Raw genomic sequence first — 57,116 nt, forward strand, 5'->3', positions numbered from 1 at the left:
TGTATCTGTGTGCAGAAGCGCGGCCAGGGTCCTGGCGCGTTCGCCGGGCGCGAGATGACGGTCGAGGGGTTCACGCCAGATTGCTCCGAGCAGTTCCTTGTACTGGTACGGAACCTCGTCCAGACCGTCGTACACGGGATGTGGGACGGCCACCGACGCGACCTCGCCGAGCAGGATCACCCGGCACGTGTCGCGCAGGAACGGATCGCTGTCCCGCAGGCCGTGCACCCAGGCGGTGACAGCCGGCGCCGCGGAGGTGCGCTCGGTGGGCAGGCCGCGCCAGACCAGAGTGTTGAGCACGGACAGCGGGAGCTTCACCGTGTGCCGGTCGGGCCGGGAGACATTGAGAAACGTACGGATCGACTGCTGCGGCAGCCGCAGGTCCGTGTCCGCTCCCGAGGGGAGCAGCGCGATGTCGCCGGTCGCCACGGACTGGGCGAACAGGGGAAGCACGATGTCGTCCCACTGCCACGGGTGGACGGGCAGGTAGAGGTACTCACGGGGGTCACGGCCTCGTTCGGCGAGTGCCGCGGCGAAGGCCTCACGGGCAGGGGCGTCGAGTTCGCGCTCATACAGGTCGGCCGCGGAGGCGAGGCCCGGCACGCCCTCGTAGCGGGCGAGGTTCTGGTGCACCGCGATCCAGGGCAGAGAGGTGGCGTGACGCGCCTCGGGAGCCCAGGTTGCGGCGTCAGAGGCGGAGAAGCCCAAGCGCCCCTTGTTCAGGACGATCCAGGGGTGGCCGGTCTGGTGGCCTTCCAGTGCCGCGTAGTCGAGATCGGCGAGGCGCGCGGCTGGGAGTGCGCAGTGTTCGAGTTTGGCGTCGGCGGCGAGGGTGGCGCTGAGTTCGCGGACCAGGTGTCCGAGGGTGGCGCCGTCGAGGCCCAGGGTGGTGCGCGCCTTGGTGAGGAGGAGTATCGGGTCCTCGAAGACGGTGTCCGTGCTGGGCGCCGTGCCGGATGCGCTGCCCCCGGCGGGGACGTCGTTGGCGTGGGGCTGGGCGGGGATGGGTGGCCGTCCGCTCGCGCCGGGGCGCGCGGGCGCGCGGAGGACGAACGAACCGGGGACGACCCGCCAACTGTCGTACGCGCAGCGGCGTGCGCGGAACGCCAGGCGGGCACCGTCGTCGAGCGTGAGGGCGTAGTGGTCGGGGCCGGCGTCCGGCGCGGCCTGCGGGGTGACGATCTCCTCGTGGGCGAACTCCGAGATCATCTTGGCGAGCAGGCGGCGGGCGGCCGTGTTCCAGGCGTGCGGGTTCAGTTCGGGTGGCTCGAGGAGTGACGTCGCGCCGGGGCGGGCCGGACCCTGCTCGGGCGCGGCAGGTCGGGGGACGTGGTCCCGGCTTCGTGGTGCGGTGGAGCGGTGGGGGGCTGCGGTGTCCTGAGGGGGTGCGGGCCGGCCGGACGGGGGGTCCTCTGGAGGTTTCTGCACGGGAACTCCGATAGGTGAGCGGGTGACATGCGGCGGCGGGGTGCGGTGTTGGAGCGGCCGCTGCTTGTCGGGCGGGGACGAGCAAGGGGGCGACGCGGAAGCCTGGGTGGCGAGGCCGTGGGTCCGTCGGGGACGGCTGCAAACCCGTCGGGCTCGGAGGGGAACCTGATCGGCGCGGCCGGTGTACTAGAAGTGACAGGCGGATGGGAGTGGTTGAGGAGGAGACAGGGTGAGCGAGGGGTCAGGGTGAAGGGGTGCGGGCGGGTGCCAGGGGTGGGGCTGAGGTCGAAGCCCGCCCGGCCGAGGTGGGTTCCGGTCGGCCGGTGGACTCGCCGGCGTGGAGACGGCCGGAGGGACCTGCCGCGCGGTCGTGAACCATGAGGGCGGCCTGTTTGTCGGGGAGTTGGAGTTCGGTGTGGCTCCGGAATCCTGCCTTCTTGAATGCGGCTACGGAGGGGGAATTTCGAACATCGGGCTCGGCGATGACGCGGGTGCACCGGGTGCGATGGGCGAGGACGAGGCTGGTGACTGCCGCGATGAGAGTGGAACCGAGGCCCCTGCCACGGTCGCCGGCGCCGCCGATCAGGAGGTGGATCCCGGTGTCGTGCGGGCGGGACGCGTAGTGCCGGGCCAGCGGGTCGAGATCGGCACGATAGATCTCCCAGTAGCTCATCGGGACGCCGTCCAGTACGCCCAAGCAGGGAGCGCTGCGCCCGTCGCCTTCGAGTTGTGGGCGCAGATGGTCGGCGGTGATCTCTTCCGGACCGCCCAGTTCCCAGAAAGCCGCGACGACCGGGTCGTTCATCCATCTGGTGATCCGTGGCAGATCACGATCTAGGCGGACGGGCAGGAGGTGGAATACACCGGCCGAGGTCACCGCGGGCCTCCAGTCCGCCACGTGATCGAGGAGATCGCTGTCGTCGACAGGGGTGTGTCCCGGCTCGGTGGCGGACGGGTCGTCGGGGCGCCTGTTCAGGAGGGCGATGAATTCGTCCGACAGTCGGAGATCGAGCGTGTCCTCGATGTCTCCGGTAGCGAATCCAGACCCTAGGGGGGTGGCGGGGTCGGTGCCGGCGCCGGCGCTCGCTTCGGTGGCTGACACAGCGACGCTCCTCTCCTGGGAGACGTTCATGTTCGGGAGTTCTGAAGAGGGTTGGTGATGGTGACGTACACGGATTGGGTGTCGACTGGGCCGACGAGTTCGTCGAGCCCGTGTACCCGGGTCAGCAGGTTTGCCTTGCAGCGCAGGACGGATGACTCGAGCAGCTGCTCGGCGAAGGAGGAACCCGGCTTCCGGCCGACCGAGTTGACGCCCGTGAGGAAGCGGCGGAACGCGGCGATGAGGAGCTGCTCGTCCGCGAGGCCTTGTGCGCCGAGGGCGCCGATCAGGCCGAGGACGTTGTTGATACCGAGGTAATAGACGAAGCGTTCATCGGTGACGGCGTCGGGGACGAAGGTGTCGCTGTCCACCCCGACTCCGGGAAGTCGCTGGTCGAGCTCGTCGCGCCGGGATTCACGGAAGTAGTAGCCCTGGTTGTCGCGGTAGCGGCCGCCGGTGGGCCAGCCTTCCGGGTCGAGAACGACCAGGGTGTTCTGTTGGTGCGCTTCGAGGGCCACTCCGGCCTCACTGTCGAACCAGAGCACCGGGCGCACGACGTGCTCCAGGTAGCGCAGGAACCACTCGGCGGCTACCGCTCCCTGGGGACGACCGGTGCGTGCGGCGAGGCAGCTGATGATCTCCTCGAGGGCGGACCGCATCGGAGCGCTGCAGTGCTCCTGACCGGGGTGCCCGGCCGCCTCGCCGGGCTTGTCCGGCTCCACCGGACGGGGTGAGACCAGGCCGGCGAGGCAGCGGATGTTGTCACCGGGCACGAAGGGGTTGTTGCGGATCATCACGTCGAGTCCGGGCAGCGGAGCGCCGCCGGGTTCGGTGACACACAACCACGCCGGGTCTCGCACGATGTCGAACCCGGGGTGGGCGGCTTTCCACTGGTCGGCGAGGCCGCTGCGCAGCAGACGGTGCATCTCGACACCGCGCCGGAGCTCCTTGTGGAGGTTCTCCCGACGGGAGTTGGTGATGCGGAGCCCGAGAGACAGCTTGAGCATGGCCGCCGCGCCGGGGCGGTACAGCGTACGGACGGAGGAGGTGGGGAACCATGGTTCGCCCTGTGGACCGAGATCGCGGAGCAGGCCGGCGTCGAAGAGCTCGGCGACCTCCGGACGGTGTCTGAGCTCACGAGCCTGCCACGGGTGCAGTGGGAGCGCAGCATGTCCGTCGGGCAGGTCGAGCCAGTGCCCGGCGATCCTGTCCGTCAGCCTCCTGGCGCTGATCGTGCGTCCCCGTTCCGTCCAGGCGGAGTCCTCGGCGAGGGCGGCGGGGTGGACTGCGTACCAGTGCAGAGGGAAGGAGCCGCGCAATTCGGGTGAGTAGCGCAGTGATTCGGCGTCGGAAAGGCCTTCACGGCTCTTCGGCGTGGGATGCAGCGGGTGGCCCAGAGTCAGCGCCTGCTCCGCGGCGAGAAAGGCGTCGGCCGCGTCGCCCGTGCTGCCCCTGCGCTCCTTGAGGAAGGTCGCGGTACGTCGTACGGAGTCGGCGACGCGGCCGGCCAGGTCGCCACCGTCCCCGCGGAAGGTGTCGGTCTCCGGCCGGTCGACGACGCCCGTCGCTTCTCTGGTCAGGAGAGTCGCCACCGTGACGGCATCGGCCGCAGGCGCGCCGGGCGGAGCGCCCTCCAAGCGGGGTGGACCGAGTCGGTGCGCACCGGTGGCCGACCAGTAGCGGACGGGGACGGTCAGTGCCGTTCCGCTCGAGGTGAGCGGGATCCGCAGCGTGGACGGTGCTCCGGGTGTCGTGTTGCTGCTCGACGACTCGTCGAGGGCGCCGCTCGGAGCCGGGTAGTTGTTCTCCCGGATCCAGCAGCGGAGGAGATTCTCGACGGCCGCGGATTCGGCCGCGGTCCGTGGGTCCGGGTGCTCGAGCAGGTCGTCCGGGGGGACGAGGCCGTCTCCTGGCGGGCGTGACGGGTGGTGCGGAATGCCTTTCTGCCGGGGAACCGCGCTCGCATCGGCGACGAGAGGGGCAGTTCCGACCGAAGCAGTCGAACCGAGTGTGGAGGGGGTGTCGTGGTGACGACCGTCAGGCGTGGTGTTGAGGTTCAAGTGACGTTCCTTGTGCGGTGGCTGGTGCTGTGCGTTCGCATGTTGAGAGGTGAGCCGGGCCCGAGCATCGGCTGTGCGCCGGTGCATGGGGTGGCGCAGGACGTCGGGGGCGGTTTCGCTTCCGAAAGCCGTGGCGGTGTGCGCCGCCGGGGCGGAGGCGCCGGCCCGCGACGGCTCGTGGACGCCGGTGCGGCCCGCAGATGTGGCGAGTGTGAGGACGATCCGGTTCGCCCCGACGGGAGTTCGGACCATGGGCCGGTCCGTGGCCGGGCTCGGCCCAGGGGATCCCGTGACCGTCGTGGTCCGGCCGCGGTGCACCTACGCTCCAGGGACACCTCACGATCACACCGTTCACCGGCGGGGCGAGGACGCGGACACGGACACCGCCAGGGCGTCGGCGAAGCGGTCGAGGACGGCGGAAGCCTGTTCGTCGGTCAGCGTCAGCGGCGGGAGCAGGCGTACGACGCTGGAGTTTCGGCCGCCCAGCTCCACGATCAAACCGCGGCGCAGACACTCCCGTTGCACTGTGGCAGCCAACTCGGGTGCCGCTGGGGCGGGTTCGCCTCGCACCTGACCCGCGCCTCGTTGCACTGCCGACCACGAAGTCGGGGTCGTGAGGTCACCCACCGGCCTCGTGACGTCGTCGGGCCCCATCGCCGGGTCCACGGGGACGGCACCAGGACCGACTGCTGGCTCTGCTTCCGGATCGACCAGTTCGATGCCGATCATCAGTCCTCGACCACGGACCTCGCCGATACAGGGGTACTCCGCGGCGAGTGCACGGAGCTGGCGGAGCATCCGGGCACCGAGGACCTCTGCCCGCTCGGCGAGCCCGTTGGCGGTGACGTAGGCCAGAGTGGCGGCACCTGCGGCCATGGCCAGCTGGTTGCCGCGGAAGGTGCCGGCATGCGCGCCGGGCGGCCAGGTATCGAGCTCCTCGCGGTAGACGACGACCGCCAGCGGCAGGCTGCCTCCGATCGCCTTGGAGAGGACCATCACGTCGGGCACGACGCCGCTGTGCTCGACGGCCCAGAAGGCGCCGGTGCGGCCGACGCCGGTCTGCACCTCGTCGACGATCAGCGGGATGCCGCGAGATGCAGTGATCTCTCGCATCCGGCGCAGCCAGGCATCGGGAGCCGGGTGTACGCCGCCCTCCCCCTGCACCGGTTCCACGATCATGCCCGCGGGCCGGTGCACTCCGGATTTGGCGTCGTCGAGGATCGACTCGGTCCAGCGTGCGGAGAGTTCGGCCCCTTGCGGCCCGCCGACTCCGAACGGGCAGCGGTAGTCCTGCGGGAACGGCAGCCGGGTGACCGTTACGTCCTCGGCCCCGCCGGAAGCGGCGAGGGCGTCGGCTGTCATGCCGTGATAGGCGCCCGTGAAGGCGAGTGTCCCGCGCTGTCCGGTGGCCCTTCGGACCAGCTTGAGCGCCGCCTCCACCGCGTCGGTGCCGGCCGGACCGCAGAACTGGATACGGGCACGGTCCGCGAGGCCACGCGGCAGCGTCTCGAAGAGGGCGGTGGTGAAGTCGTCCTTCACCGGCGTGGCCAGGTCCAGCACGTGCAGCGGCGCCCCCGAGTCCAGCACCTTCCGAATGGCCTCGAGGACGACGGGGTGGTTGTGACCGAGCGCGAGCGTGCCGGCGCCGGAGAGGCAGTCGAGATACCGCTTGCCGTCTGCGCCCTCGATGGTCAGTCCGCGCGCACGCACGGGCACGATCGGCAAGGTCCTCGCATACGTCCGGGCCGAGGACTCCCGAAGCGACTGCCGTCGCAGGATCGCTTCCGGACCGTACGAGGGCGGGGCGGCTGGCGCCGCGGGCGTCGGATCGATCACGGCCACGACTGTTGGTCCTCCCGCTGTGCTCCGGCGAGTTGGACGCCTGGCGTCCCCGAGTCAGGGGGTCTGAACGCACACCGCGTGTCCCCCATACGTACCAACGACGCAAACTGCGGAGGATCACGGGTCGACGGAAGATCCTTGCCGTGACGGAACCGTTGCGGAGCCGTGGGCCGTCCCCAACGGCACCGGCATAGTGTGTGGGTGCTCGAACGGGCACCTGCCGGTGCGGCCGAACGAGCACGTTTGCCAATGAATCCACACAGGGGGAGATCTCGACATGCCAGCGATACGTCCACGCCTCAGCCTGCACCGCGGGAAGGGGGCGAGGCGCGGCACCTCCCCCGTGACGGCGGCGCTCGCCCTGTGTGCCGCACTCGCCCTGACCGCCACCGCCTGCGGACCCGAGGACGACAACGCCAGCGACAAGGCGGCGTCCGCGTCCAAGACCCCGGCGGATGACGACCAGCTCAAGATCCCCGGCGACATCAAGGACCGCTTGAAGGACCGCGGGATCGATCTGGACAAGTGGAAGGACGGGGCGTGGAAGGACTGGAGCAAGGACGATTGGCTCCGAGAGGCCGAGGACTACGTCAACCCGATCATCGAGGACCTCTGGGACTCGGACCGGATGAGGGATGCGGACAAGCGCCCCGACAAGCCCGTCGACAATGACATTTCGGGCGATGAGGGCGTAACCGACCCGACACCCGAGCCCGTCGACGCCGAGCCCGTGAAGACCCCGTACCACTCGAGTGCCGCCGAGGCGGGCAAGCTGTTCTTCGACGGCCCCGACGGCTCGATGGTCTGCTCCGCGACGGTGGTGAAGGACCCGGCCAACCCCGGCAAGTCCAACATGGTGTGGACGGCAGGCCACTGCGTGCACGCCGGCAAGAGCGGCGGCTGGTACCGCAACCTGGCCTTCGTGCCCTCGTACAACAACGACGGGAAGTCGGTCGAGGAGCTGCAGGGCGCGTCCGAGGAAGAGATCACCCCGTACGGAATCTGGTGGACCGACTGGGCGCAGACGTCGCAGCAGTGGATCGAGCAGGGTGGTGCGACCGGCGGCGAGGGCGCACCGTACGACTACGCGGTCATGCACGTGACCCCGGAGAAGGGCGGCAGCGGCAAGTCCCTGGAGGAGACGGTCGGTTCGGCGCTCCCGGTGGACTTCAACGCACCCGCGGTTCCCGAGATCGAGAGCATGACGGCCACCGGCTACCCGGCGGCGCCTCCGTTCGACGGACAGCTCGCGCACTCCTGCGCCGACAAGCCCGGCCGACTCTCGCTGGGCAAGGAGCAGCCCACCATGCACCGCATCGGTTGCACCATGACCGGCGGTTCGTCCGGCGGCGGCTGGGTCGCCGAGGGGCAGGACGGGAAGCCCGCACTGGTCTCGAACACGTCCATCGGTCCGGTGCAGACGGGCTGGCTGGCCGGTCCCCGGCTCGGCCCGGGCGCCAAGAAGATCTACTCGGCCGTCAGCGACAAGTACGCCAAGTAGCGGGCCGCGGTGGGCATCAGGCCCATCGCTCGGTTGAACTACCGGCCCGACGCGGCTTCTTGCGGTGACTCCCTTTCCCGGGCGACCGCAAGAAGCCGCCCCGGCAGCCGGTCGCGGGGCCGGGGTGAAATCTTCACGGACCCACCGTCAGGTGTCCGCACCGAACACGGCATAGTGGCACCTGATTTCCGGTCGGCAACTCACAAGCGCCTTCCGAATGACACGCGCATGACACCCGCCTGCGTGTGTCTCCCGGCGGCACCACCGCACGCCGGACACCCAATGACACGAGCCACGGTGAGCAGTACGCACCGGGGCCGCACCAACGAACGATCCACCGGGGGTTCACCGCATCATGCGATCCATACGTCCCGCACGCACCGTCTCCGGGACACGTTCCCGTAGAGACGGCGCGCGCCGTTCCGGCCTCGCAGCGGCGGGTGCCGCACTCACACTCGCGATAACGGCGACGGCCTGCAGCTCCGGCGACGACAAGTCCGACAACGCCGCCGACGCCAAGCCCAGCCAGTCCCAGGCCGCGGACAAGGACCAAGGCAAGGACACGCCTGAGATTCCCGCCGACATCGCCGACCGCCTCAAGAAGCGCGGCATCGACGTCGACAAGTGGAAGGACGGTGACTGGAAGAACTGGGACAAGGAATCCTGGCTGCGCGAGGCCAAGGACTTCGTCAACCCGGTCATCGACGGCCTCTGGAAGCCCGACCGGATGCAGAAGGCCAAGGACCCGGCCAAGACCGTCGCCACGAAGGACGCCGCCGGCGACCGGGGCACCAGCGATCCGGTTCCGGACCCCGTCACCGCCCAGCAGGAGAAGACGCCGTACCACCAGAACGCCGCCCCGGTCGGCAAGGTCTTCTTCGACACCCCCGAGGGATCGGCAGTCTGCTCCGGCACCGTCGTGAAGGACAAGCGCAACCCCGGCAAGTCCAACCTGGTGTGGACGGCGGGCCACTGCGTACACGCCGGACAGCAGGGCGGATGGTTCCGGAACATCGCCTTCGTCCCGTCGTACAACGACCTCGGCAAGTCGCCCACGGAGCTCGAAGGTGCGACCCAGCAGGAGGTCGCCCCGTACGGCACCTACTGGGCGGACTGGGCGTCGACCTCGGGTGAGTGGATCGACGGCGGCGCCGCGGCAGGCATCCCGGGGGCTCCGAACGACTACGCCGTACTGCACGTGAAGCCGGAGAACGGCAGCAAGTCCCTCGAGGAGACAGTCGGCAACGCGCTGCCCGTCGACTTCTCCGCGCCCTCCGCGACCGAAGTCAGCTCGATGGGCGCATGGGGATACCCGGCCGCTCCGCCGTACAACGGCGTGACGATGCACAAGTGCATCGACCGCCCGTCCCGTCTCTCGCAGGGCCCGCAGAAGCCGACGATGTACCGCATCGGCTGCTCGATGACCGGCGGTTCGTCCGGCGGTGGCTGGTTCCGACAGGTGGCCAAGGGCAAGCTCGCCCTGGTCTCCAACACCTCCATCGGCCCGAAGACTTCCGGCTGGCTGGCAGGTCCCCAGTTGGGCCAGGGCGCCGAGCAGCTCTACGACTCGATGAGCAAGAAGTACGGCAGCCAGTAACTGTCCAGGGGCCGCCGGTTCGCCGGCGGCCCCTCCCTCATCGACGCACGAAGGCCCCTCCCGCAGCTGCTGCGGGAGGGGCCTTCGTATTCACTACATGCGAACCTCAGTGACCCGCGGGGACGAACTTGGCGAGCTCCGCCGCCAGTTCCTCGTGTACCCGCGCCTTGAGCACGGTGCCCTCCGCGATGTGCTCCTCGGAGATCACCTCACCCTCGGCGTACGTACGCGACATCAGCGCGCCTTCTGTGTAGGGCACCAGCACCTCGATCTCGATCTGGGGCCGAGGCAATTGATCGTCGATCAGAGCCAGCAGCTCGTCGATGCCCTCGCCCGTACGGGCGGAGACGACGATCGCGTGCCGCTCGGCCCGCAGCAGCCGCTGGATGACCAACGGGTCGGCCGCGTCCGCCTTGTTGATCACGACGATCTCCGGGACGTCGGACGCGCCGACGTCACGGAACACCTCGCGGACCGCGGCCAACTGCTCCTCCGGAACCGGATGCGATCCGTCCACCACGTGCAGGACGAGGTCGGAGTCGCCGACCTCCTCCATGGTGGAGCGGAACGCCTCGACCAGGTGGTGCGGCAGATGCCGGACGAAACCGACGGTGTCCGCCAGCGTGTACAGCCGCCCGCTGGGTGTCTCGGCCCGGCGCACGGTCGGGTCGAGGGTGGCGAACAGGGCGTTCTCCACCAGGACGCCCGCGCCCGTGAGGCGGTTGAGCAGCGAGGACTTGCCCGCGTTGGTGTAACCGGCGATGGCGACCGAAGGCACCTTGTTACGACGGCGCTCCTGGCGCTTGATCTCGCGGCCGGTCTTCATGTCCGCGATCTCCCGGCGCATCTTCGCCATCTTCTCGCGGATACGCCGACGGTCCGTCTCGATCTTGGTCTCACCGGGACCACGGGTGGCCATCCCGCCGCCACCGCCGCCACCCATCTGCCGGGAGAGCGACTGACCCCAGCCGCGCAGCCTCGGCAGCATGTACTGCATCTGCGCGAGCGCGACCTGGGCCTTGCCCTCACGGGACTTGGCGTGCTGGGCGAAGATGTCGAGGATCAGAGCGGTGCGGTCGACCACCTTGACCTTGACGACATCCTCGAGATGGATGAGCTGCCCCGGGCTGAGTTCACCGTCACAGATGACCGTGTCCGCGCCCGTCTCGAGCACGATGTCGCGCAGCTCCTGGGCCTTGCCGGAACCGATGTACGTGGCCGGATCCGGCTTGTCACGGCGCTGGACGACTCCGTCGAGCACCATGGCCCCGGCCGTCTCGGCGAGCGCGGCCAGCTCCGCGAGGGAGTTGTCCGCGTCGTGCACGGTGCCGCTCGTCCACACACCGACGAGGACCACACGCTCCAGGCGGAGCTGGCGGTACTCGACCTCGGTGACGTCCTCGAGCTCGGTGGACAGACCGGCCACGCGGCGCAGCGCCGCCCGCTCCGTGCGGTCGAGCTGGTCGCCGTCCCGCGCCCCGTCGATCTCGTGGCTCCAGGCGACGTCCTCTTCCATCAGGGCATCGGCCCGAAGTCCCTCGGCAGGGTTCGGCGCGGGGTTCTGCACGTTCTGTGCGTCCTGGGAAGGGGATGAAGAGGAGGTCATTGGATCCTTACGGTCGGAGGGTGAGGTACGGCTCCGGGAAGCGGACTGCCAGACTGCCCGGAATCGCTGCGTGCGGGACGACGTGGCAGTCCCGGCACACTCGGTGATTTCAACGTCCCGGGCCGTCCGAAGATTCCCCTGGGCGTTCCGTCGCAGCGACCACTCGATGGTCGCACGGTACGCCCCGTCTCGTCACCCGGGTTTTCCGGCGTACGACGCGCACGCACGGGATTCACCCGCGCAGCACTCGCACGCGCAGGATTCACGCGGCGCCACCGCCGGACCGGGCAGCGTCGTCCGCCGGCTCGGCCGACCGCCAGTCCGCGTGCCCGGGCATGGGAGGCGTCTTCGCCCCGTACAGCCAGCCCTGGAAGAAGCCCGAGAGGTCACGGCCGGTGATCGACGAAGCGAGCCGCGTGAAGTCGGCGGTGGTGGCGTTGCCGTCCGCGTACCGCTGCACCCAGGCGCGCTCGAGACGGTCGAAGGCGCCGGCGCCGATCTCCTGGCGCAGCGCGTAGAGCACGAGAGCGCTGCCGTCGTAGACGATCGGACGGAAGAGGCTGAGCTTCTTGCCGGGCGCCGCCGGCTCGGGGGCTGCCGGGGGCCCGCCCGAGGCACGCCAGCCGTCGGAGTCGCGGTACGCCTCCTTCATCCGCTCCTCGAGGGAATGACCGGCGCGCTCCTCGGCGAACAGGGCTTCGTACCAGGAGGCGTGTCCCTCGTTCAGCCACAGGTCGGACCAGCTGCGAGGGCTGACACTGTTCCCGAACCACTGGTGGGCGAGTTCGTGGACCATGACCGACTCGACGTACCACTGCGGCACCCCCTTCGTCGTGAAGAGGTCGCGTTCGAAGAGGGACAACGTCTGCGTCTCCAGGGCGAATCCCGTACGCGCCCCCGCGATCAGCACGCCGTACGTCTCGAACGGGTAGCGCCCGACCTTGGACTCCATCCAGGCGACGTGGTCCGGGGTCTTCTTGAGCAACGGCTCGACCTTCTCGCGGTCAGCCGTCGGTACGACGTCCCTGAGGGGCAGCCCGTTCGGCCCCTCCCGGTGCACGACCGTCGATTTCCCGATCGACACCTGGGCCAGTTCGGTCGCCATGGGGTGGGCGGTCCGGTACGTCCACGTCGTGCCACGGTCCGTGGTGCGCTTCCCGGTGGGCAGGCCGTTGGCCACCGCGGTGGTGCCCTTGGGCGTGGTGATGCGGAAGGTGAACAGAGCCTTGTCCGCCGGGTGATCGTTGGAGGGGAAGACCCGGTGCGCGGCGTCCGCCTGGTTCGCCATGGCGAGTCCGTCACCGGTGCGGATCCAGCCGCCGTTGTCCTGGTTTCCGCCGGGGTCGCTGGTGTGCCGCACGGTGAGACTGATCGGCAGGCCCCTGCGCACCGGACGCGCGGGCGTGACGACGAGATCCTCGCCCTTCTCCGCGAACGTCGCGGGCTCACCGCCGACCAGCACGGAACTGACTTTGCCGTGCGTGTGGTCGAGGTTGATGTGCCGCAGGTCTGCGGTGGCCAGGGCGTCGATCTTGGTGACGGCGTTCAGCGGCCGGCTGTTGTCGCCGCTGTAGTCGAAGGCGATGTCGTACGACGTGACGTCGTACCCGGGGTTGCCGAGATGAGGGAAGAGCGGGTCGCCGATGCCGAGCGGCCCGGGAGCGGGCGCGCCTGCGGCGACCAGCGCGGTGGAGGCGGCGACCAGGAGAACGGCCCTGATGCGGGGCGAGAGCAACATGATCCACGGCTATCAGTGCCACGCGCCCCCTGATCGACGGCGCGCTTCCGGCCCACCCGAACGAGGGGCCGTATGCCGCCCACGGCGACGTCCGACGAGTGCTAGGGGGCTGCCGCCGCCGGATGCTGGGCCCGGCTCACGTCGTACACGCCGGCCACCTTGCGCATGGCGCGCATGAGGGTGGGGAGCCGTGCGGCGTCCGGGAGTTGGAGCGAATAGGTGTGCCGGACGCGGCCCTCGGCGGGCGGCTCGACGGTGGCCGAGACGATCGCGACGCCCTCGATGGCGATGGCCTCGGTCAGATCGGCGAGCAGATGCGGCCGCCCGAACGATTCGGCAGTGAGAGTCACCCGACACTCTGCGTCCCTGACCCATCGCACACCGATCGGTTCGCGCCCTGCATCGGTCATCCGCCCGACGGCGGAACACTCCGCGCGGTGCACGGTCACGGCGCCGCCCCGCACCGCGAAGCCGAGGACGGGGTCGGGCGGTACGGGCGTACAACAGCCCGCGATCCGTACGGTCGCACCGGGGCGGTCGACCACCACGTTCTCGACCTGCGGACGGGCGCCCGCCACCGTGAGCTGCGGCCGGGGAGCGGCGTCCGGGGCCTGACGGTCGTCTGGATGCGCCGTGAGCCAGCGCCGGATGGCGATCCGGGCCGCAGGCGTCCGGGCGTGGTCGAGCCAGTCGGGGGAGGGTCCGGACGTGGTCTCGAGCGGGGCGAGCAGGACATGCACGGTGTCGCCGTCCCGCAGGACGGTGCTCAGGGTCACGAGCCGGCCGTTCACCCGGGCGCCGATGCAGGCGTGGGCGTCCTCGCCGTACTGCGCATAGGCCGCGTCCACGCAACTGGCGCCCGCCGGGAGCCCGAGCGTGCCGCCGTCGGTCCGGTAGACGGTGATCTCCCGGTCCTGGGCCAACTCCTCGCGCAGGGACCGCCAGAAGGTGTCGGGGTCGGGAGTCGCCTGCTGCCAGTCCAGGAGACGGGACAGCCAGCCGGGTCGGGTGGGGTCGGTGCGTTCGCCCTCACCGCGGATCCAGTCACCGTCCGCGGCGTCCTGGCTCTCCTCGCCGCCCGAAGTGTATGGATTGCCGAGCGCGACCACGCCCGCCTCGGCGACCTTGTGCATCTGGTGGGTACGGATGAGGACTTCGGCCACTTCGCCGTCCGGCCGTGCGACGGCCGTGTGCAGTGACTGGTAGAGGTTGAACTTGGGCGCGGCGATGAAGTCCTTGAACTCCGAGACCACCGGAGTGAAGCAGGTGTGCAGTTCACCGAGCGTGGCATAACAGTCGGCGTCCTCGCCGACCAGCACCAGGATCCGGCCGAAGTCCGCGCCGCGCAGCTCACCGCGCTTGATGCTGACCCGGTGGACGGAGACGAAGTGCCGTGGCCGGACCAGGACTTCGGCGGAGATTCCGGCTTCACGCAGCACGGTGCGGAAGGCATCGACGGTCTCACCGAGCGAGTCGGGCCGGGCTGCGTTCTCCGCGAGGAGGGTGCGAGTCCGCCGGTACTCCTCGGGATGCAGGATGGCGAAGACGAGGTCCTCGAGCTCGGTCTTGAGGGCCTGGACGCCGAGGCGTTCGGCGAGCGGGATGAGGACGTCGCGGGTGACCTTGGCGATACGGGCCTGCTTCTCGGGGCGCATCACGCCGAGAGTGCGCATGTTGTGCAGGCGGTCGGCGAGCTTGATGGACATGACCCGCACGTCGTTGCCCGTCGCGACAAGCATTTTGCGGAACGTCTCCGGTTCGGCTGCCGCGCCGTAGTCGACCTTCTCGAGCTTCGTCACACCGTCCACGAGGTAGCAGACCTCGTCGCCGAACTCGGCGCGCACCTGGTCGAGGGTGACATCGGTGTCCTCGACCGTGTCGTGCAGCAGTGAGGCGGTCAACGTGGTGGTCTCCGCGCCCAGTTCGGCGAGGATCAGGGTCACGGCGAGGGGGTGCGTGATGTACGGCTCGCCGCTCTTGCGCATCTGCCCCCGGTGGGAGGACTCGGCCAGCACATAGGCGCGGCGCAGCGGGTCGAGGGGCGCGTCGGGATAGTGCGCGCGGTGGGCCTCGACGACGTGTCCGATCGCGTCGGGCAGGCGGCCCCGTGAGGCACCGCCGAGCAATGCGGCGCGGCCCAGCCTGCGCAGATCGATGCGGGGGCGACCGCGCCTGCGCGCGGGGGCCTGGCTGGCCGGGGCGTGCGGAGCCGGGTCTCCGGCGTCCTGGGAAGAGTCGACGGTGCCCCCCGCCACGGTGCTCCCCGTGTCCGGGGCGCTGTGCGTCGCGTCCTGCGCTTCTGGACTCATGGGCACCTCCGGCGTCGACCGGCGGTGGGGCGGGCGGCGGCTTCCCCCGTCCGCGCCGGTGCTTGATGCTACCGAGCCCATCACGCGGGGTTCACCTGCTCTCGCCGGGAGTGAAGCGGATCACCCATTCGAGCGAAGCTTCATGGGAGTACGGTTTCGAACCAGTCGAGGGCGATCTCGCCCTCGGCGACGATCACGGCAGGACCGGTCATGTCGACCGTGCCGTCCGGATGCTCCGTGATCACCAGACGTCCGCCGGGGAGATCCACGGTGTACGAGACGGGGACTCCGGTTCGGGCCGGGTCGGCGCCGTCGCGGCGGGCCGTCGCCACGGCCACGGCGCAGGCTCCCGTACCGCAGGAGCGGGTCTCGCCGGAACCGCGCTCATGCACGCGCATGGCGACATGGCGCTCACCGCGGGCCGCGACGAACTCGATGTTCACGCCGTCCGGATAGACATCTTCCGGGCTGAAGGGCGGCTGGCGGAACAGGTCGCCGGCGTGCGCGAGATCGTCGACGAAGGCGACCGCGTGCGGGTTGCCCATGTTCACGTTGTACGCGGGCCAGCTGCGGCCGTCGACGGTCACCGTGGCCTGCTCCTCGAAGAGGCGGGCACGGCCCATCGAGACGGTGATGTCGCCGTCCGCGCCCTCCTCGTCCTTGGCCAGGTGAACGCGCTTGACGCCACCGCGGGTGGCGACGGCCAGGTCGCCCGCCTCCACGTGCCCGGTGCGCTGGAGGTAGCGGGCGAAGACCCGTACGCCGTTCCCGCACATCTCGGCGATCGAGCCGTCCGCGTTGCGGTAGTCCATGAACCATTCGGCTTCGGCGGCCATGTCCGCAGCCTCCGGATGCGCCGCGGCCCGCACGACGTGCAGCAGCCCGTCACCACCGATCCCGGCCCTGCGGTCGCACAGGGCGGCCACGGTGGCGGGGGCGAGGTCCAGGGCGTTGTCCGGGTCGGGGACGATCACGAAGTCGTTCTCGGTGCCGTGCCCCTTGAGGAAGCCGATCCGCGTGCTCATCCCTCGATCGTACGGGTTGAGGGTGACAACGCGGCGAGGCCCCGAACGCGGCGGCCGACGGGGGTCAGCGCAGCCGGTCGACGCGCCAGACCGCGAGCACCGCGACGGCCAGCACCACGACGGTGTACACGGCGATGACCCGCCAGTCGGGGCGGCGGCCCGATCCCTGTACGGGAAGACCGGGCCAGGCCAGGCCGACCCGGCGGGCGGCCATCACACCCCACCCGGCGGAGCAGCAGCTGAGCAGGATCCCGAGCATGGCCACGACCGCGCCGCCGTCACCGAACTCGAAGGCGAGCGGGAAGGCGAACATCAGGGAGCCGATGGCCGCGAGTGCGACGATCGGTGCGATCTGCCAGATCCGCAGGCGCCGCTGGGGGCGCAGCTCGACTTCGACCTCGGAGACATCGGAGTCCGACGTGGGCTCGTCCTCATCGGGACCGGGCTCCGCCGATCCGTCCGGAACGGCCTCGTCCGGTGTCGTCCCGGGACCGTCGGCACTGAGCCGTTCCGATTCCCCGTGTGCGGTGTTGCGAGGGCCGGCCTCCATCGCCACGCGCCCTCCCAACTAGGACTCCACTGTCGATCGCAGCTCGATGATGGCACGCACCCACGAGCCCGGATGACCGCAGAAGCGTCCCGATGCCATCACGTGATCAGGCTGTAACCGCTCGTTCGACCAACGTCAGGGCGCGGTCCGGGAGTTCCCCCCGGTCGGCGGCCGCACCGCTGAGCCAGTGCACGCGTGGATCACGCCGGAACCAGGTGTCCTGGCGACGGGCGAAACGCTTGGTCGCCCGCACGGTCTCGGCGCGGGCGGCGGCCTCCTCGCACTCCCCCGCGAGGGCCGAGAGCACCTGCTGGTAGCCGAGCGCACGTGAGGCCGTACGCCCTTCGCGCAGGCCGCGCGCCTCGAGGGCGCGCACCTCGTCGACAAGCCCGTCGTCCCACATGCGGTCCACCCGGTCCGCGATGCGGGCGTCCAGCTCGGGGCGGGCCACGTCGACACCGATCTGCACGGTGTCGTAGACCGATTCGTGGCCGGGCAGATTGGCCGTGAACGGGCGGCCGGTGATCTCGATGACCTCGAGGGCGCGGACGATACGGCGACCGTTGCTCGGCAGGATCGCGCGCCCCGCCTCCGGGTCGGCGGCGGCCAGGCGGGCGTGCAGGGCCCCCGGTCCGCGCAGTGCGAGTTCGCCCTCGAGCGCCGCGCGCACCTCGGGGTCGGTGCCGGGGAACTCGAGGTTGTCGACCGCGCCCCGGACGTAGAGGCCGGAACCGCCGACGAGTACCGGCCAGCGCCCCTCGGCGAGGAGCCGGTCGATGTGGGTCCGGGCGAGCCGCTGATACTCGGCGACGCTGGCCGCCTCGGTGACGTCCCAGATGTCGAGCAGCTGGTGCGGGACACCGTCGCGTTCCTCGGGGGTCAGTTTGGCGGTGCCGATGTCCATTCCGCGGTAGAGCTGCATCGAGTCGGCATTGACCACCTCGCCGCCGAGCCGCTGGGCGAGGAAGACGCCGAGATCGGACTTTCCGGCCGCGGTGGGTCCGACGACGGCGATGACCCGCGGAGCGGGGGCTGCGGTACTCACCGCTCCAGTCTCGCAAACGGCGAGATCCACTCACTACGGGCGGGGCGACAGTGCGCGACGCCGCACGGCCGGGATCGTTGCCTGTTGCGTGGTTCCGGCCGGGGGCGGGGTTGGGGCTGCCGGGCGATGCGGGGCGGGACGCTCCGGGCGGAGCGCATTTCCGCTCGCACGAGTAACGTATGGAGCAGTTATGGGTGTTTTCGCATGGTTTACACGGAAGTCCGCGAACGCCGACGCCACGTCGGTCCCCGAGCACGGCAGCGCCGGTGACTGCGGGTGGGACGAAGCAGGGCGGGGCCGGGTGAGTTCCGGGCGCCCGCTCCGGGGCGGCCGCACGGCACCGCTTCCGGCAGCATCGATGTTCCGAGCTCCGCGGCAGCAGGCGGTCGAAGCCGCGGCCGGCAACGAGACCGGCGACAATATCCACAGGTAATCCGGCCATGAGGAAGGTGCCACCGATGGGGCTGTTGGATTCACTGAAGGCCAAGCTCGGCCCGGCCAAGGACAAGGCCTCCGGCCTGGCGAAGGAGCACGGGGACAAGATCGACCAGGGTCTGGACAAGGCAGCCAGGACGGTCGACCAGAAGACCAAGGGCAAGTACAGCAACCACATCCGTACGGGCACGGAGAAGGCCAAGGGCGCGGTCGACCGCCTTGGATCCCAGGACGGCTCACCGGGCGCGGACACGAAGGACACCGGCGGCTACAGCCCGGTCCGCCCCACCGACGACGGACCCACGCCGCCTCAGCACTGAGCCGGTCCTGAGGCCGTTCGTCGTGACGGTCGCGGGAGTTCACCCCGCGACCGTCACCGGTGCGCCCGACCTGCGATCTGCTGTGACCTAGCTCCAGGTCGCGACCAGGTACCCCACTCCGTAGGGCGCGGCGTCGTACAGCAGCTCGCCGTGCAGGTCCGCGCCGTCCGCTGCTCCGGCCAGCACCTGCCACGGCGCCCTGCCGACCGCCTGCAGGTCGGCTGCCAGCTCCGTGTCGAGGTCCGCCAGGGCCGGGGTGTCGGCCGTACGCAAGGCCTCTGCGACCGTGGCGTCGAAGCCTGCTGCGCGCTCGTCGTAGTACCCCGGGGCCTTGAGGGTGCGGCAGGCGCTTGCGTCGCCGAGCGTCAGGAGGGCGACCCTGGGCGCGGCCTCCGCGATTCTGCGTCCCGTCTCTATACACCGCTCGGCGGCGAGAGGTTCCCCCACGCCGAGACCCTCCAGCGGGGCGGCAGCCCAACCGGCCTGTGCGAGCAGCCACGCGCCCACCGCGAGTGAGGCCGGCAGCTCGCGCTGCTGCCCACCCGCACCGAGGACCTGTGACTCCTCGCCGCCGTGCGTGCCGGGGCTGCCCAGTCGCACCTCGAGGCCCACGCCGAAACCGCGGAACGATCCGGGGCTGCCCTGGGCGTACGGCCCCCGCGCGCGTTGTTCCGCGGGACCGGTCACGACCAGGCGGTCGGGCCGGGAGGCGGCGAGTACAGCGATCGCGTCGGAGCAGGCCGCGCGCAGTTCGTCCAGCTCTGGGGCGGCTCCGACGGCGACTTCGGGCACGAGCAGCGGCGGGCAGGGACAGACGGCGGCAGAGACGAGCATGATCGGCAGCGTAACGCGCGCGTGGTGCCCGGCAACCGTTCCCTCGGACCGGCCCGGGGACGGCCACGGTCAGGGACCGCCTCGCGCCTCGTCGTTCAGTCGCAGCCGCATCCGCCGGTCGCCGCGGGCACCGGATCCGGTACGCCCACCGTCGGCAGTCCGAGCAGGACACCGGTCTGCTGCGGTGCGGGCGCGGCGTTCCGCTTCTCCCAGGCGTCCCCCGCGCGCGTGCGCCGCACGTCCAGGGTCGGGCCCTGGGCGAGCAGGTGGTGGGGCGCGGCGTAGGTGATCTCCACGGTCACCACGTCGCCGGGACGCACCTCCTGGTCGGGTTTGCTGAAGTGCACCAGGCGGTTGTCGGGGGCGCGTCCGGACAGCCGTCGGGTGGCGTCGTCCTTGCGGCCCTCGCCCTCGGCGACCATCAGATCGAGGGTGCGCCCGACCTGCTTCTTGTTCTCCTCCCAGGAGATCTCGTCCTGGAGAGCGACGAGGCGCTCGTAGCGCCGCTGCACGACCTCCTTGGGGATCTGGCCGTCCATGTCCGCCGCGGGCGTCCCGGGACGCTTGGAGTACTGGAAGGTGAACGCCTGCGAGAAGCGGGCCTCGCGGACGACGTGCATCGTCTGCTCGAAGTCGTCCTCGGTCTCACCGGGGAAACCCACGATGATGTCGGTGGTGATCGCGGCGTGCGGGATCGCGGCCCGCACCTTCTCGATGATCCCAAGGTACCGCTCCTGTCGGTACGAGCGGCGCATCGCCTTGAGCACGGTGTCCGAACCGGACTGCAACGGCATGTGCAGCTGCGGCATGACGTTCGGCGTCTCGGCCATCGCGGCGATGACGTCGTCGGTGAAATCGCGCGGGTGCGGCGAGGTGAAGCGCACCCGCTCCAGACCGTCGATCGTGCCGCAGGCGCGCAACAGCTTGCTGAAGGCCTCGCGGTCGCCCATGTCGGAGCCGTAGGCGTTGACGTTCTGGCCGAGCAGGGTGATCTCCGAGACGCCCTCGGCGACCAGCGCCTCGACCTCGGCGAGGATCTCGCCGGGCCTGCGGTCCTTCTCCTTGCCCCGCAGCGCGGGGACGATGCAGAACGTGCAGGTGTTGTTGCAGCCGACCGAGACGGACACCCAGGCCGCGTACGCGCTCTCCCTGCGGGTCGGCAGGGTCGACGGGAACGCCTCGAGCGATTCCGCGATCTCGACCTGCGCCTCCTCCTGCACCCGCGCGCGCTCGAGGAGTACGGGCAGCTTGCCGATGTTGTGCGTGCCGAAGACGACGTCGACCCAGGGAGCCCGCTTGACGATCGAGTCGCGGTCCTTCTGTGCGAGGCAGCCGCCTACGGCGATCTGCATCCCGGGACGGGCGGTCTTCATCGGGGCGAGCCGGCCGAGGTTGCCGTAGAGGCGGTTGTCGGCGTTCTCCCGGACGGCGCAGGTGTTGAAGACGACGACGTCGACCTCGCCCTCCGCCGCGCCCTTCGGGGCGCGCACATAACCGGCCTCCTCCAGGAGGCCGGACAACCGCTCGGAGTCGTGGACGTTCATCTGGCACCCGTAGGTGCGGATCTCATAACTGCGAGTGCCCACTGCCTGGCTCCGGTCGCTGCTGCTCATGCGACAAGGGTAGGCCGTACGTGGGACAGCCCTGTCCCGCCCTCCACGCGCGCGTGGAGGGCGGTTGCCGCTGTGATCCCGGGCATGGCCATCGGCGTCGGTCACCTGGCAGGATCACGCGCATGTCCCCCGCCGTACTCCCCCGCACGGGCCGCCGTCGCGCCGCCGTAGGCACCACCGCGTGCCTGGTCGTGGCGGGGCTGCTGCTGTGGTGGCTGCTGCCGGCGGACAGCGCGGAACCCAGCGGACGCGTCACGTTCAGCACCGGCGTCGACGCCGGGGTCTACGAGAAGTACGGAAAGCTGCTGCAGCGGGCGGCCTCCCGCGATCTGCCCGACCTCGACATTGACCTGGAGACCAGCGACGGCTCGCAGGAGAACGTGGCACGAGTCGCGCAGGGCCGCGCGGACTTCACCATCGCGGCCGCGGACGCGGTGGAGCAGTACCAGCTGGAGGGCTATCCCGGCGGCGACCGGCTGCGCGGCTGCGCCCGCCTGTACGACGACTACATCCAGCTGGTCGTGCCGCAGGGTTCGGACATCAAGGAGGCCGCGGACCTGCGCGGCAAGCGAGTGGCCGTCGGCCAGGACCGCTCCGGGGTACGCCTGGTCGCCGACCGGGTGCTGAAGGCGGCCGGCCTCGACCTGGACAAGGACCTCGAGGCCGTGGCGAGCGGCATCGACGAGGCACCCGAGCATCTGTCCAAGGGCGACGTCGACGCGTTCTTCTGGTCGGGCGGGCTGCCCACGAGCAGCGTGCGCGAGTTGTCCGAGCGCGACGACGTCCGCCTGGTGCCCCTCGGGTCACTCGTCACGGAACTGCACAAGCAGGGCGGGGCGTCGCGCTACTACCGCGCCGCCGTGATGCCGGCGGACGCCTACCCGCGCGCGCAGAACAGCGCTGTGCCCACGCTCGCGGTAGCCAACCTCCTGGTCACCACCGTCGGTCAGGACTCGGCCGTCACCCAGGGCCTGACCCGCACGGTCATCGACAACCGGGATCACATCGGTTCCAAGGTGCACGCGGCTCAGCTGGTCGATCTGCGGACCGCGATCTACACGGACCCGCTGGCGCTGCACACGGGTGCTCGGGACTACTACCGGTCCGTGAAGCCGTAGGCCCTGCCGACGAGTTCGAGGACCTCGCGCCTCAGCCCGTGGGAGCCATCCGCGGCAGTGTGACCGTCACCTTGAGCCCGTGCGGCGCGTGATGGCCGTACTCGACCCGTCCGCCGCCCGCCGCGAGCAACGCGCGCGTGATGGACAGGCCCAGACCGGAGCCCTTGACGTTCTGGTGGCGGCCACTGCGCCAGAACCGGTCGCCGATCCGCACCAGTTCGTCGTCCGTGAGTCCCGGACCGCGGTCGGCCACCACGATGGTGGCCGAGTCCCCGTCGGAGCCGACGGAGACGGTCACCGCCTCGCCCCGTGGCGTGAACTTGAGGGCGTTGTCGATCACCGCGTCGAGCGCACTGGAGACAGCCACCCCGTCCGCCCAGGCAGTCGCGGCGGCCCGGCCGTCGAAGGAGAGGCCGACCCCTCGGTCGTCGGCGAGCGGCCGCCAGGCGTCCACCCGCTCGGCCGCGAGCTCCCCGATGTCCGTCAGACCGAGATCGGCCGGTGCGTGTTCGGCGAGCGCCAGGTCGAGCAGGTCGTCGAGGACCTGGGCCAGCCGTTTGCCCTCGGTGCGCACCGAGGCGATCTCCTCGTTGCCCTCCGGCAGTTCGAGCCCGAGCAGCTCGATCCGCAGCAGCAGCGCCGACAGCGGATTCCGCAGTTGGTGGGAGGCGTCGGCGACAAAGGCACGCTGTTGTTCGAGGACGTCCTCGACGTTGTCGGCCATCTCGTTGAACGAACCGGCGAGACGCTGCAGTTCGGGCGGGCCGCCGGCCGCGGCCACCCGGGACTTGAGCCGGCCGGTGGCGATGTCGTGGGTCGTGGCGTCGAGCACCCGCACCGGACGCAGCACCCAGCCGGTGAGCCGGAGCGCGGCCCCGATGGCGACCAGCATGGCCACCGCCTCACCCGCCCCGATGAGCAGCCAGCCGCGCAGGATCGCCGAACGCATGTCGCCGGTCGGTGACTCGGTGAGCACCACGGCGACCACGTCGCCGTCCCTGATGACCGGAGAGGCCACGTACAGCCGCTTGCGCTCCCAGGGCCAGACCTGCGGGGGATCGTGGCTCCTGCGGCTGTACAGCGCCTCCTCGAAGGCGCCACGGCCCTCGCCGGACTCCGGCACCCGCCAGTGCGGGGCGCGGGTCATGGACTCGCCGTTGCGGTAGAACACCCCCGCTCTGATGCCGTACACGCGGTTGTAGCGCACCAGTTCCTGTTCGAGGGTCACCTGGCGCTCGTCCCTGCGGGTGCTTTCGGAGGCGTCGTCGTGGGTGACGTACTGGGCGAGGCCTGCGAAGCGGGCGGTGTCGTCGATGCGGTCGACCACGACCTGCTGTTGGTGCCCGTTGGCCAGGCTCACCGCCAAGGGCACTCCGAGGGCGAGCAGAACACCGGCCATCAGGACGATGAGCAGCGGGAGCAGTCGGGTACGCACGAACGGGACCCGCGCTACGCGGGAGCGACGAGCCGATAGCCGACGCCCCGCACCGTTTCGATCAGTGCGGGCATCCGGAGCTTGGAACGCAGCGAGGCGACGTGCACCTCGAGAGTGCGGCCGGTCCCCTCCCAACTCGTGCGCCACACCTCGCTGATGATCTGTTCGCGCCGGAAGACCACGCCGGGGCGCTGGGCGAGCAGCGCGAGCAGGTCGAACTCCTTGCGGGTCAGCTGCACGGCGTCGCCGGAGACGGTGACCTGGCGGGTGGGCAGTTCGATCCGGACCGCTCCGAGCAGTAGGGCCTCGTCCGGCGCGGCGGCCGCGTCGTCGGGTGCGGTGCGGCGGCTCACGGCGTGGATGCGGGCGAGGAGTTCCCCGGTGTCGTACGGCTTCACGACGTAGTCGTCGGCACCGAGGTTGAGGCCGTGGATGCGGCTGCGGACGTCGGCACGCGCGGTGACCATGATCACCGGCGTGGAGGTGAGGCGACGGATCTTGCCGCACACCTCGTAGCCGTCCAGATCGGGCAGGCCAAGGTCGAGGAGGACGACTCCGAAGGGCTCGCGTTCGGTGGGCAGCAGGGCGCGAAGGGCGTCCTCGCCGTTGCGTGCGTGCGTCACCTCGAAACCGTGCCGTGCCAGCACGGCGGAGAGGGCTGCGGCGACATGGTCGTCGTCCTCGACCAGCAGCAGTCTCATCCCTCCCCCTTTCCGATTCGGCCACTGTCCGGACACCGGGTGGCTACGCGCGCGTGCAGGAATGCACCAAGGCATCCACTCCGATGAGTCACCACGACGTCAAGAGCGTTCTGGTCACGGGCAGGTTCCGTTACGCACCCGGTACGCGCGCGGGGCGTCCCCTTCACGCGGTGTGTCCGGTTGCGGCCGGATCGTTATGCTCAATTTCCCCTCAGATGTAATGACGCTGGTCGCACCGCGTTATTACTGTCCTCCCAACCGAGGAGGATGGAGCAAGTACCCCCATGGCCGAAGTATCGGTGACCAAGGACGCCGCACCCGCGGCCGACGAACTGGTCGCGCTTAGGAACGTCAACAAGCACTTCGGCGCGTTGCACGTGCTCCAGGACATCGACCTGACCATCGACCGCGGCGAGGTCGTCGTCGTCATCGGGCCGTCCGGTTCGGGCAAGTCCACGCTGTGCCGCGCCATCAACCGCCTGGAGACCGTCGAATCCGGCACGATCACCATCGACGGCAAGCCGCTGCCCCAGGAGGGCAAGGAGCTGGCGCGACTGCGGGCCGACGTCGGCATGGTCTTCCAGTCCTTCAACCTCTTCGCGCACAAGACGGTGCTCGAGAACGTGACGCTGGGCCAGGTCAAGGTCCGCAAGACGGAGAAGAAGGCGGCCGAGGAGCAGGCACGCAAGCTGCTCGACCGCGTCGGCGTCGGCACACAGGCCGACAAGTACCCGGCGCAGCTGTCGGGTGGCCAGCAGCAACGCGTGGCGATCGCACGGGCGTTGGCGATGGACCCGAAGATCATGCTCTTCGACGAGCCGACGTCCGCCCTCGACCCCGAGATGATCAACGAGGTCCTCGAGGTCATGCAGCAGCTCGCCAGGGACGGCATGACGATGGTCGTCGTCACGCACGAGATGGGCTTCGCGCGTTCGGCGGCCAACCGGGTCGTGTTCATGGCCGACGGCCGCATCGTCGAAGAGGCCACGCCCGACCAGTTCTTCAGCCACCCGCGCAGCGACCGGGCCAAGGACTTCCTGTCGAAGATCCTGCACCACTGACGCCCACGCGTCTCCCGTCACCTGTCCGAAACGAAGGATGTTCACCATGAAGCTCCGTAAGTCCGCCGCCGTCGCGGCGACGATCGCGGCCCTCGCCCTCACCGCCACGGCCTGTGGCGGCGACTCCGGTACCGCGGGCGACAAGCCCGAGGGCGGCACCGGCGGCAAGGACCAGCCGAAGCTGCCGACGTACACGGTCGCCAAGGACGTGGACGTCGACTCGCCGGCCCTGAAGAAGGCCCAGAAGTCCGGGAAGATCGTCTTCGGTGCCAAGAACGACCAGCCGTACCTCGGCTTCGAGGACACCGACGGCAAGCGTTCCGGCTTCGACATCGAGATCGCCAAGATGGTCGCGGCCGACCTCGGGTTCAAGCCGAGCCAGATCGAGTTCAAGACCGTCGACTCCGGTGTGCGCGAGACGACCATCTCCAAGGGCGAGGTCGATCTGTACGTGGGCACGTACACGATCAACGACGAGCGCAAGAAGCAGGTCGGCTTCGCGGGCCCGTACTTCATGGCGGGCGCCGACCTCCTGGTCCGCAAGGGCGAGAAGGGCATCAAGGGCCCCGAGACCGTGAAGGGCAAGAAGGTCTGCTCGATCGTCGGCTCGACGCCGCTGCAGGAGATCAAGAAGTCCAAGTACGGCGCCGAGACGGTCGAGTTGTCCAAGTACTCGGAGTGCGTCCAGCAGCTCCTGAACAACGAGGTCGACGCCGTCACCACCGACGACGCGATCCTTCAGGGCTACGCCGCCCAGCGTCAGGAGAAGCTCGAGGTCGTCGGCAAGCCCTTCACCGAGGAGCCCTACGGCGTCGGCATGAAGAAGAACGACAAGGCGCTGCGTGACGCGGTCTCCGACGCTCTGGAGAACCACCAGAAGAACGGCGACTACAAGAAGGCGTACGAGGCCACCCTGGGCCTGTCCGGCTCGAAGCCGCAGGACCCGCCGGCCCTCGAGCGCTACTGACCCACAGTCCGGTACGCCTCTTCTGATCAACCGGCAGTGAGCTGCAGTGGCCCCGCACGCGTGCTCCACGCGCGCGTGCGGGGCGCGGCAACCCCTGCCCGTCCGCTGCCGCCCACGAGGACATCCCCGTGAATGTATTGCTCGACCATCTCCCGGAGTTCCGCGAGGGGTTCATAGGCACCGTCCTGCTGACCCTGGCCAGCGGTCTCCTCGCGATGGTGCTCGGCGTGATCGTCGCCGGTTTTCGGGTCTCCCCCGTACCCCCGCTGCGGTTCCTCGGGACCGCCTGGGTCACGCTCTTCCGCAACACGCCCCTGACACTGCTGTTCCTGATCGCCTGGTTCGTCGTGCCGGTGATCTTCTGGCCCGGGCTCAGTCCATGGACCAAGGCGCTTCTCGCGCTCGGGTTCTACACCTCGGCGTTCGTCTGCGAAGCGGTCCGGTCCGGCATCAGCACGGTGCCGCTGGGGCAGGCCGAGGCCGCCCGTTCGATCGGCATGACCTTCATCCAGACGCTGCGCATGATCGTCCTGCCGCAGGCGACACGGACCGTGATCGCCCCGCTGAGCTCGATCTTCATCGCTCTCACCAAGAACTCCGCCATCGCGGGCGCGTTCAGTGTGACCGAGCTCTTCGGCGTCCAGAAGCTCCTGAGTGACAAGGGCTTCGCGATCGTCCCGATCTTCCTGTTCGTGGCGATCGCGTACCTGATCGTCACCTTTACCATCAGCGGTCTTTTCCGGCTGCTCGAGCGGCGCATGGGGGTCGCACGATGAGTTCGAGCGTCCTGTACGACGCACCGGGGCCCAAGGCCCGGGTGCGCAACATCGTTTACACGGTTCTGGGATCGGCCCTGGTCCTGGGGCTCGTCGCCTTCTCGATCTATCGCCTCGACGAGAAGGGCGTGCTCGAGCCCGAAGTCTGGAACATCTTCAACAACGCCGGGGTGCGGAACAGCATTCGCGACGGAGTGCTCAACACACTCAAGGTGTTCGCCCTTTCCGGGGTCCTTTCGCTCGTGTTCGGCATGCTGCTCGCCGTGGCGAGGCTCTCCGAGCACAAGTGGGTCAGTTGGCTCGCCACGGGGTTCATCGAACTCTTCCGGGCCGTCCCGCTGCTGATCACCATCTATGCACTGTGGGTGCTCTTCCTCAGCTACAAGGACGACCTGGGTGTGATCGGCCAGAACTCGGCGTTCTGGGCCCTGGTGATCGGTCTTTCCGTGTACAACGGCTGTGTTCAGGCGGAGGCGCTGCGCGCCGGCGTCAACGCCGTACCCCGCGGACAGGTCGAAGCGGCCTACGCGCTGGGGCTGCGCAAGACCCAGGTCATGACCATGCTGCTGCTTCCGCAGGCCATCCGATCGATGCTGCCGACGGTCATCAGCCAGCTGGTCGTCACACTCAAGGACTCGTCGCTCGGGTACATCGTGTTGTACGCGGAACTGCTGTACGAGACCCGCCAAATGGCGAACAAGATCATCGTCAACGGTGAGAGCCCGATCACGGCTGTGGTCATCGTGGCGGGCGCCATCTACATCGCGCTGTGCCTCGCTCTGTCGTTCGTGGCGACCTGGATCGAGAAGCGCGGCCGTCGTAAGAAGACCGGCATCGCAGTGGCATCAGCCGTATCGGCGGCGGACTCAGCACCTGTCAACCCCACCGAGGGCGGGACCAAGTAGCGTCCACGACGCCGGCCGGGGCAAGGGCCAAAGGGCAAGTCCGGCAGTTGACGCTCGGCATGTGTCAACTCATCGACGGTGGGTGGATCACGAACAATCCACCCACCGTCCGGTTGCCCCGGGGCTCTAGGCATCACCTCCGGCGAACTTCCGGAGATGTCAGCGGTGAGTGTTCAGCCGCTACCAACAGGCATGCCCCGCCGCTTCACGTAAATCTTGCCGAAGCCGCGTTCACTCGCACACCGACAAAGAGTTCTGCTCCGCGATTCCGTGGTCGGAACCGCCCCGTGAAGACCCGCCGATAACCAAGAACGCGGACGGGCCGGTCGGGAGGCGCTCTCCCGACCGGCCCGTGACGTGCCAGCTACTTCGCAGTGAGCCAGACCCGCGCGACGCTGCTCGTGGGCCACGCGATGTCGCCCTCACCCGGCACGCCGGTCGATGCGTCACCTGAGTTCGTGGCGTGGTACTTGAGGCCCTTTTTGGCCTTCATCGTGACGGTGTTGGTCCAGCAGGTCTTGCCCAAATTGCAGCCCTTGGGGTCGGCGTGTGTGTAGTCCTGGAGCTTGCCCTTCCGGTAGCTCGACAGAGCGGCACTGGGGCGCAAGATAGTGACGTTCTTTTGGCACTTCATGTAACCGCGGGCCTTGATCTTGCCGCTTTTCTGCCAAACCTTCACGTAATTGCGGCACTTGTTGTAGCTCTTGCCCCAGTCTGAGTCGGAGTTCGCCGCCTTGGCTGCGAACTCCGCGTGACCGTCTGCGGGTGCGGCCTGGGCGGCCGCGCCTGTCATGAGGATGCAGGCGAGCGCGGCGGTGCTGATACCCGCCCCGCGCATGGTCTTGCGCATAGTCCGTCCCCTTGTTGTCCGTGCCCCCGCGTGGGACAGCATCGATTTCAAAGGTAGGAGAGGGGCGAGGCCAGAAGTAGGGGAGTTGAGGGACTATTGAGCTTCGGGGTGGGGGATGTGGCGAAACGCCAGAGCACGGCGCCTCGGTTTCCTGAACCGAAGGACGGCGGAACAAAGCGCCCTGGACGAGCCTCGTCACGGCCCCGGGGCCGCGAAGGCGCCGTTCGTGAACAACATCGCGGCTCCTCCCGGAGCCACGGCGTACGTCGCCATCGTCCGCGCAGTTCCGGGCCACCAGGCGCGTCCTATTGCCTCGGGTCACCAGTGGGGGGCCGGGGCTGAGGGTGACGCGTTTCAGCGTGCACCAGCGCCTTTTGAGCCGGCGGAGGTGCGCTCGCCGAGAACGCGAAGGTCTCTGGTCAGGATGCGCCTGGCGCAAGTGTCGGCGTCGAGGGCTCGTTCGGACCTCACAGTGCAGACGTGGCACGACCACTCGCGTCACCATCGTGCACGTAGAGTCGCGAGATGAGTGTTCCGCGGTCGCGCCTACAGTCGGTCGGCGAAGTTTGTCGGGACCAACAGTCACTTGACGCAGGGCAGCGGCAGTGGGTTGCATACGTTCTGTGATCGCGCACCCCGCTCCATGCGTCCCTCCTGGTACGAGTCCCAGGGCAGCTCTCGCAGCGGGGAGCCGCACGCCGTGGATCCGGTGATCGTCGTCGGGGCGGGGCCCGTCGGGCTCACGCTCGCGCTCGCGCTCGCACGTCAGGGCGTGCCGTCGGTGGTGCTCGACGAAGGTTCCGGGAAGGACGAGCAACGGCCCGCGCGCACCGCCGTCCTGCGTGAGGACACCGCCGCACTCGTCGCGCGCCTCTGCGACGTCCCGCTGGCCGGTTCCCGCCTCACCGGCTGGCGTTCGTACCGCCGCAAGCAGCAGGTGCGGGCGGTCGCCTTCGATGCGGACGAACTGCCGCCGGTCCACCTCGTCCAGCACGTTCTCACGGGTGCGTTGCGTGAGGCTGTCGCCGAGGAACGGCTCGTCAAGCTGGCGGTGAACAGTCGTCTCGACTCCGTGGAGCAGGAGGCGACCGGCCTGACGGCACACACCCGCGGGCCCAACGACACCTGGTGGCGCGGTAGTTACCTGGTGGGCTGCGACGGGCCGCGCTCGACGGTGCGCAAGCTTCTGGAGATCCGGTTCCCGGGACGTACTGCGGTGGAGCGGCATGCGGTGGCCGCGCTGCGGACCGAACTGCCCCTGACCGGCGAGGCATTGCTGTACCGCATGCCACCGTGGCGCGGCGCCGGCCCGGAGATCGCGGTGCGTCCGCTGCCGGAGGGGGCCTGGCGGATCGACTGGCTGCTGCCGTCCCGTAGTGAACTGGTCACCCCCGACGCCCTGGTGGCCCGCGTCCGGGACACGCTCGCCGCGCTGTGCGGCGGTGGCACTCCCCCGTACGAACTGCTCGACACAGGTGTGCACACCGTGCACCACCGGCTCGCCCGGCGGTGGCGGTCCGGCCGTTGTTTCCTCGCCGGGGACGCGGCGCATCTGCTCGGGGCACTGGGGACCCAAGGACTCGACGAAGGGCTTCGCGACGCGGACAACCTCGCCTGGAAGCTGGCTCATTGCTGGCACCACGGCGAGTCGCGGGCCCTCCTCAGCAGCTATCAGGCCGAACGGCGCAACTCCGTCGCCGCCCGCCTGCGGGCCGCCGACCAGTCGCTTCCGATACTGCGTGGGGGCGGCGGTCTGCGTTCCTACGTGCCCGGCAGCGCCCGCGGACACGACGGTCTGCTCGCGGACGGACATCTGGGACGCGGGCCGCTCGGCGCCGTGCCGTCCTACGCGCGTTCGCCGCTCGCACCCGAGACCGCGGAATCGGAGACAGCGGTGGGGACGGTGCCCGGTACACCGATCGCCGACGTGCCGGTCACCGCTCCGGACGGGGCGACCGTTTCACTGCGGGACCAGCTCGGCCGTGGCCATCTCCTGGTGGTCCTCGTCGCACCGGGCACGGGTGTGTGGGACCGGCGGCACTGGCTGAAGGCCGGAGTGATGCCTCGGCTCGCGGCGGCCGTCTCGGCTCTGCCGATGCCTGCCGAGCTACTGGTGGCCGAGGACTATCCCGGCGCGGCGGCGCACACCGTCCTCCTGGTACGGCCCGACGGCCATCTGGTCACTGCACTCGCGGGGGTAAGGCCCGACGCGCTCCACGCTGCGGCCGACGCTGTGCGGGGCGGGGAGCCGGCCCAGGAGGAGCCGGAGGTACGCGCCGGACGCTGAGCCCGCGCGATGGTCGATGCATCGCGGCCGGCCGCTCGTCCGCGATCGCTCGGCGTCGGCGGATCGAGCGGCGTGCGGCCGCCGATCCGTCCGTGAGCGCGCCGTGACCGCAGTACGGACAGCGTTTGACCAGGCGTGGCCGTCGTGCTGTACTCCGGCCATGAGTGACACCAGCCGACGCCTGTGGCGACGGGTCCATATGGACCTCGTCCGCTACGCGGGCTGCGTCTGTCGCCCGTCCTGCTGAATTCGCCCTTCCGTACTTTTCGCGCGCCGCACTCCGTTGCGTCTGTGCGCATCCCCAGCGATTCCAGGACGGCATCCATGTCTGTGTCCCACACGTCCAGCACGCCCGCCTCTACGACCGCTCCCGAAGCGGCCGCCACCATCGGCACGGCTGACATCACGTCAAATCCCGAGCCCACGGCCGCCGTTACCGCCGTGACCACGCCTGGACTCAGCACGGCGCACGCCGACGCCACGCATCCGCCCACCCAGGCCGAGCTCCTGGCCTTCGTGCGACGCACCGCCGCCGACTCCGAACTCGTCGCCTCTCTGCCGCTCGACCCCGAGGGCCGAACCTGGGCCCGTCTCGAGGGGCCCGGCGGGAGCGAAGCCTGGCTGATCGGCTGGCCGCCCGGTACCGGGACGGGCTGGCACGACCATGCCGACTCGGTCGGGGCCTTCATCACCGCCTCCGGCGAACTGACCGAGAACGCACTGGCCGTACGTCTTCCCGGCGAAGGGTGGAAGACCCTGGAACTGGCGGAGGGCGTCGACCGTCACCGGACGTTGTCCGCGGGACGCGGGCGTGCCTTCGGCAGCCACCATGTGCACGAGGTACTCAACGAGTCGGCCGACGTCCACGCCGTCTCCGTGCACGCGTACTACCCACCGCTCCCCTTGATGCGCCGCTTCAGCCGCAGCGGTTCCGTGCTCCGGCTCGAGCAGGTCGAGCGGCCGGAGGACTGGCAGTGAGCGAGCCGGTGTCCATCGACGATCACCTGGAACGGGTACGGACGGGCCTCGACCGGATCGGCCCGGCGGAGGCACACCGGGCCGCCGCCGACGGCGCATTGCTGGTCGACATCCGGTATGCGGAGCTGCGCGAGCGCGACGGGCTGATCCCCGGCGCGCTCGTCGTCGAGCGCAACGAACTGGAGTGGCGGCTCGATCCGCGGGGCAGCCACCGGCTCCCGGAGGCGACGGACCACGACGTGCGGGTCGTGGTGGTCTGCAACGAGGGCTACGCCTCCAGCCTTGCGGCCGCATCGCTCAAGTCCCTCGGCCTGCACCGTGCGACGGACCTGATCGGGGGATTTCAGGCCTGGCGCGCAGGCGGCCTCCCCGTACAGGCGCCGACGGAGGACTGAATCGGGCCGGCGCACGCGCACGGCCCTCAGAAGCCGCCCTGCTCGAGGTCTTCCGTGTCCTCGCCTTCCTCCTCCAGCGCACGCCGGACCACGCGCAAGGCCAGGCCCTCCGCGTAGCCCTTGCGGGCAAGCATCCCGGCCAGCCTCCGCAACCGGCGGTCGCGCTCGAGCCCTCTGGTCGACCGGAGTTTGCGCGCGACCAACTCGCGGGCGGTGTCCTCCTCGCGCTCGGCGTCGAGTTGCCCGACCGCCTCGTCGATCGTCGCGGAATCGACGCCCTTGGTACGCAGTTCGCGTGCCAGGGCGCGTCTGGCCAGGCCTCGGCCGTGGTGTCGGGACTCCACCCACGCGTCCGCGAACGCCGCGTCGTTGATCAGGCCGACTTCCTCGAAGCGGGACAGCACCTCGTCCGCCACCTCTTCGGGGATGTCCCGCTTGCTCAGGGCATCTGCGAGCTGCTTGCGAGTGCGGGGCGTCCCGGTGAGCAGGCGCAGGCAGATCGCCCGCGCCCGCTCAGCCGGATCCTGCTCCCGCTCACGCGACTCCCCCGCCCCGGCCCTCGACGGGTCGGGGAAGCCGCCGCTCTGTCGCCCGGAACGCTCCGGACCGCCGAACCCGCCCCGGGAGCCGCGGGATCCACGGCCACCGCGACGGCCTCGGCGTGACGCATCGCCCCTGCTGCGCGCGTACCCCTCGTCCCCCGTCTCGTCGGCATCCCGGGCCCCTGGATCGACTACCTCGCCCCGGGAGCGCTCGTACTCGTACTGCGAGCGGCCGGACGTGCCCCCCGCGCTGCTGCCTGGACCCGGCCGGTCACCGGGCCCGAGCTCCTCCGGCCAGTCCGTCCTGCGCACCACGGATCAGCTCTTGGCCGCCGCGGCCTTCGGCGTCTTCCCCTTCGAGGCCGGCGCGGGCACCGTCTTCGCGTCCTTGGCCTCCGCATCGGCTGACGGGGCGCCCACCGCGGCGTCCGTACCCGGCTCCGCCTCGGGCTCCTGCGGCTTCACACCGACACCGAGCTTTTCCTTGATCTTCTTCTCGATCTCGTTGGCCAGGTCGGGGTTGTCCTTCAGGAAGTTGCGGGAGTTCTCCTTGCCCTGGCCGAGCTGGTCGCCCTCGTACGTGTACCAGGCGCCCGCCTTGCGGACGAAGCCGTGCTCCACGCCCATGTCGATCAGGCCGCCCTCGCGGCTGATGCCCTGGCCGTAGAGGATGTCGAACTCCGCCTGCTTGAACGGGGGTGCGACCTTGTTCTTCACGACCTTGCAGCGGGTGCGGTTGCCGACCGCGTCCGTGCCGTCCTTCAGGGTCTCGATGCGGCGGATGTCGATGCGCACCGAGGCGTAGAACTTCAGCGCCCGGCCACCGGTGGTGGTCTCCGGGGAGCCGAACATCACGCCGATCTTCTCGCGGAGCTGGTTGATGAAGATCGCCGTGGTCTTCGACTGGTTGAGCGCGCTGGTGATCTTGCGGAGTGCCTGGCTCATCAGACGGGCCTGGAGACCGACGTGCGAGTCACCCATCTCGCCCTCGATCTCCGCGCGCGGCACGAGCGCCGCGACGGAGTCGATGACGATCAGGTCGATGGCACCGGAGCGGACCAGCATGTCCGTGATCTCGAGCGCCTGCTCGCCGTTGTCCGGCTGGGAGAGGATCAGGTTGTCGATGTCGACGCCGAGCTTCTTGGCGTACTCGGGGTCGAGGGCGTGCTCCGCGTCCACGAAGGCCACCGCGCCGCCGGCCTTCTGGGCATTGGCCACGGCGTGCAGCGTCAGGGTCGTCTTACCGGACGACTCCGGGCCGTACACCTCCACCACGCGGCCGCGCGGCAGACCGCCGACGCCGAGCGCGATGTCCAGCGCCGTCGAACCGGTGGGGATGATCTCGATGGGCTCGTTCGGCCGCTCGCCCATGCGCATCACGGCGCCCTTGCCGAACTGCCGTTCAATCTGTGCGAGTGCGGCGTCGAGCGCCTTCTCGCGGTCCGTACCTGCCATGGGTTCCACCCGATTTGCTTGAGTCGATCGCTTCACGTCCACGACGCTAGCGCGTGCCACTGACAATGCGCTTCGACACCGTCTCCCGCCTGTGGACAACTCCCCGCAGGCCCCTCGTGAACCCCCGGAAACACTGGGCCGGATCTCCCATATGAATGGATGTTCGATTTCCCTGTCAAGCGGAACCGCGCCACGCGCTGCCGCACCGCCACCGCGCGGCGAGGCACGCGCCGTCTCCAACGGTCCGCTCGACGGGCGCCCTTCCTCGGACGCCGAGCCATGGCCAGTGGCGGGCCGCGCGAGATGAGTTCGGGCGGTGAACGGAGTCTGCCTCGGTATGACTCGAATCACCGCGGACATCTCGGTCTCCCTCGACGGCTTCGTCACCGGCCCCGATCCCGGCCCGGCCAACGGCATGGGCGACGGCGGTGACGCCCTGCACTTCTGGGCGTTCTCCGACGACCCCGACGACCAGCGGATCCTGCGTGAAGGGACCGCTCGCTCCGGCGCCGTCGTCCTCGGCCGCCGGCTCTTCGACGTGGTCGACGGTCCGGACGGCTGGGACGACCGGGTCGGCTACGGCGCCCGCGAGGCGACCAGGCCCGCGTTCGTCGTCGTGACCGGCTCGGTACCGGAGTCGGTTCGGCTCGCCGACCTCGACTGGACGTTCGTCACCACCGGCCTGCCGGACGCGGTCGCCGCCGCGCGCGAGCGCGCCGAGGCCGCCTCGGCCACGGGCGCCGAGGACCTCGACGTCGTCCTCATGGGTGGCGGAGCCACTGTCGGCTCGGCTTTCGACGCCGGTCTCGTCGACGAACTGATCCTGCACCTCGCGCCCGTCGTGCTCGGCTCCGGGACCCCCCTGTTCACCGGTGGGACGCCGCGCAGTCTGCGGCAGCGGAGGGTGGTCACGACGCCGAACGCGACGCATCTGACCTACGACATCGGCTGACCCGGCCCGGCCTACGACGTCGTCCGCCCCACGGGGAATCCTCGACTGCCCAGGACACGCAGCAGCTCCATCCGCTCGCGGGCCTCGGCGCCTGCGGGGTGGACACCAGGAGCAGCCGGCCTTCATCAGACGTGGTTTCGCAGTCCACCCGGACACGGCCCCGCGGGTGCATCAACGTCCTGCGGTCGGCCCGCCGGACCCCCACTCGGGGTGGGCACCCGACTCCACGCGCGCGTGGTGTCCGTCAGCGGCTCCCTGCCGGCGGGCACGTCGCGCGGAGCCGGCCGGACCGCGGGGACCGCGGCGCCTATCCTTCAGCGCATGGCCCACCCCACCGTCGCCGGACACCGGCTGAGCGGGCGTGCTGCCGACCTCGCCCTGACACTGCTGGTCTCGGCGTTCGTGATCGCCTGGACCCTGATCGTGACGCGGTACGAGTCCGAGACGACGTCCCGCGCGCTGGGCGGCTGGCTGCTGATCGTCGTCGGCTGCGGCGCGCTGTACTTCCGCCGGCGACGTCCCGTGGCCGTCGCCGCACTCACGCTGCTCGCCTGTGCGGCGTACTACCCGGTGAGCGTCTACGACGGTCCGCTCATGGTCACCTTCGCGATCGCGCTGTACACGGTGGCGGCCGAGGGGCGGTTCGTGGCCGCTGTGATCCTCGCCGTGGTCGCCCTGATCGCCGTAGCCCTCGGCGAGTTCACCCAGTCCTCCGACACCCGCCAGATCGACGACACCTCGCTGGCGATGCTCAGCGGCTGGCTGATCAGTCTGGTCGCGATCGGGCGGGCCCAGCGCACACGGTCGGAGTACCTGCACGAGGCGGAGCAGCGCGCGCTCGCGGCCGAACGCGAGCAGGAGGCGCGCGCCGAGCAGAGCGCGGGCGAGGAACGGCTGCGAATCGCGCACGAACTGCACGATGTGCTGGGCCACAGCATCTCGCTGGTGAACGTGCAGTCCAGCGCCGCCCTGCACCGGATCGGCAAGAAGCCGGACCCCGCGCTCGCACTCGCCTCCGCGGAGGAGGCCCTGAAGGCGGTCAAGGACACCAGCAAGGAGGCGCTGCGCGAACTGCGCGCCACCCTCGGCATGCTCCGCCGGGCGGACGAACCCGCGCCCACAGCCCCCGCGGCCGGTCTGGAGCGGCTCGCGGCGCTCGTCGAGCGCACACGGAGCACCGGTATCGATGTCTCGACAGAGACCGTGGGCAGCCCGTACCCGTTGCCGCCGTCGCTCGACCTGGCCGCGTACCGCATCGTTCAGGAATCGCTGACCAACGTGGCACGGCACTCCGGCGCCGGCCACGCGCGCGTGACCCTCACCTACGCTGACGACGCCCTGCGTGTACGGGTCGACGACAATGGGCGCGGCCAGGGGACCGGCCGCACCGACGGCAGCGGCGTTCGCGGCATGGCCGAACGAGCGAAGGCGTTCGGCGGAGAACTCACGGCACACAACACACCCGAGGGCTTCCGGGTCAGCGCCCGACTGCCGCTGAACCACGACGTCCGGAGCGGAGAAGACCACCCATGACCCCACCGATCCGGGTGCTGCTCGCCGACGACCAGCGCCTCGTGCGGGCCGGCTTCAAGTCCATCCTGGACGACGAGGACGACATCGAGGTGGTGGGCGAGGCCTCGGACGGCGAGGAGGCCGTCGGCCTCGCACGTGAACTGCGGCCGGACGTCGTCCTGATGGACATCCGCATGCCGGATCTCGACGGTCTGGAGGCGACGCGGCACATCACCGCCGACGAACGCCTCGAAGGTGTCCGCGTCGTCATCCTGACCACCTTCGACGTCGACGACTACGTGTACGGGGCGCTCCGCGCGGGGGCTTCGGGATTCCTGGTCAAGGACACCGAACCGATGGAACTGCTGCACGGTGTGCGCGTGGTGGCCAGGGGCGACGCGCTGATCGCCCCGGCGGTGACCCGCCGCCTGATCGCGGAGTTCGCCGGCCGCAGCAGGCAGCCGGATCCGAGCCCCCGCCTGAACGCCCTGACCGAGCGCGAGCGCGAGGTGATGGGCCTGGTCGGCGAGGGGCTGTCGAACGACGAGATCGCCCAGCGGCTCGTGCTGTCGCCCGCCACCGCGAAGACGCACGTGAGTCGCATCATGACGAAGCTGGATGTGCGGGACCGCGCCCAGCTGGTGATCCTCGCCTACGAGTCCGGGATGATCACGCCCGGCTGGCTCCGCTGACAGTGCCCCTGCGCCGTCGCGCTCCACGCGCGCGTAGACGGGCGACAGAGACGGCCGAAACCTGATCCTCCTACGCGCGCGTGCACCACAACTCCCGGAGTACCTGCCTCCGAGGCGCCCACAACCGAGGGGGTACGCGCAGTGTCATCCGTCGGCCGACGACGAGAAGTGAACCGCGGGCGGACGCTGACTCCCTGACCGAGGTCCAGGTCGGCCGGCCACGGCCGACCTCGGTCGTCGGCTGCCACCGTCGGCCGTCTCCTTCGGAGTTGTTCCCATGCCAAGCACTGCACCGCCCACCTCCGGCCGGGCCGGAGTCTTCGCGCGGCTCGCTGCCTTCTCGTACACGCACCGCCGGCGCGCTCTGGTCCTGTGGGTGGCCGTCCTCATCGGCGCCACCGCCTCCTCGATGGCCGTCGGCAGCGCGTACCACAACGACTTCTCGCTGCCGGGCACCGATTCGCAGCAGGCGCAGGACGTTCTGGAGAAGCACGGCGCCACGCAGGCGGACGCGTCGGTGCAGATCGTGCTGCAGGACGACGGCGGCATCCGAGGAGCGGTCGTCAAGCAACGCGTGGACGGGCTGCTCGCGAAGGTCGGGACGCTGCCGAGCGTGCTGGACGTGCGCAGTCCGTACGCGGACCGCGCCGCGGTCTCGCGGGACGGCACCGTCGGCTATGCGACCGTCACGCTCGACGGCGACACGGAGAGCGTCCCCAAGGAAGACGTCCGCAAGATCATCGACGCCTCCGACGCGGCGGCCGGTGACGGGCTGCGCACCGCCGTCGGAGGCGACGCGGCACGCTCCGCCCAGGAGAGCGAGGGTGGCGCGGCGGAAGGCGTGGGCATCCTGGGAGCGCTGGTGATCCTGGTGTTCCTCTTCGGCTCCCTGGTCGCGGCGAGCCTGCCGGTGGTGACCGCACTGTTCGCGGTCGGCACCTCTGTCGGGCTGATCGCGTTGGCCTCCCACCTGGCGACTGTCGCGGACTTCACCCCGCCGATCCTGATGCTGGTGGGTCTGGGTGTCGGTATCGACTACGCGCTGCTGATCTTTTCGCGGTTCCGGGGCGAGCTGCTGCGGGGTACGGAGCCGGGGGAGGCGACCCGCTCGGCCCTCGACGCCGCGGGCCGCACCGTCTTCTTCGCCGGCTGCACCGTGATCATCGCCCTGATGGGTCTCGTGGCCCTGGGCCTCGGGTCCCTGCAGGGAGTGGCGCTCGCGGTGGCGCTGACCGTCCTGGTCACCATGGCCGCCTCGTTGACACTCCTGCCGGCCCTGCTGAGCCTGACGGGCCGCCGCATCCAGCGGCAGGTCGCCGCACGCGCGGCGAAGGCGGAGCGGGCGGAGGGCGCGAGCTGGCGGCGCTGGGCCAGGGGGGTGCAGCGACGGCCGTGGGCGGCTCTGGTGCTGGCGGTGGTCGCGCTCGGTGCGCTGGCCGCGCCCGCCCTGGACATGCGGCTCGGCTTCGCGGACGCGGGTAACGATGCGGAGACGAAGACCAGCCGGCAGGCGTACGACCTGCTCGCGAACGGCTTCGGCCCCGGCTTCAACGGGCCGTTGTTCGTGGTCGCCGACACCGGTGGGGCACCCGACGGAGGCGACACCGCGGGAGCGCGGGCGGCGTCCACCGTGGCCGAGACCCTGGCCGGCGCTCCGGGCGTGGCCGCGACGAGCGGGCCGATGCCGTCGCGGGACGAATCCGTCGCCACCCTCCTGGTGTTCCCCGAATCGGCTCCGCAGGACGAGGCGACCTCGCGACTCGTCGACCGGCTCCGGGACAGCACACTTCCGCCCTTGGAGCGGCAGACGGGCGCGACGCTCCTGGTCGGCGGCGCCACGGCTGCCACCGAGGACTTCGCGTCCACGGTGTCCGACCGGATGCCGTTGTTCGTCGCGATCGTGGTGGGGCTGTCGACGGTGCTGCTGCTCGTCGTCTTCCGGTCGGTACTGATCCCGCTGAAAGCGGCAGTGCTCAACCTGATCAGCATCGGTGCCGCACTCGGGGCGATCACGCTGGTCTTCCAGCACGGCTGGTTCGGCGTGGAACCGGGACCGATCGAGGCGTTCATCCCTGTGATGATCTTCGCGATCGTCTTCGGCCTGTCGATGGACTACGAGGTCTTCCTGCTCTCGCGCATCCACGAGGAGTGGGAACGCACGAAAGACCCGCAGACCGCCGTACGCGAAGGCCTCGCGGCGACCGGTCGGATCATCACCGCTGCCGCGGCGATCATGATCGTGGTGTTCGCCGCGTTCGTCATGAGCCCCGACCGCATGCTCCAGCAGTTCGGTCTGGGCCTGGCTGTGGCGATCCTGCTCGACGCCGTGGTCATCCGCTGCCTGATCGTCCCCGCGGTGATGCAACTGATGGGTACGCGCGCGTGGTGGCTGCCCGGCCGGCTCCGCCGGCTGCTGCCCGAGGTCCGGCTGGAACGGCACGAGCGCCCCTCCCCCGAGGAGACGGTGCCTGAGCCGCAGCACCGGTGAGCGGGCGGTGACGGCCTGGCCACCGCGGGCCGAGGGGTCGGCCCGCGGTACCTCCGCGACGTCATCGGCGCGGGTCGTGCCGTCGGCAGCAACGCGGCCTCTGCACGAGCAGCCCGGCTACGGGTCCTCCGGCGCCGAACCGCTGGGCGTCCGCAGCTGCCTGCGCAGCCGGGCGAGCAGCGGAGCGCCGCCCCTGCGACGGCCGAGCACCCGGGGGTCGTCCGTCACGTCGTAGCGCCGCACGTACGCCCCCAGGAACGCCTGCAGGGTCGCCACCGCCGGGATGGCGACCAGGGCACCGACGGCCCCCAGCAGGGCCGTTCCCGCGATGACCGAACCGAAGGCGACCGCGGGGTGGATGTCGACGGTCTTCGCGGTCAGCTTCGGCTGCAGCATGTAGTTCTCGAACTGCTGGTACACCACCACGAAGATCAGCACCCACAGCGCGTACCAGGGGTCCACGGTGAACGCGATCAGCATGGGCAGCGCACCGGCCAGATAGGTGCCGATGGTGGGCAGGAACTGCGACACCAGGCCGACCCAGACCGCGAGCGCCGGGGCGTACGGGATGTCGAGGGCCTCGAAGAGGACGTAGTGCGCGACACCCGAGATGAGGGCCATCAGGCCGCGCGAGTAGAGATAGCCGCCGGTCTTGTCGACGGCGATCTCCCAGGCCCGCAGTACCTCCGCCTGCCGCGCGGGCGGCAGCACCGAGCACAGGGCGCGGCGCAGCCGCGGCCCGTCGGCCGCGAAGTAGAACGAGAACAGCAGGACGGTGAGCAGCTGGAAGAGGCCGCCCAGCACCTGCGCCGAGACGTCCAGGACGCCCGAGGCGCTGTTCTGGACGTACTTCTGCAGCCAGTCGGAGTGCACGATGCTGTCCTGCAGCTCGAAGCGCGAAAGCTCCGTGTGGAACGTCGAGTTGATCCAGCGGATCACCGTGTCGAGGTACTTCGGGAAGTCCTCGACCATGTCGACGATCTGCCCGGCGAGCATCGATCCGAGCATGGTGACGAAGCCCGCGGCCGCGACGATCACACCGAGGAAGACGATCGCGGTGGCCCATCCCCGGCGGACTCCGTGATGGGACATCCGGCTGACGGCCGGCTCCACGGCGAGCGCCAGGAAGAACGCGATCAGGATGTTGATCAGCAGACCGGTCAGCTGATGGAACGCCCAACTGCCCAGCTGGAAGCAGGCGATCAGGGCCAGCGCCAGCACCATCGCGCGGGGAAGCCACCGCGGCATGCGCTCCGCGCCACCGGGCGTGGGAGGGGCGGGAGGCACCGCAGGAGGCGGTGGGTCGGTGTCGCGCAGATGCTCTTCAGTCGATGCCACGGGCCAAGTCTCGCGCATCCGGAAGGTGCCCCCGCACGATGTGCCCGCGTCGCCCGCTCCGGCACGTCGCACGTCGGGGCGCCGCCAGCCCTCAGAGCCGTTGCCGCCGGGGACGCTCAGCGGTGTTCTGCCGGCACTCCCATCGCTGTACAGACGGCACGCCACACATCCTTGGCCTCCCACCCCGCGTCCAGCGCGTCGTGCACCGTCCGTCCGCTGAGTTCGGCCATCACATGGTCGCGCGCGAAGGTGTCCGCATAGCCCGCACCGAAGTGCTCGTCCATCCGCTCCCAGAAAACCGTCAACCGCATGACTCGATTATCGCGCCCCTGAGAGTGCAGCCGAACCGGAACCATGTGCCTCACGCACACGGCGGCCTACGTTCGACGCATGGCTGATTCCACGGCATACGGAACGTCTCCACGCGCGCGTGCAGACGCGTTCCCCGGGCCCGCCCGGCGTACGTCGCTCGCGCATGCCGAGCAGTTCGTCTGGCTCACCGCGCGCGTCCTCGAGCAGCGCCGGTTCGCCCACCACTTCCTCGGCGGGACCGCCGACGGCGTCGACAGCGCCTTGAGCGCGTACGGCAACGAGGACGGCGGGTACGGGCACGCACTCGAGCCCGATCTGCGCGGTCCCGTGAGCCAGCCGCTTCACACGGCGCACGCCCTGCGGGTGCTCGACGGGATCGGACGCTGCGGCGGCCAGCGCGCGGAGCGCGTCTGCCGGTACCTGTCGGACGTGTCGACCGCCGACGGTGCGCTGCCCGCGATCCATCCGAGCCAGCGTGGTTATCCGTCGGCGCCGTTCGTGCCGATCGTCGACAACCCGCCCAGCGATCTCCTGGCGACCGGCCCGGTGGTCGGCGTGCTGCACCGTAGCCAGGTCTGGCACGCCTGGCTGTTCCGCGCCACCGACTTCTGCTGGTCGGCCGTGGAGGCTCTCGGTACGACGCACCCGTACGAGATCCAAGCGGCTGTCGCCTTCCTCGACGGTGCCGCCGATCGTCCCCGCGCCGAGGCGGCGGCCGCGCACCTCGGCCGCCTCGTCAGGGAACAGCGGCTCGCGGTCCTCGCCCCCGGGCGGCGGGAGGACTGGCCGGTGGCGCCCGGTTACGCGCCCGGTGAGCACCACTTCCCGCACGACTACGCGCGCGTGCCCGGGTCGCTCGCCCGCTCCTGGTTCACGGACGCGGAGATGGCACGGTCGCTCGACTTCCTGGCGGGCGAACAGCGGGAGGACGGCGGCTGGCCCATCCATTGGCGGGAGTGGGCCCCTGGCACAGCACTGGAATGGCGTCCGATCGTCACCATCGAGGCTCTCCTGACATTGCGCGCGTACGGGCGATTGCCCGGCTGACCGAGGACCGCACGCGCGCGTGAACCACGGTCCACGCGCGCGTGGTCAGCCGGCCATGGCGCGCACGCCCGCCGTGACGAGGACCGCCACCCCGATGATCACCAGGAAGGGTGCCCGCAGCAGGAACGCGGCGCCCGCAGCGGCCAGACCGGCGGCCTTGGCGTCCAGGATCAGGTGGGCTCCTTCGCCGAAGGTCTGCTGGGCGGTCAGCGCCGCGAGCAGTGCCACCGGCAGGAGCGCGGCCATCCGCTGAACCATGGGCCGCTCCAGCGCTCCGGCAGGTACCAGGAGTCCGAGCAGTTTGACGGCGTAGCAGCCGACTGCCGTGAGTGCGATCGCGAGCCAGATGTTCACCGTTCGTCCTCCGGTGCGTGAGCGTCGTGCGTGGGCTCCGTGCCGGGCCCGGGCGTCGAAGTGCCCGCATCCTTCGCGGACTTGACTTGTGTGTCCCCGGACTCCGGGGATGCGGTGCGGTCCTGCGGCCGGTCCCTGTCCGGCCCCTCGCGCCTCCGGCGCGCCCTGACCCCCTCCGCGTAGAGCACCGTGGGCGCCGCAAGGGCCGCCACGAGAACCGGTACGCCCGCGGGGAGCACCGGCAGCAGTCCCAGACCGACCACGACCGCGAGCAGCGCCACAGCGCGCTCCGTGGTGGTCCGCAGCATCGGCGCGAGCAGCGCGAGGAAGGTGGCCGGTCCCGCCGCGTCCAGACCCCAGGCCGCGGTGTCGCCGATCGCGTCCGCGCCCAGGGCGCCGAGCAGCGTGGTCAGGTTCCACAGGACGTAGAGCGTGAGTCCCGTGACCGTGAACCCGATCCGGCGGGCACGCCGGGTGGGCTGCGCCAGGGTCACCGCCGTCGTCTCGTCGATCACCCAATGCGCCGCGAACGGCCGCACCGCGCGTGGGAGGGCCAGCAGCTGCGACAGCCTGAGCCCGTAGAACGCGTTGCGTACCCCGAGGAAGAACGCACCGGCGGCAGCGGTCAACGGATTGCCGCCGCCGGCCAGCGCACCGACGAGGGCGAACTGCGAGGCGCCCGTGAACACCAGCAGGCTCAAGGCGCACGTCTGGAGAACGTCGAGACCGTTGCCGACGGATGTCACGCCGAAGGCGAAGCCGGAGAGGCCGACCGCGACCCCGACCCCGAGCGCGTCCCTGACGACGGCGGAATCGGCCTTGTCCACCGGGGCGGTCAGCGTTTCCCCGGCTTCCCCGGGGCCTGCGGATGCCGCGCCGGACCCCGGTCCTTCACCGGCGCGGACTGCTGCGGATGCTGTCTGTTCTGCCACGTCGGCGACGCTACGGGCCCTGCCGACGGCAGGTCTTGTACGTTCTTGCGCTCGCGCACATAGGCACCGGGCGGCACCCCGACGATGCGCCGGAAGTGGCGGTTGAGATGCGGTTGGTCGGTGAAGCCGACCGCGGTGGCCGCCTGTGCGGGCGTACCGCCCTCGTCGAGGAGACGGCGGGCGCGACGCACGCGCGCGTTGGTGAGCCAGGCGTGCGGAGGCATTCCGTACGCCTGGCGGAACGCCCGGAGCAGAGCGAACGGGCTGGTGCCGAGCTCCTTGGCGAGCTCCTCGAGGGACGGGGGCTGCTCCATCCGTTCCTCGAGCGCCGCACGCGCGCGTGCCGCCTTCCCCGAGCCGGCGGAGACCAGCGTGCGCGCGGGCAGTGACGTGCCGTACTCCCGGAGCAGCCGGACGACCAGGACGCGCAGGACGCTGTCGGCGGCCAAGGCGTTGCCCTCCTCCGCAGCCCGGTGGACCTCACGTATCAGATGCGCCCCGTGCGGATCGGTGACGTCCGTCTCGGCGAAGCCCGGAGTGCCCCGTATCCCGGTGATCTCGGCGGCGACCGTGGCGACGAACTCCGCCGACGGATAGAGCGTCGAGTACGCCCAGCCCTCCGGCGCCCCGGCCCGCGCCGCGTGGGGCACCTCGGGATTGATCATCACGACGCTGCCGGGGGCGGCGTGGACGGTGCCGCCGGGCATCACCACGTCCTCGATCCCGCCACTGACCGCGCCGAGCACATAGCCCTCGTGACTGTGCCGGGGGAAGGCGTGCCGCACGTACCGGGCGCGGAGCAGATCGACGCCCGGCAGTTGCGCGGGCTGCCAGTAACGCGCCCATTCCTGCTCGGCCATCCTCACATCCTCGCAGGTCCGGGCGATTGTCAGTGATGCGGTGCACGATGGGGGACATGGCCGGGACTGCTCTGGATTCCTTCTCCCCCGCGACGCGCAACTGGTTCGCGGGGGCCTTCTCCGCGCCCACGGCCGCCCAGGAGGGAGCCTGGCGTGCCCTGGACGAGGGGTCCGACGTCCTGGTGGTGGCGCCCACAGGTTCCGGCAAGACACTCGCGGCGTTCCTGTCCGCGCTCGACAAGCTCGCCCACACCCCGCCGCCCGCCGATCCGAAGAGCCGCTGCCGGGTGCTCTACATCTCGCCCCTGAAAGCCCTCGCGGTCGACGTCGAGCGCAATCTGCGCTCGCCCCTGACAGGCATCAAGCAGGAGTCGGTACGTCTCGGCCTGCCCGAGCCGGAGGTCAAGGTCGGCATCCGCTCGGGCGACACCCCCGCCGCCGAGCGCCGCGCCCTGGCCTCCCGGCCGCCGGACATCCTGATCACCACGCCCGAGTCGCTGTTCCTGATGCTCACCTCCGCCACCCGCGAGGCTCTCGCCGGCATCGACACGGTGATCCTCGACGAGGTGCACGCGGTCGCCGGCACCAAGCGCGGCGCGCACCTCGCCCTGTCCCTCGAGCGCCTCGACAAGCTGCTGCCCCGCCCGGCCCGCCGTATCGGCCTGTCCGCGACGGTGCGTCCGGTGGACGAGGTGGCACGCTTCCTGTCGCCCCAGCGGCGCGTGGAGATCGTCCAGCCGCCGTCCGGCAAGGAGTTCGACCTGTCGGTGGTGGTGCCGGTCGAGGACCTCGGAGAGCTGGGCGGCTCCCCCGCCGCCGACGCGGACGACGGCCAGGCCGAGCGCCCCTCGATCTGGCCGCACGTCGAGGAGCGGATCGCGGACCTGGTCCAGGCCCACCGCTCGACGATCGTCTTCGCCAACTCCCGCCGCGTGGCGGAGCGTCTGTGCAATCGGCTCAACGAGATCGCGTACGAGCGGGCCACCGGCGAGGCGATGCCCGAGGACCACTCCCCGAGCGAGGTGATGGCCCAGTCGGGCGCGGCCCGCGGGGCACCGCAGGTGTTGGCCAGGGCGCACCACGGCTCGGTCTCCAAGGAACAGCGCTCCCAGGTCGAGGAGGACCTCAAGGCGGGCCGGCTCCCCGCGGTGGTGGCGACCTCGAGTCTCGAACTCGGCATCGACATGGGCGCGGTCGACCTGGTCGTCCAGGTGGAGTCACCCCCGTCGGTGGCCTCCGGTCTGCAGCGGGTCGGGCGAGCGGGGCACCAGGTCGGCGCCGTCTCCACCGGCGTCGTCTTCCCCAAGTACCGCGGCGACCTGGTGCAGTCGGCCGTGGTCACCGAGCGGATGCGGGACGGCGCCATCGAGGCCCTGCGCGTGCCGGCCAATCCGCTCGACGTGCTGGCCCAGCAGCTGGTCGCCATGGTCGCCCTCGACTCCTGGCAGGCGGACGACCTGCTCGCGGTGGCGCGGCGCGCGGCCCCGTTCTCCTCGCTGCCGGAGTCCGCCTTCACCGCCGTACTGGACATGCTGGCCGGCCGCTATCCGTCGGACGCCTTCGCGGAGCTCAGGCCCCGCGTCGTCTGGGACCGCGTGGCAGGCACGGTCACCGGGCGGCCCGGCGCCCAACGCCTGGCGGTGACCTCCGGCGGCACCATCCCCGACCGTGGCATGTTCGGCGTCTTCCTGGCCGGCTCGGACCCGCGCAAGGGCGGCGGCCGGGTGGGCGAACTGGACGAGGAGATGGTCTACGAATCGCGCGTCGGCGACGTCTTCACCCTGGGCACCAGCTCCTGGCGGATCGAGGACATCACCCGCGACCGGGTCCTGGTCTCCCCCGCTCCCGGAGTGCCGGGCCGACTGCCGTTCTGGAAGGGCGACCAGCTGGGCCGCCCGCTCGAACTCGGCCGTGCGCTCGGCGCGTTCCTGCGCGAGCTGGGCGGTCTGGACGACGCGGCCGCCCGAGCACGCCTGACGGCCGCGGGCCTCGACGCCTGGGCGGTGGACAACGTCCTGGCGTACCTGGCCGAGCAGCGCGAGGCCTGCGGCCACGTCCCCGACGACCGGACCGTCGTCGTCGAGCGTTTCCGTGACGAGCTGGGCGACTGGCGGGTGGTCGTGCACTCCCCGTTCGGTGCCCAGGTGCACGCACCGTGGGCGCTGGCCATCGGTGCCAGGCTGACCGAGCGCTTCGGGATGGACGCACAGGTCATGCACGCCGACGACGGCCTGGTCCTGCGACTGCCCGACGCCGACCTGATGGGCCTCGACCTGCTCGACCAGGACCCGGCCGATACCGGCGCGGAGTATGACGCGGAGCAGGCGCCGGTGGGCGCGGCCGACATCGTCCTCGACAAGGGCGAGGTCGAGCGCACGGTGACCGACGAGGTCGGCGGATCGGCGCTGTTCGCCTCCCGGTTCCGCGAGTGCGCGGCCCGCGCACTGCTGCTCCCCCGGCGCAGTCCCGGCCGGCGCACCCCGCTGTGGCAGCAGCGTCAACGCGCGTCGCAACTCCTGCAGGTGGCAAGCGAGTTCGGCTCGTTTCCCATCGTCCTCGAGGCGGTGCGCGAGTGCCTGCAGGACGTCTTCGACGTTCCGGGCCTGACGGAGCTGATGGGTGACATCGAGGCCCGCCGGGTGCGCCTGGTGGAGGTCACGACGCCCCAGGCGTCCCCGTTCGCCCGCTCCCTGCTGTTCGGTTACGTCGCGCAGTTCCTCTACGAGGGCGACTCCCCGCTGGCGGAGCGCCGCGCCGCCGCACTGTCCCTCGACTCCCGGCTCCTGGCCGAGCTCCTCGGCCAGGCGGAACTGCGCGAACTGCTCGACGCCGACATCCTCACCGAGCTCGAGCAGGAGCTGCAGTGGCGCACCGAGGACCGCCGGGTCAAGGACGCGGAGGGCGTCGCCGACCTGCTGCGCCTCCTCGGCCCCCTGACCGAGGCCGAGTTGGCCGAGCGCGGCGCGGACCCGGCGTGGGCGGCGGACCTGGCAGCCACCCGCCGCGCGATCCCGGTGCGGATCGCCGGCGCCCCGTACTGGGCCGCGGTGGAGGACGCGGGCCGGCTGCGGGACGCGCTGGGCACGGCACTTCCGGTGGGGGTCCCGGAGGCGTTCACCGAGCCGGTCAAGGATCCACTCGGTGATCTCCTGGCCCGGTACGCACGTACCCACGGACCGTTCACCACGGCGGCCGCCGCGGCGCGTTTCGGCCTGGGCGCCGCCGTCACCGAGGGCGCGCTGCAGCGGCTCGCGGGCGCCGGACGGGTGGTCGAGGGCGAGTTCCACCCGGCAGGCATCGGTCAGGAATGGTGCGACGCCACCGTGCTGCGGCGACTTCGGCGCCGTTCACTCGCGGCGCTGCGCCAGGAGGTCGAGCCGGTGCCACCGACGGCTCTGGCCGGCTTCCTGCCCCAGTGGCAGCACCTGGACAGTCAGCGGGTGCACGGCATCGACGGACTGGTGCGCGCCGTCGAGCAGTTGCAGGGTGCGTCGGTGCCCGCCTCCGCACTCGAGAAGCTGGTCCTGCCGTCCCGGGTCCGCGGATACGGACCCGCGCTGCTCGACGAATTGACCACCACCGGTGAGATCGTCTGGGCAGGCGCGGGCTCCCTGCCAGGCAAGGACGGCTGGATCTCGCTGTATCTCGCCGATGCCGCACCTCTGCTGCTGCCCGAGCCGCACCCGCTGGAGCCGACCGCGCTCCATCAGTCGGTGCTCGACACCCTCGCCGGCGGGTACGGCTTGTTCTTCCGCCAGATCGCCGACCAGATCCGTGCCACGACGCACCCCGACGTACCGGACCCCCAACTGGCCGACGTCATCTGGGAACTGGCCTGGTCGGGCCGTCTCACCAACGACACCCTGGCGCCACTGCGCTCCCTCCTCGGCTCCGGCCGCACCGCGGGCTCGACGGCACACCGCGCCAAGCGGAGCATCCCGCGCGGACGGTACGGAGCGCTGTCCGGCGCACGTCCGAGCTCACGCACCGGCCCGCCGACCGTGGCGGGCCGCTGGTCCCTGCTCCCACCCCGCGAGCCGGACGCCACGGTGCGCGCCCACGCACTGGCCCGCACACTCCTCGACCGGCACGGAGTGGTCACGCGCGGCGCAGTGGCGGCGGAGGGCGTCGAGGGCGGTTTCGCCGCGGCGTACCGCGTCCTGTCCGTCTTCGAGGACAGCGGCCAGGCCCGCCGCGGCTACGTGGTGGAGGGACTCGGCGCAGCTCAGTTCGCGATGGACGGCGCGGTGGACCGCCTGCGCGCGACGGCGAACGCACAGGAGCGCGAGGACCAGCACGACAGCCCGCGCGCCATCGTCCTCGCGGCAGCCGACCCCGCCAACGCCTACGGCGCCGCCCTGTCCTGGCCGGAGCCGCCATCCGGGGCGAGCCACAAGCCCGGCCGCAAAGCGGGCTCGCTCGTCGTCCTGGTCGACGGCTCCCTGGCCCTGTACATGGAGCGCGGCGGGAAGACACTGCTCGCCTGGCCGGCCGGCGCCGAGGAGGAAGCCTCGCCCGACGACCCGCGTCTGCGAGCAGCAGCCGAGGCTCTGGCAGGCGCGGCCGCAGCCGGTTCCCTCGGCACGGTCACCGTGCAGCGCATCAACAGCGCACCGGCCCTGACCTCCCCGCTCGGCCCCCTCCTCGAGTCGGCCGGCTTCCACGCGACACCGCGCGGCATGCGCATACGGGCATGACCCTCCCGGCGCACCGCACCGGCGCCACCCCAGGCCATTTCGGCATCATGGACCCATGCCCGAAGGAGACACGGTCCACCAGGCCGCGAAGCGGCTGCACACCGCACTCGCCGGCCACGTACTGACCCGCTCCGACCTGCGGGTTCCCAAGTACGCCACCGCTGACCTGACGGGCCGCACGGTCCTGGAGGTGGTCCCGCGGGGCAAGCACCTGCTGACCCGCTTCGAGGGCGGCCTCACGCTCCACTCCCACCTGCGGATGGACGGCTCCTGGAAGGTGTACGCCGCCCACGACCGCTGGAGCGGCGGCCCCGGCCACCAGATCCGCGCCATTCTCGGCACCGCCGAGCGCACCGCGGTCGGCTACCGCCTCCCCGTCCTCGACCTGCTCCGCACCGACACCGAGGAGCGCGTGACCGGACACCTGGGCCCGGACCTGCTCGGCCCCGACTGGGACCCGGACGTGGCCCTGCAGAACCTCCTGCGCACCCCCGAACGCCCCCTCGGTGAGGCCCTCCTCGACCAGCGCAACCTGGCCGGGATCGGCAATATCTACAAGTCGGAACTGTGCTTCGTGGCAGGCGCCACTCCCTGGCTGCCGGTCGGCGAACTCCCCGCCACCGTCCCCGACCGGCTCGTCGCCGCCGCCAAGCGACTCCTCGAAGCCAACCGCGACCGCCCCGGGCGCTCCACCACCGGCCGCCGCGACCAGCTCCTGTACGTATACGGCCGGGCCCCGCGCCCCTGCCTTCGCTGCGGCACATCCGTACGCTCGGCCCAGCAGGGCGACGGAACCCGCGACCGCCCCACGTACTGGTGCCCGCGCTGCCAGTCGGGCCCGGGCCCGACGCCCGGAACGCCCCGACCAACCAATTGACGACCCGTCAGAAAACCTCGTACGGTCCGGACATGCCCGTCAAGGCGTACGACCTCACCGGCCGCACCGCGTTCGTCACCGGCGCGGCGAGCGGAATCGGACGCGCCACCGCGGTCCTCCTCGCGGAAGCCGGCGCCACCGTGCACTGCGCGGACCGTGATCCGGAAGGCCTTCGCGAGACCGCGTCCGCGATCAGGCCCTCGGGCGCCACCGCGCACACCCACACCCTGGACGTCACCGACCGCGAGCAGCTCCGCGCCGCGATGGACCGGGCCGAAGGGCTCACGGTGCTCGCCGCCGTCGCCGGCATCATGCACAGCAGCACGGTCCTGGAGACCACGGAGGCCGACCTCGACCGCGTTCTGGCCGTGAACTTCAAGGGCGTTCTGTACGCCTGCCAGGAGGCGGCCCGTTCGATGATCGCCGCCGGTCGACCCGGCAGCATCGTCACCATGGCCTCGGGCGCGGTCGACACAGGCGGCTCCGGACTGCTCTGCTACGGCGCCTCGAAGGCAGCCGTCGTCCAGCTCACCAAGACCCTCGCCACGGAGGTCGGCCCGCACGGCATCCGCGTCAACGCCGTCGCGCCCGGCTGGATCCGTACCCCGATGACGGACCGGCACGACGCCGAGGCACAGGCGAGGACCGTACGGCAGCTCACTCGGATGTCCCCGCTCGGCCGGGTCGGCGAGGCCGAGGACGTCGCGCACGCCGTACTGCATCTCGCCTCGGACGCCTCGTCGTTCACGACGGGCCAGATCGTCCGCCCCAACGGCGGCGTCGCCATGCCCTGGTGACCCCACCCCGCCACCGCTCCGGGAGCCCCCTCGATATCGCCTCGCCGGCCGGTATCGCCTCGCGCGGCTTTCCCCCGGGGGACGTCACTGCGCGCCGCACCCCAGCGGCCCGCTCGCGCGGCACACAGTGCACCGGCAGCAGACTCAGGCCCCACCCTCCGGCCGCGACCGCCCCCTCGAGCACCCCCGCCGCCTCCGGCACGAACACCACCCGCAGCACGGCCCACCACCACACCAGACCCAGGCCGAGCGCACCGAGGACCCGCCACCGCACACTGCGTCCTGCCATGGCAGCCTCCTCAGGCAGACACCGGACGGCCGACTCTTCTGCCCGCCCCGGAGTCCCGGTCTACCCACCGGAACTTCCGGGCGACCACCGTCCGGCAGAGCGCACGAAGGCGTGCGCACCGCTCGGGCGTACGCGGCGCACCCCGCACCCGTCCGGACCGCTCTACGGCGCACAGCGCGAAGGCACGGCGTGCAGGGGCGGCGCGCGCCCGTCAGCTGTTCTCCGCCTGGAACATCCAGTGATGCTTCTCGAGGTCCGCAGTGATGCCGATGAAGATGTCCTGGCTCACCGGGTCGGGATCGCCGGTCGCGACGACCCGTTCCCGCATGCGCGTGATGACCGCGCCGAGCGCGTCCACCAGCGTGCCGACAGCGTCCCGGTCCTTGACCCAGCCCTCCTGCACGGCCTCGATCCCACTGCTGGCCGCCACGGTCCCGGCCCTGCCGTCGGGCGGCACCCCGAGCGCCGAGGTCCGCTCCGCCACCGTGTCGGAGTGCTGCCGCGCCGTGTCCACCACCTCGTCGAGCTGCAGATGCACGGACCGGAAGCGCGGCCCGACCACGTTCCAGTGGACCTGCTTCGCCACCAGCGAGAGGTCGATCAGATCGACGAGGGCGCCTTGCAGCGCCTCGGACACCGTCTTCAGGTCCGCATCGGTCAGCGGACTCTTCACCACGTTCATGCATGTCCTCCTAGGCCCGGTCCCCGAGCCACGAAATCCCCGAGAAGGCACATATCCACATCAACCATGGCACAGGCGATCGAACGCTGACACTCGGCGACCGTCCGCGCACAGCGACAGAGCCCCGACCGGACAACCCGGTCGGGGCTCTGCAAGCTTGCTGGTGATCGCCGCCGCGTCAGGCCGCCACGACATCCACCGCTTCGGCCGGAGCCTTGATCGTGACGCGTTCGGGCGGTACTCCGGTGACCGACACCGAATTGAGCATCGGGCGTACTCCGGCAGTGACCGGTTCACGCACCGGCTCGGCCGCAGCGGACTCGGCCAGCTCGGCGAGCGAGAGCTCGTCGCTGACCTCGCGCATGAGCTCGGACATCCGTACGTCAAGCGCGTCGCAGATCGCGGAAAGCAGCTCGGAGGAAGCCTCCTTCTGCCCCCGCTCCACCTCGGAGAGATAACCGAGCGAGACTCGGGCGGAGGAGGAGACTTCGCGCAGAGTACGGCCCTGGCGCTGGCGCTGCCGACGCAGCACGTCACCCAGCAGGCGACGGAGCAGAATCATCGGTGGCTCCCTCCTCGGACCGTGTAACCGCATCCTTCACGCCCCACCGTACCGCCTCGCGCGGCGGCCGTGCGGGGAGCGATGTCGTGTTCACTCAGGGCTGCAAACATCAAGACTCCCCGTTCTGTTCCGTATCCTGTGCCCGCGCATTTCCGTGGAGTTGATCCGCGAGCAGTCCGAGCACGCTCCGTGCACTCTCCCTACGGTTTTCCGAACGGTCGCCGTTCAACCGCAGAGCAACCACTTTCCCATCCTCCGGACATCCCGGCGCCCCGCGCTGCCCGGCGGCCGGCGGTACGCCCGCGTGCGCCGGACCAGCCACCGCGACGTAGACCGTGCCGACCTCCCGGCCGTCCTGCGGGTCGGGTCCCGCGACTCCGGTGGTCGCGATCCCCCAGTCGGTTCCCAACGCCCGGCGCACGCCCTGCGCCATCCGCAGCGCGACATCCGGATCCACCGCACCGCGCTCCGCGAGGAGATCCCCGTCGACACCGAGGACGTCCCGCTTGATCCTCGTCGCATACGCCGTGACGGATCCCACGAACACCTGGGAGGCACCGGGCACCCCGGTGAGTTCTGCGGCCACCAGACCGCCGGTGAGGGATTCGGCGACGGCGAGCGTCTCACCCCGTGCGGCCAGAAGCCGCAGCGCATCGGCTGCCCGGACGTCCGACGCCGAGGACGTCACTCGGCGCGCTCCGCGGCCGCGGCCATCCCCTGCCGCCGCAGGTCGATCGCCTGCTTCACGTAGTCGAGCCCGGTCGCCACGGTCAGTACGACGGCCACGCCCATCACCCAGAACCGGATGGACGCCAGCGGCCCGGTCAGCGCGAGTACGTACATACCGACCGCGATGCCCTGCGACAGCGTCTTCAGCTTGCCGCCGCGGCTGGCCGGGATCACTCCGTAGCGGATCACCCAGAAGCGCAGCAGCGTGATGCCCAGCTCGCGCCCCAGGATCACGCCGGTGACCCACCAGGGCAGATCGCCCAGCCAGGACAGACAGATCAACGCGGCCCCCATGATCGCCTTGTCGGCGATGGGGTCCGCGATCTTCCCGAAGTCCGTGACCAGGTCGTACGCCCGGGCCAGGTGACCGTCGAAGAGATCCGTGATCATGGCGATGGCGAAGGCGGCCCAGGCCAGCGAACGCCAGGCCGGGTCGTACCCGCCTTCGGCGAGCAGCAGCAGGACGAAGCCCGGCACGAGCAGCAGCCGCACCATGGTCAGGATGTTGGCGATGTTCCACAGGCTGGCCTGATTGACGGCCGCAGCACCCAGCTTGCCGCCGGGCGCCGGTGCCGACTTACGGCCCGTCCCGCCCGCGGCGGACGCCGGGACTCCGGTCATCAGCCCGCCTCCTCGAAACACTCCACGACCAGGTCGACGCCCTCGGTGGCAACGACCTTCGCCTCGACCATACGACCGACAGTCAAGCCCGGGTCCGAGCGGAACACCACCTGGCCGTCGGTCTCCGGTGCCTGGTGCGCGGCTCGGCCGACCGCGGCCCCGTCTCCCGCGTCATCGCCCACCGCCTCCACCAGGACCTGCAGTGTCTCGCCCATTCGTTCATCGGCCCGCTGCGCCGTCAGCTCCTCCGCGAGCTGCGAGACGCGCGCGAGACGCTCGGCCACCACGTCCTCGTCCAGCTTCTTGTCGTACGTGGCCGCCTCGGTGCCGTCCTCGTCCGAGTAGCCGAACACACCGATGGCGTCCAGGCGTGCACCGCTCAGGAAGCGCTCGAGCTCCGCGACGTCCTCCTCGGTCTCCCCCGGGAAACCCACGATGAAGTTGGAGCGCGCACCGGCCTGCGGGGCCTTGGCCCTGATCTGCTCCAGCAGACCGAGGAACCGCTCGGTGTCCCCGAACCGCCGCATCGCGCGCAGCACGTCGGGCGCCGAATGCTGGAAGGACAGGTCGAAGTACGGCGCGACCTTCTCGGTCGACGTCAGCACGTCGATCAGACCGGGCCGCATCTCGGCCGGCTGCAGGTAGCTGACCCGCACCCGCTCGATTCCGTCGACGGCCGCGAGCTCCGGAAGGAGCGTCTCGAGCAGCCGGATGTCCCCGAGGTCCTTGCCGTACGAAGTGTTGTTCTCGGAGACGAGCATGACCTCCTTGACGCCCTGCTCGGCGAGCCAACGGGTCTCCTGCAGCACGTCACTCGGCCGACGCGAGATGAAGGAGCCGCGGAACGACGGGATCGCGCAGAACGAGCAGCGCCGGTCGCAGCCGGAGGCGAGCTTCACCGAGGCCACCGGCGAGCTGCCCATACGGCGCCGCAGCGGGGCGCGCGGCCCGGACGCGGGGGCGACCCCTTCGGGCAGGTCGTCGGGCGCCTGCGCGTGACCGGGCAGCGCCACCTCGGAGGCCGACTGCCGCTCGGCCGGGCTGATCGGCAGCAGCTTGCGGCGGTCGCGCGGCGTGTGCGGGGCGTGCACCCCGCCGCTCAGAATGGTGCCGAGGCGGTCGGAGATATCGGTGTAGTCGTCGAAGCCGAGCACACCGTCGGCCTCGGGCAGCGCCTCGGCGAGCTCCTTGCCGTACCGCTCGGCCATGCAGCCGACCGCGACGACGGCCTGGGTCCGGGCTCCCCCTTCACCTGCGGCGGACTTGAGGTCATTGGCCTCGAGCAGGGCGTCGACGGAGTCCTTCTTGGCTGCGTCGACAAATCCACAGGTGTTGACCACGGCGACATCGGCGTCGGAGGCGTCCTCGACGAGATCCCAGCCATCCGCCTCCAAGCGGCCTGCGAGCTCCTCCGAGTCCACCTCGTTACGGGCGCAGCCAAGGGTGACTAGGGCGACGGTGCGGCGTTCGGGCATGACGTCAAGACTACTTCGTCCCCGCCGGGTCCCTCGCCGCGAGGGCAGCAAGCGGCCCCGGCCCGCGAATCGCGGGGCCGGGGCCACCCGGAACGCTCTTGCTCAGCCGACCTGCGGATCGTCGCCGGAGTCGCCCTTCGTGTACGAGAGCCGCTCCACCTGGCCGGGCTCGAACTCGTCCTCGACCTCTTCGCCGTTGACGTAGAGCTTGATCGCACCGGCGTCACCGAGCACCAGGTCGACCTGCTGCTTGTCGGTGAAGGTCTTGGTCTGGCCCTTCTGGAGCAGGCCGTCGTAGAGCAGTCGGCCGTTGTGGTCCTTGGCCGAGATCCAGCTGCGCCCCTCGGGAGCGCTCACCATGACGGTGACCTTGTCCTTCGGCGCACCCGCGATGGCACTGTCGGCGGGGTCGGGCTTGGGATCGGCCGGCTTGGACGGGCTCGGCTTCGGAGCGGGCTTGCCCGATGTGGGGGTGCCCTCGGCGACCGGATCCTTGGAGCCGGAGCCGCTTTCGCCGCCGTTGAAGAGCGTGAATCCGACGAAGCCGACCACGACGACGATCGCCGCGACCATGGCCACCGTCCAGTTGGGCCGGCGGGGCTCGGGCCGGATGCGCTCGGCCTCGAACAGCGGAGCGGCGGCGGTCGGCTCCGGACGCCCGCCGTGCTCACTGTCGTACTGGGCGAGGAGCGGCGCCGGGTCCGTGCCCACGGCACGGGCGATGGTGCGGATGTGGCCGCGGGCGTACACGTCGCCGCCACATCGGGAGAAGTCGTCCTTTTCGATCGCGTGCACGATCGGAACGCGCACCCGGGTCTCGGAACTGACTTCTTCGACGGTCATGCCGGCAGCCACACGCGCCTGCTTGAGCACGCTGCCGACCGACTCGAACTCGACGTCGTACGGCGAGCGGCGGTCGTCTTCGGGCGAAGGGCGGTCGTCTTCAGGGGAGTTGCCGATGGACACGGGGGCGCCTTTCGAGCGTGTAGCCACCTGCTGGAGGTTCAGTCTAGGGGGGTGACGAAAGGGTGGGGCAACCGGGCGGACGGGTTTGTACGCCATCGGAATGGCCCGTCCGGACGCTGCCGCGCCTTCGTCGTACCCCTCTGTCCAACTTGACGTATGCGAAGGAGAAACGGTTGCCTCCCGCATTCTTTCGGGAAGACGGGAGGCGTGGGTCCTTGGAGGTCCTTGTGGCACCTCTGTCAGGAAGCCTCCCCGCGGATGACCGCGAGCACTCCATCGAGTTCGTCGGGCTTGACCATCACGTCCCGCGCCTTGGACCCCTCGCTGGGCCCGACGATGTTGCGTGACTCCATCAGGTCCATCAGCCGGCCCGCCTTCGCGAAGCCCACCCGCAGCTTGCGCTGCAGCATCGACGTGGAGCCGAACTGTGTGGAGACGACCAGCTCAGCGGCCTGGCACAGC

Annotated in this window: 50 protein-coding genes and 1 pseudogene (2 of these 51 cut by a window edge); 20 read left to right on the forward strand and 31 right to left on the reverse strand. The window is 70.5% G+C overall.

The window, feature by feature from the left end; genetic code table 11:
• The 4 genes from DSC45_RS30880 to DSC45_RS30895 form a co-directional block, all read right to left on the reverse strand.
• A protein-coding gene (locus DSC45_RS30880) for an IucA/IucC family protein (protein WP_119295303.1) crosses the window boundary here: on the reverse strand, positions 1–1,209 show its 5' portion. It extends 606 nt beyond the left edge of the window; only the first 1,209 of its 1,815 coding nucleotides appear in the window; it begins with the start codon at positions 1,207–1,209; the stop codon falls past the left edge of the window.
• 460 nt (positions 1,210–1,669) lie between these two features.
• Complete coding sequence (locus tag DSC45_RS30885) at positions 1,670–2,530, reverse strand: GNAT family N-acetyltransferase (protein ID WP_240434943.1); 861 nt, start codon at positions 2,528–2,530, stop codon at positions 1,670–1,672.
• A 26-nt stretch (positions 2,531–2,556) separates the two neighbouring features.
• Positions 2,557–4,839 (reverse strand): IucA/IucC family protein, encoded by a 2,283-nt coding sequence (locus DSC45_RS30890; protein ID WP_240434944.1) that lies wholly within the window; start codon positions 4,837–4,839, stop codon positions 2,557–2,559.
• 99 nt (positions 4,840–4,938) lie between these two features.
• The gene (locus DSC45_RS30895) at positions 4,939–6,423 is read right to left on the reverse strand and encodes a diaminobutyrate--2-oxoglutarate transaminase family protein (RefSeq protein ID WP_240434945.1); all 1,485 of its coding nucleotides are present in this window, start codon (positions 6,421–6,423) and stop codon (positions 4,939–4,941) included.
• A gap of 283 nt (positions 6,424–6,706) precedes the next feature.
• On the opposite strand from DSC45_RS30895, the gene DSC45_RS30900 reads away from it, so the two are divergent.
• On the forward strand, positions 6,707–7,930 hold the full coding sequence (locus tag DSC45_RS30900; protein ID WP_119295306.1) for a trypsin-like serine peptidase: 1,224 nt from the start codon (positions 6,707–6,709) through the stop codon (positions 7,928–7,930).
• 355 nt (positions 7,931–8,285) lie between these two features.
• On the forward strand, positions 8,286–9,527 hold the full coding sequence (locus DSC45_RS30905) for a trypsin-like serine peptidase (RefSeq protein ID WP_240434946.1): 1,242 nt from the start codon (positions 8,286–8,288) through the stop codon (positions 9,525–9,527).
• A 106-nt stretch (positions 9,528–9,633) separates the two neighbouring features.
• On the opposite strand, the gene hflX is transcribed toward DSC45_RS30905, so the two are convergent.
• The 6 genes from hflX to miaA all read right to left on the reverse strand — a co-directional run bounded on the left by hflX (position 9,634) and on the right by miaA (position 17,800).
• On the reverse strand, positions 9,634–11,133 hold the full coding sequence (gene hflX / locus DSC45_RS30910; RefSeq protein WP_119295307.1) for a GTPase HflX: 1,500 nt from the start codon (positions 11,131–11,133) through the stop codon (positions 9,634–9,636).
• 262 nt (positions 11,134–11,395) lie between these two features.
• On the reverse strand, positions 11,396–12,874 hold the full coding sequence (locus DSC45_RS30915; RefSeq protein ID WP_119295308.1) for a M1 family metallopeptidase: 1,479 nt from the start codon (positions 12,872–12,874) through the stop codon (positions 11,396–11,398).
• Between the two features lie 98 nt (positions 12,875–12,972).
• Positions 12,973–15,261: a RelA/SpoT family protein gene (locus DSC45_RS30920; protein ID WP_240434947.1), complete on the reverse strand. Its 2,289-nt coding sequence runs from the start codon at positions 15,259–15,261 to the stop codon at positions 12,973–12,975.
• A gap of 59 nt (positions 15,262–15,320) precedes the next feature.
• Positions 15,321–16,205 carry a diaminopimelate epimerase gene (gene dapF / locus DSC45_RS30925; RefSeq protein ID WP_119295310.1) on the reverse strand — a complete coding sequence of 295 codons (885 nt, stop codon included), beginning with the start codon at positions 16,203–16,205 and terminating at the stop codon, positions 15,321–15,323.
• 64 nt (positions 16,206–16,269) lie between these two features.
• Positions 16,270–16,755: a hypothetical protein gene (locus tag DSC45_RS30930; RefSeq protein ID WP_205571476.1), complete on the reverse strand. Its 486-nt coding sequence runs from the start codon at positions 16,753–16,755 to the stop codon at positions 16,270–16,272.
• A gap of 106 nt (positions 16,756–16,861) precedes the next feature.
• Entirely contained in the window at positions 16,862–17,800 is a 939-nt protein-coding gene (miaA, locus tag DSC45_RS30935) for a tRNA (adenosine(37)-N6)-dimethylallyltransferase MiaA (RefSeq protein ID WP_119295312.1), read from the reverse strand.
• 458 nt (positions 17,801–18,258) lie between these two features.
• On the opposite strand from miaA, the gene DSC45_RS30940 reads away from it, so the two are divergent.
• Positions 18,259–18,555 (forward strand): antitoxin, encoded by a 297-nt coding sequence (locus DSC45_RS30940; RefSeq protein ID WP_119295313.1) that lies wholly within the window; start codon positions 18,259–18,261, stop codon positions 18,553–18,555.
• A gap of 87 nt (positions 18,556–18,642) precedes the next feature.
• Here the strand turns inward: DSC45_RS30940 and DSC45_RS30945 are convergent, their stop codons facing one another.
• Both DSC45_RS30945 and miaB read right to left on the reverse strand, forming a co-directional pair.
• The gene (locus tag DSC45_RS30945) at positions 18,643–19,389 is read right to left on the reverse strand and encodes a class III extradiol dioxygenase subunit B-like domain-containing protein (RefSeq protein WP_119295314.1); all 747 of its coding nucleotides are present in this window, start codon (positions 19,387–19,389) and stop codon (positions 18,643–18,645) included.
• Between the two features lie 95 nt (positions 19,390–19,484).
• Positions 19,485–21,002, reverse strand: a complete 1,518-nt coding sequence (miaB, locus tag DSC45_RS30950) for a tRNA (N6-isopentenyl adenosine(37)-C2)-methylthiotransferase MiaB (RefSeq protein WP_119295315.1) — start codon at positions 21,000–21,002, stop codon at positions 19,485–19,487.
• Between the two features lie 122 nt (positions 21,003–21,124).
• Between miaB and DSC45_RS30955 the strand changes: the two genes are divergently transcribed.
• Entirely contained in the window at positions 21,125–22,120 is a 996-nt protein-coding gene (locus tag DSC45_RS30955) for a TAXI family TRAP transporter solute-binding subunit (protein ID WP_119295316.1), read from the forward strand.
• A gap of 31 nt (positions 22,121–22,151) precedes the next feature.
• Here DSC45_RS30955 and DSC45_RS30960 read toward each other — a convergent pair whose 3' ends face one another.
• Positions 22,152–23,555, reverse strand: coding sequence for a sensor histidine kinase (locus DSC45_RS30960; RefSeq protein WP_119295317.1), 1,404 nt, complete (start codon positions 23,553–23,555; stop codon positions 22,152–22,154).
• Between the two features lie 14 nt (positions 23,556–23,569).
• The gene (locus DSC45_RS30965; RefSeq protein ID WP_119295318.1) at positions 23,570–24,256 is read right to left on the reverse strand and encodes a response regulator transcription factor; all 687 of its coding nucleotides are present in this window, start codon (positions 24,254–24,256) and stop codon (positions 23,570–23,572) included.
• A 284-nt stretch (positions 24,257–24,540) separates the two neighbouring features.
• Between DSC45_RS30965 and DSC45_RS30970 the strand changes: the two genes are divergently transcribed.
• From DSC45_RS30970 to DSC45_RS30985, 4 genes are all read left to right on the forward strand, one after another.
• A complete protein-coding gene (locus DSC45_RS30970; protein WP_119295319.1) occupies positions 24,541–25,317 on the forward strand; it encodes an amino acid ABC transporter ATP-binding protein in 777 nt (258 codons plus the stop codon).
• 46 nt (positions 25,318–25,363) lie between these two features.
• Positions 25,364–26,284 (forward strand): glutamate ABC transporter substrate-binding protein, encoded by a 921-nt coding sequence (locus DSC45_RS30975; protein ID WP_119295355.1) that lies wholly within the window; start codon positions 25,364–25,366, stop codon positions 26,282–26,284.
• A gap of 128 nt (positions 26,285–26,412) precedes the next feature.
• The gene (locus tag DSC45_RS30980; protein ID WP_119295320.1) at positions 26,413–27,060 is read left to right on the forward strand and encodes an amino acid ABC transporter permease; all 648 of its coding nucleotides are present in this window, start codon (positions 26,413–26,415) and stop codon (positions 27,058–27,060) included.
• Positions 27,057–27,965 carry an amino acid ABC transporter permease gene (locus DSC45_RS30985; RefSeq protein ID WP_119295321.1) on the forward strand — a complete coding sequence of 303 codons (909 nt, stop codon included), beginning with the start codon at positions 27,057–27,059 and terminating at the stop codon, positions 27,963–27,965. The genes DSC45_RS30980 and DSC45_RS30985 overlap by 4 nt, the downstream gene beginning before the upstream one ends.
• Positions 27,966–28,329: 364 nt before the next feature.
• On the opposite strand, the gene DSC45_RS30990 is transcribed toward DSC45_RS30985, so the two are convergent.
• Positions 28,330–28,815: a hypothetical protein gene (locus tag DSC45_RS30990; protein ID WP_119295322.1), complete on the reverse strand. Its 486-nt coding sequence runs from the start codon at positions 28,813–28,815 to the stop codon at positions 28,330–28,332.
• A gap of 700 nt (positions 28,816–29,515) precedes the next feature.
• Here DSC45_RS30990 and DSC45_RS30995 point away from each other — a divergent pair.
• From DSC45_RS30995 to DSC45_RS31005, 4 genes are all read left to right on the forward strand, one after another.
• Entirely contained in the window at positions 29,516–31,102 is a 1,587-nt protein-coding gene (locus tag DSC45_RS30995) for an FAD-dependent monooxygenase (RefSeq protein ID WP_119295323.1), read from the forward strand.
• 160 nt (positions 31,103–31,262) lie between these two features.
• Positions 31,263–31,349, forward strand: a complete 87-nt coding sequence (locus tag DSC45_RS36975; protein ID WP_346426687.1) for a putative leader peptide — start codon at positions 31,263–31,265, stop codon at positions 31,347–31,349.
• A gap of 77 nt (positions 31,350–31,426) precedes the next feature.
• Entirely contained in the window at positions 31,427–32,080 is a 654-nt protein-coding gene (locus DSC45_RS31000) for a cupin domain-containing protein (RefSeq protein ID WP_119295324.1), read from the forward strand.
• The gene (locus tag DSC45_RS31005; RefSeq protein WP_119295325.1) at positions 32,077–32,475 is read left to right on the forward strand and encodes a rhodanese-like domain-containing protein; all 399 of its coding nucleotides are present in this window, start codon (positions 32,077–32,079) and stop codon (positions 32,473–32,475) included. Before DSC45_RS31000 ends, DSC45_RS31005 begins: the two co-directional genes overlap by 4 nt.
• A 26-nt stretch (positions 32,476–32,501) precedes the next feature.
• Here the strand turns inward: DSC45_RS31005 and recX are convergent, their stop codons facing one another.
• Both recX and recA read right to left on the reverse strand, forming a co-directional pair.
• Complete coding sequence (gene recX / locus DSC45_RS31010) at positions 32,502–33,332, reverse strand: recombination regulator RecX (protein WP_119295326.1); 831 nt, start codon at positions 33,330–33,332, stop codon at positions 32,502–32,504.
• 3 nt (positions 33,333–33,335) lie between these two features.
• Positions 33,336–34,472 carry a recombinase RecA gene (gene recA / locus DSC45_RS31015; protein ID WP_119295327.1) on the reverse strand — a complete coding sequence of 379 codons (1,137 nt, stop codon included), beginning with the start codon at positions 34,470–34,472 and terminating at the stop codon, positions 33,336–33,338.
• A gap of 337 nt (positions 34,473–34,809) precedes the next feature.
• Between recA and DSC45_RS31020 the strand changes: the two genes are divergently transcribed.
• Positions 34,810–35,424, forward strand: a complete 615-nt coding sequence (locus DSC45_RS31020; RefSeq protein ID WP_119295328.1) for a dihydrofolate reductase family protein — start codon at positions 34,810–34,812, stop codon at positions 35,422–35,424.
• An 11-nt stretch (positions 35,425–35,435) separates the two neighbouring features.
• Here DSC45_RS31020 and DSC45_RS36670 read toward each other — a convergent pair.
• Positions 35,436–35,629: pseudogene (locus DSC45_RS36670) on the reverse strand (transcriptional regulator); the annotation flags it as partial.
• A gap of 116 nt (positions 35,630–35,745) precedes the next feature.
• Here DSC45_RS36670 and DSC45_RS31030 point away from each other — a divergent pair.
• The 3 genes from DSC45_RS31030 (at position 35,746) to DSC45_RS31040 (ending at position 40,116) form a co-directional block, all read left to right on the forward strand.
• Positions 35,746–36,957, forward strand: a complete 1,212-nt coding sequence (locus tag DSC45_RS31030; protein WP_119295356.1) for a sensor histidine kinase — start codon at positions 35,746–35,748, stop codon at positions 36,955–36,957.
• Positions 36,954–37,628 (forward strand): response regulator, encoded by a 675-nt coding sequence (locus tag DSC45_RS31035; RefSeq protein WP_119295329.1) that lies wholly within the window; start codon positions 36,954–36,956, stop codon positions 37,626–37,628. The genes DSC45_RS31030 and DSC45_RS31035 overlap by 4 nt, the downstream gene beginning before the upstream one ends.
• Positions 37,629–37,905: 277 nt before the next feature.
• Positions 37,906–40,116, forward strand: coding sequence for an MMPL family transporter (locus tag DSC45_RS31040; protein WP_119295330.1), 2,211 nt, complete (start codon positions 37,906–37,908; stop codon positions 40,114–40,116).
• 117 nt (positions 40,117–40,233) lie between these two features.
• Here the strand turns inward: DSC45_RS31040 and DSC45_RS31045 are convergent, their stop codons facing one another.
• Positions 40,234–41,364, reverse strand: coding sequence for an AI-2E family transporter (locus DSC45_RS31045; protein WP_119295331.1), 1,131 nt, complete (start codon positions 41,362–41,364; stop codon positions 40,234–40,236).
• Positions 41,365–41,570: 206 nt separating this feature from the next.
• Positions 41,571–41,765, reverse strand: coding sequence for a DUF3046 domain-containing protein (locus DSC45_RS31050; RefSeq protein ID WP_119295332.1), 195 nt, complete (start codon positions 41,763–41,765; stop codon positions 41,571–41,573).
• A gap of 79 nt (positions 41,766–41,844) precedes the next feature.
• Here DSC45_RS31050 and DSC45_RS31055 point away from each other — a divergent pair, with 79 nt between their 5' ends.
• Positions 41,845–42,813, forward strand: coding sequence for a hypothetical protein (locus tag DSC45_RS31055; RefSeq protein ID WP_119295333.1), 969 nt, complete (start codon positions 41,845–41,847; stop codon positions 42,811–42,813).
• 45 nt (positions 42,814–42,858) lie between these two features.
• Here DSC45_RS31055 and DSC45_RS31060 read toward each other — a convergent pair whose 3' ends face one another.
• Genes DSC45_RS31060 through DSC45_RS31070 form a run of 3 tightly spaced genes read right to left on the reverse strand, consistent with a single transcriptional unit; the run spans position 42,859 to position 44,959 of the window.
• The gene (locus DSC45_RS31060; protein WP_119295334.1) at positions 42,859–43,167 is read right to left on the reverse strand and encodes an AzlD domain-containing protein; all 309 of its coding nucleotides are present in this window, start codon (positions 43,165–43,167) and stop codon (positions 42,859–42,861) included.
• Complete coding sequence (locus tag DSC45_RS31065; RefSeq protein ID WP_240434953.1) at positions 43,164–44,006, reverse strand: AzlC family ABC transporter permease; 843 nt, start codon at positions 44,004–44,006, stop codon at positions 43,164–43,166. The genes DSC45_RS31060 and DSC45_RS31065 overlap by 4 nt, the downstream gene beginning before the upstream one ends.
• The gene (locus DSC45_RS31070) at positions 44,003–44,959 is read right to left on the reverse strand and encodes an AraC family transcriptional regulator (RefSeq protein WP_119295335.1); all 957 of its coding nucleotides are present in this window, start codon (positions 44,957–44,959) and stop codon (positions 44,003–44,005) included. Before DSC45_RS31070 ends, DSC45_RS31065 begins: the two co-directional genes overlap by 4 nt.
• A gap of 56 nt (positions 44,960–45,015) precedes the next feature.
• Between DSC45_RS31070 and DSC45_RS31075 the strand changes: the two genes are divergently transcribed.
• Genes DSC45_RS31075 through DSC45_RS31085 form a run of 3 tightly spaced genes read left to right on the forward strand, consistent with a single transcriptional unit; the run spans position 45,016 to position 51,330 of the window.
• Entirely contained in the window at positions 45,016–49,656 is a 4,641-nt protein-coding gene (locus DSC45_RS31075) for an ATP-dependent helicase (RefSeq protein WP_119295336.1), read from the forward strand.
• A gap of 55 nt (positions 49,657–49,711) precedes the next feature.
• Positions 49,712–50,533: an Fpg/Nei family DNA glycosylase gene (locus DSC45_RS31080; RefSeq protein WP_119295337.1), complete on the forward strand. Its 822-nt coding sequence runs from the start codon at positions 49,712–49,714 to the stop codon at positions 50,531–50,533.
• Between the two features lie 32 nt (positions 50,534–50,565).
• On the forward strand, positions 50,566–51,330 hold the full coding sequence (locus DSC45_RS31085) for an SDR family NAD(P)-dependent oxidoreductase (RefSeq protein WP_119295338.1): 765 nt from the start codon (positions 50,566–50,568) through the stop codon (positions 51,328–51,330).
• On the opposite strand, the gene DSC45_RS31090 is transcribed toward DSC45_RS31085, so the two are convergent.
• From DSC45_RS31090 to DSC45_RS31125, 8 genes are all read right to left on the reverse strand, one after another.
• On the reverse strand, positions 51,278–51,619 hold the full coding sequence (locus DSC45_RS31090) for a hypothetical protein (RefSeq protein WP_119295339.1): 342 nt from the start codon (positions 51,617–51,619) through the stop codon (positions 51,278–51,280). The genes DSC45_RS31085 and DSC45_RS31090 overlap by 53 nt on opposite strands.
• Positions 51,620–51,830: 211 nt before the next feature.
• Positions 51,831–52,301: a Dps family protein gene (locus DSC45_RS31095; protein WP_119295340.1), complete on the reverse strand. Its 471-nt coding sequence runs from the start codon at positions 52,299–52,301 to the stop codon at positions 51,831–51,833.
• A 178-nt stretch (positions 52,302–52,479) separates the two neighbouring features.
• On the reverse strand, positions 52,480–52,863 hold the full coding sequence (locus DSC45_RS31100; protein ID WP_119295341.1) for a helix-turn-helix domain-containing protein: 384 nt from the start codon (positions 52,861–52,863) through the stop codon (positions 52,480–52,482).
• A 109-nt stretch (positions 52,864–52,972) separates the two neighbouring features.
• Positions 52,973–53,551 (reverse strand): CinA family protein, encoded by a 579-nt coding sequence (locus DSC45_RS31105; protein WP_119295342.1) that lies wholly within the window; start codon positions 53,549–53,551, stop codon positions 52,973–52,975.
• Positions 53,548–54,213, reverse strand: coding sequence for a CDP-diacylglycerol--glycerol-3-phosphate 3-phosphatidyltransferase (gene pgsA, locus DSC45_RS31110; RefSeq protein WP_119295343.1), 666 nt, complete (start codon positions 54,211–54,213; stop codon positions 53,548–53,550). Before pgsA ends, DSC45_RS31105 begins: the two co-directional genes overlap by 4 nt.
• Positions 54,213–55,688: a 30S ribosomal protein S12 methylthiotransferase RimO gene (gene rimO, locus DSC45_RS31115; protein ID WP_119295344.1), complete on the reverse strand. Its 1,476-nt coding sequence runs from the start codon at positions 55,686–55,688 to the stop codon at positions 54,213–54,215. Before rimO ends, pgsA begins: the two co-directional genes overlap by 1 nt.
• A 102-nt stretch (positions 55,689–55,790) precedes the next feature.
• Entirely contained in the window at positions 55,791–56,654 is an 864-nt protein-coding gene (locus DSC45_RS31120; RefSeq protein ID WP_240434949.1) for a helix-turn-helix domain-containing protein, read from the reverse strand.
• Between the two features lie 239 nt (positions 56,655–56,893).
• Positions 56,894–57,116, reverse strand: partial view of a DNA translocase FtsK gene (locus DSC45_RS31125; RefSeq protein ID WP_119295346.1) — the end only. It continues 2,519 nt past the right edge of the window; 223 of the gene's 2,742 nt are visible here — the last part of the coding sequence; its start codon lies beyond the right edge, outside the window — the gene reads right to left on this strand; it ends in the stop codon at positions 56,894–56,896.

Source organism: Streptomyces sp. YIM 130001, assembly GCF_003574445.1.
Classification (GTDB): domain Bacteria; phylum Actinomycetota; class Actinomycetes; order Streptomycetales; family Streptomycetaceae; genus Streptomyces.

Excerpts from the sequence above, each read along its gene's own strand:
- rimO (WP_119295344.1), bottom strand. The coding sequence starts at position 55,688 with ATGCCCGAACGCCGCACCGTCGCCCTAGTCACCCTTGGCTGCGCCCGT.
- DSC45_RS31090 (WP_119295339.1), bottom strand. The coding sequence starts at position 51,619 with ATGGCAGGACGCAGTGTGCGGTGGCGGGTCCTCGGTGCGCTCGGCCTG.
- DSC45_RS30965 (WP_119295318.1), bottom strand. The coding sequence starts at position 24,256 with ATGAGACTGCTGCTGGTCGAGGACGACGACCATGTCGCCGCAGCCCTC.
- DSC45_RS31085 (WP_119295338.1), top strand. The coding sequence starts at position 50,566 with ATGCCCGTCAAGGCGTACGACCTCACCGGCCGCACCGCGTTCGTCACC.
- hflX (WP_119295307.1), bottom strand. The coding sequence starts at position 11,133 with ATGACCTCCTCTTCATCCCCTTCCCAGGACGCACAGAACGTGCAGAAC.
- DSC45_RS30985 (WP_119295321.1), top strand. The coding sequence starts at position 27,057 with ATGAGTTCGAGCGTCCTGTACGACGCACCGGGGCCCAAGGCCCGGGTG.
- DSC45_RS30940 (WP_119295313.1), top strand. The coding sequence starts at position 18,259 with ATGGGGCTGTTGGATTCACTGAAGGCCAAGCTCGGCCCGGCCAAGGAC.
- DSC45_RS30975 (WP_119295355.1), top strand. The coding sequence starts at position 25,364 with ATGAAGCTCCGTAAGTCCGCCGCCGTCGCGGCGACGATCGCGGCCCTC.
- DSC45_RS30945 (WP_119295314.1), bottom strand. The coding sequence starts at position 19,389 with ATGCTCGTCTCTGCCGCCGTCTGTCCCTGCCCGCCGCTGCTCGTGCCC.
- DSC45_RS30905 (WP_240434946.1), top strand. The coding sequence starts at position 8,286 with ATGCGATCCATACGTCCCGCACGCACCGTCTCCGGGACACGTTCCCGT.
- miaB (WP_119295315.1), bottom strand. The coding sequence starts at position 21,002 with ATGAGCAGCAGCGACCGGAGCCAGGCAGTGGGCACTCGCAGTTATGAG.
- DSC45_RS30920 (WP_240434947.1), bottom strand. The coding sequence starts at position 15,261 with ATGGGCTCGGTAGCATCAAGCACCGGCGCGGACGGGGGAAGCCGCCGC.
- DSC45_RS31040 (WP_119295330.1), top strand. The coding sequence starts at position 37,906 with ATGCCAAGCACTGCACCGCCCACCTCCGGCCGGGCCGGAGTCTTCGCG.
- DSC45_RS30890 (WP_240434944.1), bottom strand. The coding sequence starts at position 4,839 with ATGGTCCGAACTCCCGTCGGGGCGAACCGGATCGTCCTCACACTCGCC.
- DSC45_RS31055 (WP_119295333.1), top strand. The coding sequence starts at position 41,845 with ATGGCTGATTCCACGGCATACGGAACGTCTCCACGCGCGCGTGCAGAC.
- DSC45_RS31030 (WP_119295356.1), top strand. The coding sequence starts at position 35,746 with ATGGCCCACCCCACCGTCGCCGGACACCGGCTGAGCGGGCGTGCTGCC.
- DSC45_RS31045 (WP_119295331.1), bottom strand. The coding sequence starts at position 41,364 with ATGCCGCGGTGGCTTCCCCGCGCGATGGTGCTGGCGCTGGCCCTGATC.
- DSC45_RS31095 (WP_119295340.1), bottom strand. The coding sequence starts at position 52,301 with ATGAACGTGGTGAAGAGTCCGCTGACCGATGCGGACCTGAAGACGGTG.
- DSC45_RS31035 (WP_119295329.1), top strand. The coding sequence starts at position 36,954 with ATGACCCCACCGATCCGGGTGCTGCTCGCCGACGACCAGCGCCTCGTG.
- DSC45_RS31020 (WP_119295328.1), top strand. The coding sequence starts at position 34,810 with ATGACTCGAATCACCGCGGACATCTCGGTCTCCCTCGACGGCTTCGTC.
- DSC45_RS30990 (WP_119295322.1), bottom strand. The coding sequence starts at position 28,815 with ATGCGCAAGACCATGCGCGGGGCGGGTATCAGCACCGCCGCGCTCGCC.
- DSC45_RS30930 (WP_205571476.1), bottom strand. The coding sequence starts at position 16,755 with ATGGAGGCCGGCCCTCGCAACACCGCACACGGGGAATCGGAACGGCTC.
- DSC45_RS36975 (WP_346426687.1), top strand. The coding sequence starts at position 31,263 with ATGAGTGACACCAGCCGACGCCTGTGGCGACGGGTCCATATGGACCTC.
- DSC45_RS31080 (WP_119295337.1), top strand. The coding sequence starts at position 49,712 with ATGCCCGAAGGAGACACGGTCCACCAGGCCGCGAAGCGGCTGCACACC.
- DSC45_RS31100 (WP_119295341.1), bottom strand. The coding sequence starts at position 52,863 with ATGATTCTGCTCCGTCGCCTGCTGGGTGACGTGCTGCGTCGGCAGCGC.
- pgsA (WP_119295343.1), bottom strand. The coding sequence starts at position 54,213 with ATGACCGGAGTCCCGGCGTCCGCCGCGGGCGGGACGGGCCGTAAGTCG.
- DSC45_RS30955 (WP_119295316.1), top strand. The coding sequence starts at position 21,125 with ATGTCCCCCGCCGTACTCCCCCGCACGGGCCGCCGTCGCGCCGCCGTA.
- DSC45_RS31075 (WP_119295336.1), top strand. The coding sequence starts at position 45,016 with ATGGCCGGGACTGCTCTGGATTCCTTCTCCCCCGCGACGCGCAACTGG.
- DSC45_RS31000 (WP_119295324.1), top strand. The coding sequence starts at position 31,427 with ATGTCTGTGTCCCACACGTCCAGCACGCCCGCCTCTACGACCGCTCCC.
- DSC45_RS31070 (WP_119295335.1), bottom strand. The coding sequence starts at position 44,959 with ATGGCCGAGCAGGAATGGGCGCGTTACTGGCAGCCCGCGCAACTGCCG.
- DSC45_RS30900 (WP_119295306.1), top strand. The coding sequence starts at position 6,707 with ATGCCAGCGATACGTCCACGCCTCAGCCTGCACCGCGGGAAGGGGGCG.
- DSC45_RS30970 (WP_119295319.1), top strand. The coding sequence starts at position 24,541 with ATGGCCGAAGTATCGGTGACCAAGGACGCCGCACCCGCGGCCGACGAA.
- DSC45_RS31050 (WP_119295332.1), bottom strand. The coding sequence starts at position 41,765 with ATGCGGTTGACGGTTTTCTGGGAGCGGATGGACGAGCACTTCGGTGCG.
- recA (WP_119295327.1), bottom strand. The coding sequence starts at position 34,472 with ATGGCAGGTACGGACCGCGAGAAGGCGCTCGACGCCGCACTCGCACAG.
- dapF (WP_119295310.1), bottom strand. The coding sequence starts at position 16,205 with ATGAGCACGCGGATCGGCTTCCTCAAGGGGCACGGCACCGAGAACGAC.